Source organism: Gordonia sp. NPDC003376, assembly GCF_053589235.1.
On sequence record NZ_JBSFRM010000030.1, the window covers coordinates 1 to 57,671 of the forward strand.

Sequence of the window (57,671 nt, forward strand, 5' to 3'; positions counted from 1 at the left end):
AGTAGCTTCTGCAGTACAGTGGTCGTGCGCAACGCCTTGCTCCTTCTGTTTAGTCTTCGCAAACCAAACATTATGGGAGACAGGGCGTTGCGTGCTTTAGGCGCACCGTTGGGTGCCCACAGAATCGTCAGTAGTGCCACACATGTTCGAGGTAAAGTGCGGGGGTGGAGTTCGATCCGCCTCCACACCGAGCCCGAACACCACCCTTGAACAGCGAGGTCACGCCATGCGCATCCACAGTGCCGACCGCGCCGCCGCGTCGATCCTGCACGCCGACCTCGACTCGTTCTACGCCTCGGTCGAACAGCGCGACGATCCGCACCTCCGCGGTCGCCCGGTGATCGTGGGCGGGGGAGTGGTGCTCGCCGCGAGCTACGAGGCCAAGGCTCGCGGCGTGCGGTCGCCGATGCCCGGCCACGAGGCACGGGCGCTGTGCCCGGACGCGATCGTGGTGGCCCCGCGCTTCGACGACTACATGCAGGCCAGCCGCGAGGTCTTCGAGATCTTCCGGGACACCTCCCCACTCGTCGAGGGGATCTCGGTGGACGAGGCCTTCCTCGACGTGGCAGGTCTACGCCACACCCCGGGTAGTGCCGGGACGCCGGTCGCGATCGCCGCGGAACTGCGCCGTCGTGTCCGCGTCGAGGTGGGTCTGCCGATCACCGTCGGACTGGCCCGCACCAAGTTCCTGGCGAAGGTGGCCAGTGCGGTCGGCAAACCCGACGGCCTTCTCGAGGTGGCACCGGGCACCGAACTCGACTTCCTGCACCCACTTCCGGTCCGCCGTCTCTGGGGTGTGGGTCCGGTGACCGAGGCGAAGCTCGCCGACGCCGGGGTGCGCACGGTCGGCGACATGGCTCGGCTCGGACCGAAGTCGTTGTGCCGCATCGTCGGAACCGGATCCGGGCGACATCTGTTCGCGTTGTCGATGGCGCAGGATCCGCGGCGGGTGGAAACCGGCAGACGTCGCGGATCGATCGGATCCCAACGCGCACTGGGCCGTAGACCGCGATCCGCCGACGAGATCGATGCGACGATCATCGCCATCGTCGAACGCCTCGGCAAACGCCTGCGCTCCGCCGGGCGCGTCACCCGAACCATTGTGTTGCGGTTACGATTCCACGACTTCGCCACCGCCACCCGATCGCGCACACTGCCCGAGCCCACCGACCGCACCGAGATCATCATGGCCGGTGCCCGCGGACTCTTCGACGAGGCGAGGCCGCTGATCGCCGAACGAGGTTGCAGTCTGATCGGGGTGTCCCTGGCCAACCTCGACGATGCCGACACCGTCCAGCTCACCCTGCCGTTCGCCGAGGACACCGGTGCCGCACTCGACACCACGATGGATCAGCTGCGCAACCGCTTCGGCCGGGACGCGGTGACCCGCGCGGTCCTCGTCGGCCGCCACCTCGGCGCCGATGCCCCGATGCTGCCCGACTGAACCCGGGTCACGGCGCCGCGGAGGCACGGCCAGGAACCTGGCAGGTGAGCGCCATGGGGCCACAAGGGTGGGGCGGCATTGTTGAGTCCGTCAGAGAGAAACGCCCACAGCGGATCTCGACTCAACAAGAGGAGGAGGGCCCCAATGCCCCAGCAGCGCAACGCCAACCAGAAGAACAACCAGACCCCGGCCCGCCGCAAGCGGCGCGTGCGCCAGTTCGATCCGCGTAGCCGCCGCTGGATCTGGGTCTGGGCCTGATCCTTCACCGAATTCTCCGTCGCCGGTCGAACCGGCGGACACTTGTCGATGACCCCACCCGTGGACGCCGGGTGGGGTCATCGGTGTCGTGCCCGATGCCTGCCGATTCGGGCCCGCTGGTCTGCGCGTAATGCGCAAAACACTACTTACGATCACAAGCGTGACTGTGAACTGGGTAACGCCAACACTTCTCTGGTAGCAGCCGACACAGGTGGTCGGTACTCGGCAGAAAGAGCAAGGCAATGTTGGTAACACTCGGGTTGGCCATGGTCGCCACCTTCATGTTCCTGATCATCACCAAACGCGCGACGCCCGTGGTCGCGCTGATCCTCGTCCCGGTGGCCTTCGGTCTGTTCGCCGGTGCCGGACTCGGGATCAGCGACATGATCTCCGACGGCATCACATCACTCGCGCCGACCGCGGCGATGCTGTTCTTCGCAATCGTCTTCTTCGGCATCATGATCGACGTCGGACTCTTCGACCCGATCGTCCGATTCATCGTCCGGATGGTCCGCAACGATCCCGCGCGACTGGTCGTCGGCACCGCCGTCCTGGCCGCGGTGGTCTCCCTCGACGGCGACGGATCGACGACGTTCATCATCACCACCGCTGCACTGTTGCCGCTCTACCTCAAGCTCGGGGTGTCCCCGGTGGTGTTGACCGTGGTGGCGGGCCTGGCAAATGGCACCATGAACATCCTGCCCTGGGGCGGCCCCACCGCCCGTGCCGCCACCGCCCTGAAGATCGACACCAACTCGGTGTTCCTGCCGATGGTCCCCGCCCTGGCGGTGGGCATGCTGGTGGTCCTGCTGTTCGCCTTCCACCTCGGCGTGCTGGAGCGTCGTCGGATCGGCCGGATCGTCGTCAAGGACTCGATCCTCGCCCCGCAGGAGACCGAACTGGTCGGCGCCGGCGTCGGGGGCGGCACCGACATCCCGGCCGGCCGTCGCTTCCGTATCGGCGGCCGCCGCCCGACCGGTGGCGCCGGGTCCGACGGCTCCGGCACCACACATGACGCACCGCACACCGCGGACCTGCCGGTCACCCCGGTCGGTGACGACACCGCGCAGCACGCCCAGAGCTTCGGCGACGACCACTCGGCGTTCACCGGCGTCCTCGACCCCGAACGCAAGACCCTGCGCCCCAAGCTGTTCTGGGTCAACGCGGTCCTCACCGTCGCCCTGCTGGCGATCCTCGGCATGGACATCGTCGCCATCCCGGTGCTGTTCATGATCTTCGCCGCCATCGCCCTCGCCGTGAACTTCCCGCACCTGAAGGACCAGCAGGAGGCCATCACCCGGCACAGCTCCAGCATCGTGTCGGTGGTCGCCATGGTCCTCGCCGCCGCCGTCCTGACCGGCGTCTTCAGCGGCACCGGGATGGTCGACGCCATCGCCCACTGGATGGCCGACGGTATCCCCACCTGGATGGGCCCGCACTTGGCGATCGTGATCGGCGTCCTGTCCATCCCGCTGACCTTCCTGATGAGCAACGACGCGTTCTACTTCGGCGTCCTGCCGGTGCTGTCGGAGACCGCCACCCGCTACGGCATCGACCCGAGTGAGATGGCCCGCGCCTCCATCACCGGCCAGACCTTCCACATGCAGAGTCCGCTGGTCCCGGCGATCCTGCTACTGGTCGCACTCGCCGGCGTGGGCCTGGCCGACCACCACAAGAAGGTCCTGTGGCGCGCGGCGGTGGTGTCGCTGGTCATGCTCGGCACCGGGGTCCTCGTCGGCGCCATCCCGTTCTGACCGTTCTCCCCGGCTGCGCCGGACCCACCTCCGTCACCGACACGACTGCCTAGGCTGACCGCATGCGATTGCGAACGCAGGTACTGCTCCTGCAACTCGCGGTCATCGCGGTCAGCCTCGGCGTCGGGTTCGGGATCGTCGTGAACGGCGCCGACGACCGCATCCGCGACGAGTACGCCCAGCGTGCCCTCGCCATCGCCCAGACGATGGCCTCCGACCCGGACGTGATCAGCCAGGTCGCCGCCCACCAGGGCACCGGACTCGACCACGACACCCTGGTCACCGCACCCCTACAGCAACAGGCCGTGGCCGTCACCCGGCGGACCGGCGCACTGTTCGTGGTGGTCGCCAACGCCGACGGCATCCGGCTCGCCCACCCCGACCCCGCCGAGGTGGGCGTCCACGTCTCCACCGATCCCTCGACCGCCCTGTCCGGCGACATCGACATCACCACCGACCGCGGGACCCTCGGCGAGTCCGTCCGCGCCAAGGTCCCGATCTTCGTGACCGGTTCACCTGAACCTGTCGGCCTGGTCAGCGTGGGGATCTCCACCGCGAAGCTCGCCACCGACACCCGGCATGCGGTGGGGGTCACCGTGCTGATCGCGCTCGCCGCGCTCGGCGTGGGGGCGCTCGGTTCGCTCCTGCTCTCCCGGCGCTGGCGGCGACTGACCCTCGGACTCGAACCCGACGACCTCGCCGAACTCGTCCGCGAACAGCGCGCGGTGCTGCACTCACTCGGCGACGGCGTGCTCGCCGTCGACCCATCCGGGGTGGTCCGCGTGGCCAACACCCGCGCCCGGAACCTGCTGGGCCTCGAGCGTCCCGTCGGGCACCATCTCGACACCCTCGGACTCACGCCGCGGGTGCGCAGCGTCCTCGACACCCCGACCGCTGATCCCGTCGCCGCGACCATCGGCGACAACATCATCCTGTTGTCGTCACATCACGTCGTCGCCGATGGCCGTGACCTGGGCATGGTGATGTCGATCGTCGACCGCACCGACGTCGAGGAGCTGGCCCGCGAGGTGGACTCGATCCGGGTGATGGGCACCGCGCTGCGCGCCCAGCGGCACGAGACGGCCAACCGGATGCACGTCCTCGCCGGTTTGCTCCGGCACGGCCATGTCGACGAGGCGAGCGCCTACCTCGACGAGCTGACCGGCACCGGGGAAGGCGGCGCGATCGACGGCATCGAGAACGTCGACGAGCCGCACCTGCAGGCATTTCTCGAGGCCAAGGCCGCCCACGCGCGCGAACGTGGGGTGAGCCTGTTCTTGGGCCCGCAGACCTGGGTGGAGGGCCGGCTGACCGACGCGGTCACGGTGACCGCCGTGGTCGGCAACCTGCTCGACAACGCGATCGAGGCGGCCGCCGGCTCCGCGCAGGCCGAGGCGGAGATCGAGATCCTCACCGATGCCACCACCATGCTGATCACCGTCGCGGACTCGGGGCCGGGGATCGCCTTCGAGCGCCCGGACGCCGTCTTCGCCGAGGGCGTGACCACCAAGGTGGACCCGTCGGTGCCCGGTGGACGCGGGATGGGGCTGGCGGTGGTGCGACAGCTGGCCCGCCGGATCGGGGGTGATGTGGTGGTCGCCGACCCGGGTGGGGATCTGGGCGGAGCTGTGCTGGTGGCACGCTTGCCGGGCGTGATCGACGGCCCGGCCGCCGACGATCCGGCCGCCCACGATCCGGCCGCCGACGGCCCCGGCGGCCACCCCGACCCGGACCGCATCGACTCCGGCCACACCGACACCGGCCACACCGACACCGAGACAGGAGAGCGCCGATGACCGACACCGACGGGCATGGGGTGCTCATCGTCGACGACGACTTCCGGGTGGCGGCCCTGCACGCGGCGATCGTCGACGCGGTGCGCGGCTTCCATGTGGTGGCACGGGCCGGGTCGATCGCGGCCGCCCGCGCCGCGCTGGCCGATCACCCGGAGATCGAACTGGTGCTGCTGGACGTGTATCTCCCCGACGGGTCGGGGATCGACGTCATCGCCGATCTCGACCGCGACTGCTTCGTGGTGGGTGCCGAGACCGAGGCCGCCGCGGTGCGCACCGCGATGCGGGCCGGTGCGCTGGCGTATCTGATCAAACCGTTCCCCGACACCGAACTCGCCCGCCGCCTCGCCGGTTACGCGCAGTACCGGCGGGCGCTCGCGGCACCGGTGGTCGATCAGGGCATGGTGGATGTCGCGTTGTCGGCGTTGCGATTCGGCACCTCCCGCGCCGACCGCACCCCGGTCTCGCAGACCGAGCAACGTGTGATGGACCTGTTCGACACCGACGCGGTGCTCTTCGCCGACGACGTCGCCGAACGGATCGGGATCTCCGCGGCGACCGCGCGCCGACACCTCGCCGCGCTGGTCGCCGCCGGCGGGCTCACGATGACCCTGCAGTACGGCGGCACCGGACGCCCTCGTCAGTCGTATCGCCGTGCCGAAGGGTGACCGCGGGCAGGATCTGCGGCATTTGGTCCATCCCACGTGCGGTCGATGCCGAACCCTCTGGGCCCGAACACATCAGCCGAACCGGAGCCGACGCCACACCCGCCCGGTCCACGATCGACCGTGTCGTGGTGATCCTGCGCAGGCCCTCAGGACCGGGACGGATCACACGGGGGCCTCCTCAGCCGGATATCCGAATCGAACTCGTACCCGGCCAGCAGTCGGCGCAGTTCGTGCACCTGGTCGTCGAACTCCTCGGTTCGGTCGTGCTCCAACTCCACGACGACCAGCGGACGCCGACCCGAGTTGTCGATGTGGACGCCGTAGGCGACGCCATCCTCGAAGATCATGTCGACGCGCGCCTGAACTTCGCGTTCGGTTGCCAGCGCACGGAGCGCGGGCTTGGCGAGTTTGCCCACGGGCGTCAACGGAAGCTGATCGAGGATCACGATCTCCACCGGCGTCGCGGCCCGCTCCTGCACGTGGTGCCGGCAAAACGCCAGCAGCTCATCCGATGTCGCCGAGGCGCCCTCTTCGAGCTGGACGAAGGCGACGGGCAACTCACCCTTGCCGGCATCGGGCCGCCCGACCGCGGCCGCCAGGTGTACACCCGGATGGCGGCACAGTGCATACTCGATCTCCCCCGGGTCGATGTTGTGGCCGCCTCTGATGATCAGGTCCTTCGCACGACCCGAGACCCACACGTAACCATCCTCGTCCACGGTGCCGATGTCTCCGGTGTTCGCCCAGACCTGACCATCCGGCATGCCGCTGACGAAGAACTCCCGATTGAGCTCGGAGTTCAGATAGCCCATGCTGACCATCGGACCGCCGATCACGAGCAGGCCTCGCTCGCCCGGATCGCAGATGCGGTGAAGGGTTCCGTCGTCGTGCAGCTCCACGGCGGCAACCCGACAGTAGGGCAACGGCGTTCCAGCAGAGCCGATTCGGGGTTCCGTCCCGTCGTTGGGATGACCGGTCACGGTCCCGTGGACCTCCGTCATGCCCCAGTTCTCGCGCAACCACACGCCGAATCGGGCATGAAATCGGTGTGCGAGAGCGGTGGGCAGCGTGCTGCCGCCGATGTGGAAATCCTCGATGGTGTGATTCTCACCTCCGGGCCGGCTGAGCAGTGCTTGCGCGGTCGTCGGTGTGGCAAGGAGCGATGTGACTCCGTAGTGCCGTGCGATCTCCCAGAACTCGCTCACCACATCGCGATTCCGGAATCCTTCCGAGGTGAGGGTGACCAGTGTCTGGCCGTAGAGGATCGTCCGCAACCCGAGCGACACACTCCCGCCACAGTGGAAGTTGGGCATGCCATGTGCCACGACGCCATCCGGCCGGGGGCCCATCAATCCGCCGACATTCCAGGTCACCGTCAGCTGACCGAACTGCGACATACGTACCAATTTCGGGGTTCCGGTGGTTCCCCCGGTCGGCATGTACACGGCATCCCGATACGGGTCGAGGTTGCGCTCGAAGGTCAGACCGCGATCGATGTAGCCGTCCATCGCGGTGGCGAGGTCTTGTTCCGAGCGTGGATCACCGTCGATGTAGAAGATCGTCCGTAGACTCGGCACGGTGGTGCGGAGAACACCCTCGTCGCCGCCGCACTTCTCTCCCATCGCCTTGCGTGTCGTGACCAGGGTCGTACATGCGGCGTCGTTCAGAATCCGGATGAGCGAGTTGAGTTCGAGGAAGGGATTCAGCGGAACCGCGATTCCGGATGTTGCCGCTCCCCAGATCGCGGCGAGCCCCTCGGGCACCATGGGAAGCATGAGTCCGACGATGCTGGGAGCACCACCGGCACTGTCGTGGAAGAGACTGGCACTGCGCTCGATCATTGACACGAGGAGTCGGTAGTCCACGGTCCGCACCGGTGAGAAGAAGTCCGGAGGCTCGATGTGCACGATGGCAGCCTTGTCCGGATGCTCTTCCGCGGCAGCCTTGATCGCATCGTAGAACGTCGAGCCGGCGCGTAGGGCCTCGGGCGTGTACGACGTCTCGACATCCTGTATGTCGCGGGGGTCGGCGAGCCGTCGTCGTTCGATACGCGCGCCGTGCGTCGCTGCGGTGGGGCGGTTGTGCGTAGGAACTGTCGGATTCGACATGCGGATAGCCTTTCGGTAATGCAGTTGATCGGGTGGCGCAGTAGAGGTGCGAGATCGTCTCGACCCCGCACCTCCCTGTTCGCGTCGCCGGTTCAGCGTGAACGCACTGTGCGAGAGCAACTCGAGTCAGCCGATCGCACGATCACATGTCGATCGCCAGATCTGGCCCACCACTGCGCATTTCGGTCTACGACGACGCATGTTTGCCATAGGGGACGAAGTCACGTCCATATGTCTCGCGCATGATGATGATCTTCTGGATCTGCGCGGTGCCGTCTGCGATCTCGACGGACATGACGTCCCGAAGTCGCTGTTCGAACGGCAATTCCTGGGAGTAGCCGTAGTTCCCGTGCAGTAGGAGGCATTCCTTGACCGCGGCGCTGGCCACCAGGGGACCGTACCACTTCGCCATGGCCGCCTCTGACGTGTGCGGCAGGCCGAGGGTGCGCTTCTCGAGTGCCGAGTAGCAGATCAGACGAGCCGCCTCGAGTTTGGTCAGGTGCTCTGCGATCGGGAACGAGACACCCTCGAACTTCGCCAAGGGCGAACCGAACGCGGTCCGTTGGCGAACGTACTCCGCAGTCTCGTCCAGCGACAACTGTGCGGTGCCGATTCCGGTGAGCGCCAACAACGGTCGTGTGAAGTCGAATCCGTTGAGGACGCGGGAGAACGCGCGGCCCTCGGTACCGATCAGATTGTCGGCCGAGATCTCCACGTGGTCGAGATGGAGAACCCCTCGACCCAGGATCCCCCATCCGGTATCCGACACGACGGACTTCTCGATGCCCGGACTGTCCAACGGCACGAGGAAGGCCGATACGCCGACATCGTCACCGTCGCGAATGGTCCGAGCGGCGATGATGATCGCCTCGGCATTGTGGAGCATGGTCACCGACGTCTTCTCGCCGGTGATGACGTATCCACCGTCGACCGATCGCGCAGTCGTCGTGATGTTCGCGGCGTCGGATCCGGTCTCCGGCTCGGTGAGGCCGAAGGCGACGAAGGTCTCGCCGGAGGTGAGTCGCGGAAGCCATTCGGCGGCAACCGTCGCCGATCCGTGTTGGCGGATGAGGGTGCTCATCAACATCACGGGGATCGCGATATTGGCGACGTTGAAGTCGGCGTACGCGAGTTCCTCCACTGCCAGACCGACCGCGACGAAATCCTCGCGCTCGAGGGGGTTGTAGTGATCGCCTGCGAGGAGTCCGTAGATTCCGAGTTCGGCGATCTCGCGATTCAGTTCCCACGGGAAGGTGGTCGATTTGGCACGCCGCAGGTAGTCGGGTGCCACCTTCTTCCTGGCGAAGGCGCGGACGGCTTCGCGAATGTGCTCACGATCGGAATCCAGCTGGACGGTCATCGGTGAGCCCCTTCGGTCGCGGTCGCCGGCGTGAGGTCTGCGCAGTCCCGGGATGTCGCTGCGCTCGGGTTCGACCTACGCATCAAGGTGTAGGCACTGACCGCTCCGGCGATGCAGACGGCCAGGCAGCAGATCGGGATGGCAGCGACTCCCCAGCGAGAGCCCTGGAGGGTCACCGCGATCAGTGGGGCGAACCCGCCGAGCACACCGGCGAGCTGGATTCCGAACGACCCTGCGGTGTAACGGACCTCGGGGGGGAGGCTTTCCGCGACGAATGCGGGGAACACCCCGTTGATCATCGCGTGGCCGGCGCCGGTCATCGCCACCATCGAGATCAGGATCAACACCAGGTTCCCGGTCGACAACGCAGCGAAGTACACACCCAACAGCACGCCCTCGATCAGAAGGCCACCGGCCACGAGTTTGGTTCGTCCCACGCGATCGGACACGGCTCCCCACACCGGGTTCATCAGCAAGACCAGCAAGGTCGCCGCTGTGATCAGCCAGAGCATCGTCGTCCGTGCGATGCCCACGTTGTTGACCGCATAGCTCAGGCTGTAGACGGTCAGCACATACCAACAGACGAAGACGCCTCCCATGACCAGGGTGATACCCACGATGGTGGTCGGGTACTTCGTCAGCGCGAGCATGACCGGGTTGGACACCTTCTGACCTGATGCGCTCGCCTGCTTGAAGTCCGGGGTCTCCTCGACGCCCTTGCGGACGATGAGTCCCACGACGACGATGACTGCGCTGAGCAGGAACGGGATGCGCCATCCCCATGTCATGAGTGCCTGCTCGGGCAGCATGGTCACCAACGCGAACACGGCCGTGGCCAGAACCGTGCCGCCCTGTGCCCCCGCGGTCGAGAAGCTTCCGTAGAACCCTCGCTTGTTCGGCGGGGCGTGCTCGACGGCGATCAGCACGGCACCTCCCTGCTCGCCACCGATCGCGATGCCCTGGATGAGGCGCAGGAGCACCAGCAGCAGCGGCGCGGCCGCGCCCGCCACCGCATACGTCGGCAGCACGCCGATCAGAACCGTGGCGCCACCCATCAGCGCGATGGTGATCATGAGGGCGCGGCGCCGGCCGAACCGGTCGCCGATGTACCCGAAGACGAGCCCACCGATCGGACGGACGAGGTACCCGGTCGCGAAGGTGGCGAATGACAGGATCAGGGCGACCTGGGTGCTGACGCCGTGAAAGAAGACCTGTCCGAACACCAGCGCAGCCGCCGTACCGTAGATGACCAGATCGTAGAACTCGATGACGGTGCCCAGGAAGGCCGCAAGTGCGGCAACTCGTGGACTCGTTCGTCGGACGGAGTCCGCGCTTCCTTGTTCAACGGTGGGTGATTCCATACCCGGGTTCTCCTGCTCGATTGTCTGATGTCATGAGAGACTCGGCGCACATCCGGAGAATGGTCCAATGGACTGACCTATTCGGTGGCCGTACTGTGCCCACCGGTCCGTCGGGCCGTGAGCGCCTACGTGATGTGTTCCGCGTCACTAATCATGCAGGCTGCTTATACAAGAATCAACCCCGAATCATCCAACGTGTCCATTGATGAGTTGGCGGTGTCCATCGGCGAGGTCGTTCGGACCCATGCTCGGGGGTCCCCACGCCTGCGTCCGGACCGGACTCGCTCAGGTGGGAGCGTTCTCGTCGACGATCTCTGCCCAACGCCCGAGCGCGGTCGGCCCCCACTCCTGGCGGCGTTGCCGAATCCGGGCGGCGCCTTCGCGGCCGATCCACTCCGGCAGAAGGATTCGAGGCAGATAGGGATCTCGCCGCATGAGGCGTTGCTGCACATTCAGCAATCTGAGATACGCGAGCAGAACCGCGTCGTCGTCGGGTGGATCCGCTCGTTCGTCGAGCTCGTGTAGCAAGCGGCCGTACGATTCCGCGACCGTCGAGAGGTCCCAGGCGCGGTCCACGATCTCCCGATCCGACAGACCCGTGTTCTTCACGGAGCCGACGACAGCGAGAGACGTTCCGGCCAGGTCCAGGTTGTGGACGAGGTCGGTCAGTTCGTCCGCCCGACCGATGTGCGGAGTCACCCAGACGCCCTGCACGGGATTGCCCATGCCCAGCCAGTTCAAGCCGCCGTACAGGCGATTCCGTGTGGCACGACGATCGTTGGGCACGGTCACGAACAGCATCAGCCACTGGCCGTCCCACGACGGTGGGCCCTCCAGATAGGCATCGGACCGCCGGATTCCGTCCTGGACGAGAGACATGCCGCCGTCCGCGAGCCGCCAACAGGCGGCGCGTCCCTGTCGTTCGCGCTCGAGCCATCCCGCCGCGGCGGCCCGCGACAGGAGTTGACGAGCTGCGTGCTGTTCGATCCCCAGGCCTCCGAGCACTTCGAGCAGCGCTGTCGTCCAGGCGCCCTCACCAGGGGTGTGGAGCAGCTCGCCGACGACCGTGAGCAGGAGAGAGCGCGCGCTGGGTGGGGGCAGTATCGCGGTGAACACCTCTGCATTCTTACAGGTCACTGCGTTGGTCACGGGAGGTCGACGAGCCTGCGGGTGGCCGCCGCGGCCGCTGATATCAGACATCTGGGCGCCTTGACTGTTGCATTCTGTCTAACTTACCGCTAGACAGAGTGGGAACCCCGCGCCCCGGTCAGCCCGTCCGCCCGCCGGGTCAGTGAGGAGACAGCCACATGTCACAGCCGTCCAATGCCATGGCCGTACTCACCGAGGTGGCCCGCGATCCCGAGTCATACGTGGTCGAGTGGAAGAGACGAACACAAGGGAAGGTCGTCGGCGCCCTACCGATGAACTTTCCGGCAGAGATCGCCCACGCAGGCGGTGCCCTACCGGTGATCATCCAGGAGAATCGTGATCCCGACAGTCTCGGGCGAAATCTGCTGGCCGAGTTCTACTGTGGATTCACGCGAAACATCGCCGACCAGGCCGCCAAAGGCAGACTGGGAATCTACGACGGCTTCTTTCTCGCCGACCACTGCATCCAGTTGATGGGGGCGATGGATGTGGTGCGCGACGAGTGTGATGATCAGCCCATCCATTTCGCCCAACTCGCAACGTCTCTCGGCGACCCTTGGACGACCGATGTCGTGACCGGCAAATTGAGAGCATTCGTCGATCAGATGAGTACATTCACCGGGTCGGTCATCACCGCAGAGATGCTCGCGACCAGCATCGCGCTGTTCAACGAGAATCGTCGTCTCCTTCGAGCCATCTTCGAAGCACGTGAGTCCGGTGGTGCGCACTTCACTTCGCTCGAGATGCAGGTACTCGTGAAGTCGAGCATGGTGATGGACAAGACCGAACACACCGAACTCCTCCGGCAGATCATCCACGAGCTCGGATCAACTCCTCGCGACCATCGTGTCCGCCTCCATCTGTCAGGTCACTTCTGCCATGCACCCAATCCTGATCTGCTGCGAGCGATCGAGGAATGTGATGTCGTCGTGGTGAACGACGATCTGTATCACGGTGCACGCTTCATCTCGACCGATGTGAGCGAGACCCTCGATCCCATCGATGCGCTCGCGGCCTGGTATCTGGCCCGTGACGTCAACATGCCGTGCCCGACTCGTGTCAAACACACCGGCGACTGGGAGGACACGCTCGTCGATGCGGTCGAGTCGAGCAACGCGCAGGGTGTTCTCGTTCTGATGGCGAAGTTCTGTGAACCGCACATGCTCTACTACCCACAGCTACGCAGGTGCTTGACCGAGCGCGGCATTCCCCATCTGTTGATCGAAACCGAGCACGAGGGCGTACCGATGGAATCGATCCGCACTCGGGTCGAGGCACTCGTCGAACGCATTCGGCGTTCGCAACTCGTCCGCTCATGACCACAGCACAATCGGTGAGAGAAGTGACTTCATGAATGCCACCCTGACGAACAATTCGAACCGCCTCAGCGTCACGAAGACCGGCGGAGAGATGGTCGCCAAGTACTGGGACGACGTCTTCACGGCGCGCGAGCGTGGCGAGAAGGTCGTCTGGTACAACGGATCCGCCGTCAACCCCTTCTTCCAGGCGGCAGGTCTCGTCTGGTGCCATGGCGAAGCGTTCTCGGCGCGGCTGGCCGCGCAACACCTGGAGCAGCCGGCGCAGCTGGCCGCCGAGGAGTACGGCTATGTCGGAGAGCTCTGCTCGTACGCGCGAACGCATCTGGGGTGCGCCGTCCTCACCCGCGACGCCGGCCACGCAAGTGGTAGTGGTGTCGTCGGCCTGCCCGAGCAGCAGGAACTCGCCAGTCGTCTGCCGGCGCCTGACTTCTTCGTCAATGCCTATGCCGGGTGTAGCACGGGTCAGCAGTGGGACGACATCTCCTTTCGGGTCTTCGGCAAGGACGTGCCCATCTTCAATGTGTCGATGCCCTACCTGTGGGCGAGCAAAACGGATGCCCGTTACCTCGGCGGAGAGGAATGGGACCAGGCATCGAAGTACGTCGCCGATCAGCTCCTCGAACTCGTGAAGTTCATCGAGTCCCTGACCGGTCGGCCATTCGACTGGGATGCGCTCAGGCAGAACATGGCCTACATCAAACGGGCTTCCGAGCTCCGTCGCGAAGCGATGGCGTTGTGCGCCAAGGCGCCGACTCCGGCGACCTTCTTCGACTGGATCGCCAGCGTCGCTCACATCAACTTCCTGCCGGCAAGTCAGGAACTCGTCGACTATTTCGCGGCCATCAAGGCGGAAATCGAGCAGCGTGTCTCCGACAATGTCCCGGCCATTCGAAACGAACGCTATCGCGTGTATTTCGATGGCTTCATGAACTGGAACAAGATGGGATTCCTGGCGCGGAAGTTCGCCGACCACGACGTGGCCGTCATCGCCGGAAGGTATACCCACCAGGCATTTTGGCAGGAGCCCCATCTCATAGACCCGGAGAATCCTCTTCTGGGAATGGCGCAGCACTATCTACTGTGCCCCACCAATCACGGCACCAAGACCATCAAGCATCTGGTTCTGAAGGATTGTGAGAAATACGACGTCGACGGCATCATATTCCACTCCACCCGCACATGTCGCGCGTTCACCAACCCGCAGAAACTGGTGGCCAAAGCAGCGCAGCGTGAACTCGGAATCCCGTCGATGTTCTTCGAAGGCGATGTCGCCGACGCGTCGTTCTACAAGGATGAAATCCTCGAGAGTCGTCTGGTCGCGATGCTCGAAGGTATCGATCGACGACGCAGCCGGCACGGGCACGCAACGGCGTGAAGGCCGGATCCGGGACGGAGTGAACACCATGTTCCACCACTTCATGGGAGTCGATCTCGGCTCCACCACCGCCAAGACCGTGATCGTCGACGCCCAAGGGACGATCGTCGCGGACTCGGTGGTCCAGATGGGCGCGGTCAGCCGGGCGGGGCTCGCACAGTCGATGGCGGAGGCGCTCGAATCGGCAGAACTCGACGAGTCCCGGCTCGGCGCGATCGTCGGTACCGGCTACGGGCGTCGTCTGGTTCCGGGAGTTGGCCGAACATTCACCGAGATCACCTGTCACGCAAGGGGAGTCTCGGCCATGTGCCCGGGAGCGCGTTTGATCGTCGATATCGGAGGGCAGGACAGCAAGGCAATTCTCGTCGACCATGACGGAATCGTCGAGAACTTCACCATGAATGATCGATGCGCCAGCGGTACCGGACGATTCTACGAGGTGCTCGCGCGCGCGATCGAGTGCGAGATCGGCCAACTCGCCGACCTCGCCCTCGCCGGGGACAAGAACCTCGAGGTCAGTAGCATGTGCGCGACCTTTGCCGAGACAGAGATCATCTCGCTTCTCGCACGTGGAGAGCGCGCCGAGGACATCGCGTTCTCCGTGCACAAGGCAATCGCGGCGCGAACCCTCGGGCTGGTCTCGCATGTCGGGAAGCAGCCGCCGATCGTGATGACCGGAGGAGTGGCGCACAACGCCGCTGCCGTGACGTTTCTCGAGCAGTCACTCGATGCACCGGTCATGATTCCCCGCAGTCCGCAGATCACCGGCGCGTTCGGCGCGGCATTGATAGCCCGCGACGCCCAACTCGGTGGCGAACGGTTCACCGACGTGGACACGCGGCCGACGATCGGCGATTCGGTGGACTGCTCCTCCTGCGCGCGGACCGAAGACCCGACCGGTGCCGCCGATCCTCGAACACTGCTACCCATACAGCCGGTCGCGTGAGCATGCGGGGCCGTAGGCCTCGAGAAACGCGCCACCGGATACCCTCTGTCGCCGGCTCTCGATCGTCGGGACACAACCAGGATGGAAAAGAAATGGCATCAGACAGCGGCCCGGTCGTCAAGAAGCTGGGGGATTCGGCGGCGATTGTGGTCGGGGGAACCGGCAGAGTCGGATTGGAGATCGCACGTCAATTCGCCGAAGGCGGTGTCCGCCGAATTGCGCTCGTCGGACGTCATCCCGAACGGGGACGAACTGCTGCCACACAATTGTCCACGGAGTTCCCGACCGCGCAGGTGGAGTTCGCATCCTCTGACGTCAACGACCCGGACCAGGCGGCCGGAACGGTCGACGAACTGGTCGAGAAGATGGGAGGCGTCGACATACTCGTGACGTCGACGACCGGAAGTGCGAACCCACAGCTACTGCACGACATCGACCCGGTCGACATCCCCCAGATCGTCGCCGATCAACTCCTCGGGCCGCTGAACATGAGTCGCGCCGTCCTGCCGCACATGCGCCGGCAGCAAACCGGCGCGATCGTCAACATCGCCTCTGACGCCGGGAAGGTCCCGACGCCGGGGGAAACGGTGATCGGTGCCGCGATGGCCGCGATCGTCATGTTCTCACGGGCGATGGCGATGGAAGCCAAGCGCGATGGAATCCGCGTCAATGCCATCACTCCGTCGTTGATCGCGGACAGCGGCGGCTACGACCGGGTGATGAGTGCGCCGTTCAGCGCGAAGCTCTTTCAGAAGGCCACCAAGCTGGCATCGCTCGGGGTCGCGGACCCCTGTGACATCGCGGCACTGGCTGTCTTTCTCGCGGGCCCGTCCGCACGTCGGATCACCGGCCAGGTGGTCAGTCCGAACGGCGGCATATCGGCCTAGCCGGTGGTTTCACGCGGGCGCGGTCCTGTGGTGAGTCGGCCCGGGATGACAGGGCCTCCTCCTCGCCCGCCTCGTCCGCCGCGGACGAGTGGCGAGCCGCCCTGGACGACATCGCCGAGTTCGTCCGCGGGCAGCGCCTGGTGAGGCACCACAACCTCCGCGCAGGGCCATACAAGACATTTCCGATGAATTGATGGTGAAGGGCCAGGGGGCTTACGGATGACGCCCTGACAATGGGGCCGACAGCGGGTATGAAGGGGGCAGGGTATCGCAGGGAATTCCATCGATTCGGGCCGTTTGCCCATTCGACGCAATTGGTCCGTGGGAGTTCTCGAACCATGCAGGGTCGACAAACCAAGCAGGGCCGACGAACCCAGCAGCGCCACATGAACTCAGCAAGGGGAACCCGGATGTCCGACGTTCGCGAGATACAGCAGTGCTCCTACGAGAAGGCCGAACTCGACGCGGATCTCCGGTGGTGGGACGCCGCGAATTACCTGACGATCGCGCAGATCTATTTGCAGGACAATGTGCTCTTGCGTGAACCGCTGGCCGTCGAGCACATCAAACCGCGGTTGCTCGGGCATTGGGGAACCAGCCCCGGCCTGTCGGCGATCTATGTGGTCCTCAATCGCATCATCGCCGAGACCGGGACGGAATGGCTCTACATCACCGGACCCGGTCACGGCGGTCCGGCGCTGGTGGCCAACACCTATCTCGAGGGCACCTACACCGAGATCTACCCGCACATCTCCCGTGACGCCGACGGCGTGCGTCGCCTGTGCCGGCAGTTCTCGACGCCGGGCGGCATACCCAGTCACGTCAGTGTGCAAACCCCCGGCAGCATCCACGAGGGTGGCGAGCTGGGCTACGCCCTCGTCCACGCCGCCGGTGCCGCCTTCGACCATCCGGACCTGGTGGTGGCGTGTGTGGTCGGCGACGGGGAGGCCGAGACAGGTCCACTGGCGGGATCGTGGAAGATCCCGGCATTCCTCAACCCGGCGCGTGACGGCGCGGTGCTGCCGATCCTGCATCTCAACGAGGCCAAGATCGCCGGTCCGACGGTGCTGGGCCGCAGCAGCGACGCCGACATCTCCGACTACCTGGGCGGGCAGGGCTGGGGGCCGGTGTTCGTCGAGGGATCCGATCCGGCCGCCGTGTTCGAGGATCTGCGTTCGGCGATCGTCGAGGCACACCGCACGATCCGCGCCATCCAGGCCTCGGCGCGGACCGGCACGGCACGGACCGACGAGCCCCGGACCGACACCACGAGGTGGCCGGCCATCGTGCTGCGTACGCCAAAGGGCTGGACCGGCCCGAAGGTGGTGGACGGCAAGAAGATCGAGGGCACACACTGGGCGCATCAGGTGCCGCTGTCGGGGGTGCGGGAGAACCCCGAGCACCTCGAGATCCTGGAGAACTGGCTGCGGTCGTACCGGCCGGAGGACCTGTTCGACGCCGACGGTGCGATCGTCGAGACGATCAGCGGGCTGGCGCCGGCGGGGGATCTGCGTCTGGGCGCGACGCCGTACGCCAACGGCGGCCGCCTGCTCACACCGCTGCGGTTGCCGCCGATCAGCAACTACGCCCTCGAGATCGACGAACCGGGTGTGGTGGTGCACGAGACCACCCGGGTGCTCGGCGAGTTCATGCGTGACATCTACCGCGAGAACACCACGCCGGACGGCGGTGGCAGCTTCCGGCTGTTCTGCCCGGACGAGACCACCAGCAACCGCCTGGGCGCGGTGTTCTCCGAGACCGACCGCTGCTGGCAGCTGCCGACCACCGACGTCGACGACGGGCTGTCGGCGTCGGGCCGCGTGATGGAGGTGCTCAGCGAGCACCTGTGCCAGGGCTGGCTGGAGGGCTACACGCTCTCGGGACGGCACGGTGTGTTCGCCACGTACGAGGCGTTCGCGATGGTGTCGGCGTCGATGGTGGTACAGCACACCAAATGGCTGCAGCACGCCGCCGGCCTGCCGTGGCGGGAGCCGGTGGCATCGCTGAACATCCTGCTGACCTCCACCTGCTGGCGCAACGACCACAACGGCTTCTCCCACCAGGGACCGGGCCTGATCGACCTGGTGCTGCCGCTGGCACCGGATGTGGTGCGGGTGTGGCTGCCGCCGGACTCCAACACGCTGCTGTCGATCGCCGACCACTGCTTCCGCAGCCGCGACCACGTCAACGTCCTGGTCGTCGACAAACAGCCGCACCTGCAATACCTGACCCTCGACGAGGCGAACGAGCAGGCGGCCGCGGGTGCATCGATCTGGCCGTGGGCTGGTACCGAGCGGGCCGACGACAGCAGTGGCGGCGTCGACGGCGGGGCGCCCGACATCGTCCTGGCCGGTGCCGGAGACGTCCCGACCCAGGAGATCCTGGCGGCCGCCCAGCTGTTGCGTGAGTGGGTGCCCTATCTGCGGACCCGGGTGATCAACGTGCTGGATCTCATGGCCCTGCTGCCGCACGACGATCACCCACACGGGTTGCCCGAGGACCGGTTCATCGAGTTGTTCACCCGCGACACCGACGTGGTCTTCGCCTTTCACGGCTACCCGCGGGCGGTGCACCAGCTCCTGCACGGCCGCACCCACCCGGGCCGGTTCCACGTTCGCGGGTTCAACGAACAGGGCACCACCACAACGCCGTTCGACATGGTGGTACTCAACCGGATGAGCCGTTACCACCTGGTGCTCGAGGCCCTCCGGCGGTCACGGCGTGCACCGGAGAAGGGTGCGGAGCTGGCCGAGTACTGCCGGGCGCAGCTGGCGCGTCACCACGAGTACGTCCGCGAACACTTCGAGGATCTGCCGGAGGTCCGTGACTGGGTGTGGTCGTCGGCGGACTGAGTCCGAGGCGGCGGGTGGTTGCGTCCTGGATCGGAAACCGAGCCAGAACGCAACCACCGCCATGGTTCTGGGTGACGACGGGACTCAGATGTTGCCGTCGAGGAACTCCGCGTACGCGGGCAGATCGAGCTGACCGTGGCCGGACAGGCCGATCACCACGACCTGTTCGGTGTCGTTGTCGGCGACGTGTGCGGCACAGGCGGCGATCGCATGTGTCGACTCCGGTGCCGGCACGATGCCCTGGGCGCGGGCGAACTGCACCCCGGCGGCAAAGGCGTCATGCTGTGCGATGGCGGTGCCCTCGACCAGGCCCAGTTCGACGGTGTGACTCAGCGCCGGCGCCATACCGTGGTAGCGCAGGCCACCGGCGTGGATCGGATCCGGCACGAAATCCATTCCGAGCGTGTGCATCTTGAGCAACGGTGTCAGACCGGCGACGTCGCCGTGGTCGTAACGGTACTCGCCTTGGGTGATCGACGGGCAGGCCGACGGCTCGGCGGCCACGATACGCGGGTCCGACCGGCCGTGGATCTTCTCCCGCAGGAACGGGAACGAGAGGCCGGCGAGGTTCGAACCACCACCGGCACAACCGAAGACGACGTCGGCGCCACCCGGCTCCACGGCGTCGAGCTGCTCCACGGCCTCCTGGCCGATCACACTCTGGTGTAGCACAACGTGATTGAGCACCGAGCCGAGTGCATACCGGGTGTCGGCATTGCTCGCGGCGACCTCGACGGCCTCGCTGACGGCCATGCCGAGCGAGCCGGTGGTGTTCGGATCCTTGGCGAGCATCGCGCGACCGGACTCGGTGAGATCCGACGGACTCGGGTGCACGGTGCCCCCGTAGGTGCGCATCAGGTAGCCACGGTAGGGCTTGGAGTCATACGACGCCCGGACCTGCCACACCTCCACGTCGATGCCGAACTGGGCGCCGGCAAACGCGAGCGCGCTGCCCCACTGGCCGGCACCGGTCTCGGTGGTGAGTTTGGTGACCCCGTCAATGCTGTTGTAGTAGGCCTGCGCCACAGCCGAATTGGTCTTGTGGCTACCCACCGGACTGACACCCTCGTACTTGACGTAGATGCGCGCCTTGGTGTTCAGCGCCTGCTCGAACCGGCGCGCGCGGAACAGCGGCGACGGCCGCCACATCTTGTAGATCTCACGGACCGGCTCGGGGATCTCGATGTAGGCCTCGGTGGAGACCTCCTGCGCGATCAGACCCGACGGAAACAGGGCGGCCAGGTCGTCGGGACCGACCGGCTCCTTGGTGCCGGGGTGCAGGTGGGGAGGGATCGGCGTGTCGAGCTCGGCCGCGAGGTTGTACCAGTGCGTCGGGACGTCGACGGTGATCAGATCGGGGTTGGTGGCATCCGCATGCATCGTCATGGATGTCCACTCTAGGCGCCCTCGCTGGGAATATGCCGGGAACCGCCCGGCGCGGACCGGCGGTGCAGGGCCTGGGGCGCCGTTCGACCCCGACGATCCCTTCCGCCCGGGGAGGGCGGGCCCAGGCCGGGCCGGGGCCCTCGCGGTACGGGCGCGGACGAACTGGTGTCGGGCACGATGTCGGGTACCACGAAGCGCCGCCCCAAGAAGCGGCAGCAGAAGAACCAGCACACCGCACGACCTCCGAAGCCGACCTCGTCGACACATCCGGGGCACGACGACCGACCCGGCGTCCCCGTCGGCTCGGAGAATGTCGTTTCCGCCGAACCCTTGTCGACTGTTGAATCTGAATCTAGCATCAGAAATGCCGACGGGGGTGAGCTCCGTCACTGCACTGGGGGTTGATGCGGATGGCGACGATGACCTGTCCGGAGGGTGTGGCCGCGCCCGGCCAGGGCGTGCGTGGCACCGCGGGTGATGTGGGTCCGCCGTTCACCCCGGCCGCGACGGAACGCCCGGTCACGATGATCCGCAGCCTCGACGGCGAGTCCGACCCGGTGCTCCGTCCGCACATCGCGCGCGTCGTCGCCGCGATCATCGCAGCGCGCGAGTTGTCGGCGCCGACCCCTGCGTCGTGGACCCACGCCCTCGAACCGGTCGCCGGCTCGGTGGGTGCGCTCGTGGTGACCCGGGCCGCCGATGCCGTCGCCGACCTCCTGCGCGATCACGTCGTGATCGCCCTCGGTGAGCCCGACAGGATCGCGTGCAGCGAGTTCATGCTCGGGGTCCCATGCCCCACCTGATCGACGGCGCCGACGAGCTCGCGCACGAGGCGATCACCCACCACGGACTCGGCTTGCCGCGCAGCTGATCTCACCAGCATTGTCCCGATCGCCAGGAGCCCGACACGATGGAATCGTTCATCCACCTCACCAAGGGTCGTACCCCGCGGCAGCTGCACCGTGATCTCGACGGCCTCAAGGACGACGAACTCGGCCGGTCCGGATTCACCGGGCGCACGGCCAATCTGTACCGTCGCAACGATCCGACGCAGTACCGAGTGGTCGGCGATCTCGCCGGCGTGGACCGGATGATCTCCGATCTCACCCCCACCGACGAGTCCGACCCGTCCGGTGCGCCGCTGGTGATGTTCCACAACGACGACTGCCGCATCTCGTTGAGCCGCCGCGGCACCACCGCGCCGTTCTGGACCCGCAACGTCGACGGCGACGAACTGGTCTTCGTCCATGCCGGAACCGGCTATCTGGAAACGGAATTCGGTCGGCTTCCCTACCGCCCCGGCGACTATCTGTACCTCCCGAAAGGCGTCACCCATCGGCAGCGGCCCGCCGAACCGTCGACGCTGCTGATCATCGAGGCCACCGACGAGTACCGGGTGCCAGAGGCGGGTGTGCTGGGTCGGCACTTCCCGTTCGACCCGTCGCTGGTGGTGGTCCCCGAACCGGAGGTGTTCACCGACCCGGCACCCGAGGGTGCGCAGGAGTACGAGATCCGGTTCCGGGAGCGCGTGGGCGCCACCTCGGTGTTCTATCGCTTCCATCCGCTCGACGTCGAGGGCTGGCGCGGCGACAACTTCCCGTTCGCCTACAACATCGACGACTACGACGTGATCACCTCCGACTCGGTCCATCTGCCACCCACGGTGCATCTGTTCATGCAGGCCACCGGCGTCTACGTGATGAACTTCCTGCCCCGACCGGCCGAGGGGCGCGCCGGGACCGAACGACTGCCCTGGTACCACCGCAACACCGACTACGACGAGATAGCCTTCTTCCACGGCGGCAGCATGTTCGGCGTCGACATGCCGCCCGGACTGATCTCCCATGCGCCTCAGGGCATCCACCACGGTATCCCCGAACGCGCCCGAGAGCGTGCCCGCCGACGCTTCGACACCGACACCCGTGTCGAATGGAAAGTGATCGCCGTCGACACCCGGCGTCGTCTGACGCCCACCCCGGCCGTCCTCGGAACCGCGGCCACCGAGGTCCCCGCCGAGGTACAGGTATGAGCCGCAATCGATTCGACTACGAGCGCATCCCCTACCTGATCGTCTTCGACGACACCTCCGCCTACCGCGACACCTACGGCGGGGTCACCGAATCGGTGGTACTCGAGAGCTACCTGTTGAAGCCCAAGGGAATCCACTCCCACACCGTCATCGTGTTCATGCACCCGATCGGGGGTGGCGCCTACCTCCCGATGACCAATGCACTACCCCGGGCAGGCCATCACGTCATCTACTGCAACAGTCGCTACCGGGGTGTCGACAGCGCCCTGATCATGGAGAAGGTGGTTGCCGACCTCGGCGCATGCGTGCGAGATGCCAAGGAACGCCTCGGATATCAGAAGGTCGTCCTCGCCGGATGGAGCGGTGGTGGCGCACTCTCGCTCTACTACCAGCAGCAGGCGCGGCAGGCGACGGTCACCGAGACCCCGGCCGGTGAACCCCCGGACCTCACCCGGCTCGACCTGCCCGCCGCGGACGGTCTGATGCTGCTCGCCGCGCATGTCAGCCGCCACGGCACGCTCACCGAATGGATGGATCCGTCCATCGTCGACGAGACCGACCCGGGTACACGCGATCCCGAACTCGACCTGTACGACCCCGGCAACCAGAATCAGCCGCCGTACACCGAGGAGTTCCTCGCCCGCTACCGGGCGGCCCAGATCGACCGCAACCGACGGATCACCGGTTGGGTGAAAGCGCGGCTGGCCGATCTGCGTGACTCCGGCGAACCGCTGATGGAGCGCGGATTCATCGTGCACGGCACCATGGCCGATCCGCGGTGGCTCGACCTCACCCAGGATCCCAACGATCGCGAACCCGGGTGCTACCTGGGCGATCCGCGGATCGTCAACATGGGCCCGGTGGGCCTCGCGCGGTTCACCACGTTGCGGAGTTGGCTGTCGCAGTGGAGCATCGACGACGCCAACGGCGACGGCCCACGGTGCGCCGTCGATCTCGCGGTCCCGGCGCTGGTGATCGGCAACTCCGCCGACAACGCATGCACACCCAGCCACACGCATCGCCTGTTCGACGCGATTGCCCATCCGGACAAGACGTTGCACACCATCGACGGTGCGACACACTACTATTCGGGACGCGAGCAGATACCGCACCTGCAGCGCGCGGTCGAGGTCATCACCGGGTGGCTGGGGGAGCGCTCGTGGACGGCGGTGTGACGCCGTCGTGGTCCCGAAGTCTCCGGACGGCATCCGCGCCACGTTGCGCGGATACTCTGCCGACGCGGTCCTCGCCGAACTCGACGACCCCGGTGGTCCCGCACTGGGTGTCGTCGTCCTCGACTCCGCGGTGACGCAATGCTTTCCGATCCGCGGTGTCGACGGCGCCACGCCGCCGGCCTACATCGGGGTGTCGGGGGCGCCCGCGGTGTTGCGCAGAGATGCCGGCCATCGCACTGCCCGGCCGGGCGGAGGCCGCCGACGGCTACAGCGCGGCGTCGAGTTCACTGGTCCAGATCTGCGACGGAATGGGTGCCACCCGGGAACACGATGCGCACCCGCACGTCACCCGTGCCCTCGCAGCGCCCGGCGCGACCCCGGGCCGGCTGCGCGACAGTGCTGTTGCCACCGGATGCCTGGATCTCCGACGGACGGCGTGAGCAGGTGCTGCGCGGACCGGATGCGACAGGGAACCGTGCGTTCTCCCACGTGCCGGGGTTCCCGCTCGTGCTCAGTTGGGATCGGGTGCATCCGCGCAGGTCCGGAATGCGCACTCGGACATACACGGCTCAGGGCTGTCCGGGCAGTCCGCGACGTGCTCGTAGGCTCCGCGGAGGTGATCGCGGAGTTCGGCCAGACCGGCGATCCGCTGCTCGACGTCGGCGATCTGTTGCCGCAGGAGCGGTTTCAGGGACTGGCGGGTGTCGGTGCAGGTGCCGGTGTCGGCCAAGGTCAGCAACGTCTTGATCTCCGGCAACTCGAGTCCGAGGGATTTGGCCGAGGTGATGAGACCGAGCCGTTCGAGGTCCCGTGAATCGAAGGTGCGGTACCCGTTGTGCGCGCGTCGCGGTGTGAGCAGACCGATCGATTCGTAGAACCGCAGGGTGGTCGCGGGTATCCCGCTTCGGGCAGCGGCGTCGGCGATCGTGAGTCTCACACGGTCGACCGTATGTGGACTTGACCTTCGAGTCGAGTCGAATGTCTAAGGTCGGCCGGTGATGGATGCGATGGCGACCGCGGTGCAGTGGATGGAGCGACACCAGGTGTCGCTGTATGTGGCCGGTATCGTCGGCGGGGCCGTGCTGGGGTTGTCGGCCCCATCGCTCGCCGGGCCGGCCGAATCGGCGATCAACCCGGTCCTCGCACTCCTGCTCTACGTGACCTTTCTCGGAATCCCGTTCGCGCAGATCGGCGACGCGGTGAGCGACTGGCGATTCCTGACCACCGTCCTGGCCGTGAACTTCGTCGCCGTCCCGGTCGTCGTGTTCGGGGTGTCGCGGATCGTCGCGCAGGACCGGCCACTGCTCGTGGGGGTGTTGTTCGTCCTGCTCGCGCCGTGCATCGACTACGTGATCGTCTTCAGCGGTCTGGCCGGGGGAGCGAAGGACCGGTTGCTGGCCGCCGCGCCCCTGCTGATGCTGGTGCAGATCGTCGCGCTGCCGGCCTTCCTGTGGCTCTTCGTCGGGGCGGATGTGGTCCGGACCATCGAGTTCGGCCCCTTCGTCGAGGCGTTCGCGTTCATCATCGTGGCGCCGCTGGTCCTCGCCGCCGCCACACAGTGGTGGGCCGGTCGCACCGCCCGGGGCGCCGCCTTCGAGGCGGCCGCGTTGGCGGCGATGGTGCCGACCATGGTGCTGACGCTGGTCGTGGTGGTCATGTCACAGATCGCCGGCGTCCGTGGCGAGCTGTCGTCGCTCCTGATCACGATTCCGGTCTACGTCCTGTTCGCAGCGGTGATGCTGGTCGTCGGTGCCGTCGCGGGCCGCATCGCCGGTCTCGACGTGCCCGGCCGTCGCAGCATCGTGTTCAGTGGGGTGACCCGTAACTCGCTGGTCGTCCTTCCGCTCGTGCTCGCCCTGCCGTCGGCATTCGATCTCGCCCCCCTGGTGGTCGTCACACAGACACTCGTCGAACTCGTGGTGATGGTGCTCTTCGTGCGGCTGGTCCCGCGCGTGATCACCGACGACCGGGCGTCGGACGTCCCGGGTTCGTGCCCGCCCTGATCGGCATGTCCCATCGGAGAAGGTCGGGCGACCTGGCCACGCTGAAAACGGACTTCGGATTCGGCCCTGGCGCCAGGATCGCCGACATCGCCCGCGCCGCTGGACGGTCACCCGGCTGTTCTGCGGCTACTACGAGAACAAGACGCAGTTGCTCGACCAGTTCACCGACGACATGGTCACCAAGTCGATGCGGGTGAAGTCGGCCGACCCGTACGAGAGCGTGCGCGGCGCGGTGGCGGTCTACCTGACCCATTTCCGGCAGAACATCCCGGAGATGATCGGGATGGTCCAGATGTCGATGACCGTCCTCGAACACGACCGGCGATGGCGCGAGGTCCGGGCGGTGGGCATGCGAGGGATCGGGGTCCACCTCGCCGCCGCCGCCCAGGCCGTCGGACACCTCGACGCCGATCTGCCGCTGATGGCCTCGGCGAGCATGTCGACGCTGGAGTCGTTCTGCTGGGTGTGGATGGCCGGGAAGGCGACCGCGGGGTCGACCGACCCGACGACGACCACGCGATCGACACCCTCGCATCCCTCTGGTACGCCGCGATGGACGGCCCGCACGGGCCACGCTCGACCGGGTGAGTCGGGCCCGATCCGCGCGGGCGCCACGGCGTGGAGCGCACCGACCCGGTTCAGCTCAGGTGATGCAGCACCTGCGGGAGTGCGTCCTTCGGGGTCTTGCCCTGGAAGCCGTCACCCACCGCGCGCAGCTTCCATTCCGCGCCCTCGCGGTTGATCACCGCCATGGTCACGCCGGTGAACGGCATCCCGCCCTGCAGCGTGAACCGGGCGAGCTCGGCGCCGGTGGTCTCGTCGACGAGGCGGCAGTACGCGTTGGCGACCTCTTCGAAGGTCTGCCCCTGGTACGAGGTGACGACGAAGATCAGGTTGTCGATCGCCGGGTGGATCGCGGTGAGGTCGACGTTGATCACCTCGTCGTCGCCCTCGCCCTCACCGGTCAGGTTGTCGCCCGAGTGCAGCACGGAGTTGTCGTTGCTGCGCAGGTGGCCGTAGTAGACGACCTCGGCGACCTGGCCGCGCGAGAACATCAGCACCGAGGCGTCGAGGTCGATATCGCGGGAGCGGCCGAAGAACCCACCCCGCTTGACCGGGTCCCAGCCCAGCCCCATCCGGATACGGGTGAGGGCGACACCACCGTCCTTGCGGAGGGTGACCTTCTGCCCCTTGGTGAGGTCGACCCGCTTGTTCTTGGTGAGACTGACCTCGGCGGGTGCTGCCGGTGCGGCCGGGGGCGGGGTGTACGCCGGGGGTGCAGGCGGTGCCGGGGGCGGGGTGTTCGCGGGCGGGGTGTATGCAGGCGGGGCGTACGCGGGCGGGGTGGGCGGCGGCGTGTACGCGGGAGCCACCTGGGCCGCGGGTGCCGCGGCAGGTGCGTCGTCGACCACCACACCGTGATCGCGGATCAGATCGGCGAACCCGCCGGCATATCCCTGCCCCACGGCGCGCACCTTCCAGTCGGTGCCGCGGCGGTACAGCTCGATGGCCACCACCACCGATTCCGAACTCAGCTCGGTGATGGTGAAGGAGAACAGTTCCCGGCCGGTGAGGTCGCTGACCCGGGCGGTCGGCGGGGCCAGTCGACCGAAGCTCGACGACGCGTCGTCGAGGGTGATCACCGCACGCACCGCGTGGATGTCGGCGGGGATGGCGGCCGTCCGCACCACCAGGACGGGCTGAGTCGTCGGGTTCTGCAGTTCCACGCCCGGCCCGTGCGGCTGGTTGTAGAAGACGAAGTCGGCGTCGGTGCGAACCTTGATGGCGTCGGTCACCAGCAGCGCCGACACATCGGCGGCGGCGCCCACCTCCACCGAGATCGCGACGTCGGCGACGGGGAGTGCGGCGTTCTGTCCCTTGGCGAGAGCGGTCATGCCATCGATCATTCCATCACCGGCGCCCGGAGCGGCGTACTCGGCCCACTCCGACCGCGCGGTCGTCATCGGGGCCCCGACCGTTCCGGTCATGTGCCCCGGGGTGCGATCGACCGGGGCGTTTCAGGCCAGCGCGCGGACGGCTTTCAGGTAGTCGTCGATCGCGTCGCGGTTGCGGGTGAGGCAGTCGATCCGGCCGCTCATCCGATCACGCTCGTGTTCGAGCGTGGCGAGTATCTCCGGCGTCGCTTCGGCGAAGTGGATGGTGCGGGGCTTGTCCAGGCACGGGAGGATCTCCTTGATGATGCGGGTCGGTAGCCCGGTGTCGATCAGTCCGCGTATCTGGATGACGCGGTCGACCAGGAAGTCGTCGTAGTCGCGGTACCCGTTCGCCTGTCGCCGCGGGACGACGAGCCCTTCGTTCTCGTAGTAGCGCAGCGCGCGGGTGGATGTGCCCGTGAGCTCGGCGACCTCCCCGATTCTCATGTGTCGATCCCCATGTGTCCGGCCTCACTGTCGTCGGGCGATGTCCGGGCTTGACCTTGACGTTGACGTCAGCCTTTGACGATGGTGCCATGACACGAATCCAGCCCACGCCCACCCCCTCGCAGCCGGCCACCCCCTCGCAACCGGCCGGCGCCGCACGGCACGCTCCGCGTGCGCCCGACCGACTGCCGCTGGCAGGTCTGCTCGCACTCGCGACCGCGGGGTTCATCACGATCATGACCGAGGCCCTGCCGGCCGGGATTCTGCCGGGGATGAGCGCCGACCTCGGCGTCACCGAGGCCGCGGCCGGCCAGACCGTCACCGTCTACGCGATCGGTTCGGCGCTGTCCGCGGTGCCACTGACGGCGGCGACGATCGGTTGGCCGCGCCGTCGCCTGCTGATCCTGGCGGTGGCGGGGTTCGCGATCGCGAACGGTGTCACCGCCGTGTCGCACAGCTACCTGCTCATCATGACGGCCCGGTTCGTCGCGGGTGTCGTCGCAGGTCTGCTGTGGGCGCTCCTGGCCGGATATGCGCGCCGGATGGTGACACCCGGACAGCGGGGACGGGCCATGGCGATCGCGATGGCGGGTGCTCCGGTCGCGCTGTCGGTGGGGGTCCCCCTCGGCACCTTCCTCGCGCAGCTGGTCGGCTGGCGGTTCACCTTCGGGATCATGACCGCACTGACCGTGGCCCTCATCGGTTGGGTTCTCGCCACCGTCCCGGATTTCGCCGGCCAGGCGCGGGCGGACCGCATCCCGCTCCGGCGCACTGTCCGCATCCCGGGTGTGGCCCCCGTCCTGGTCGTCACGCTGGCCTTCGTCCTGGCGCACAACGTTCTCTACACCTACATCGCCCCGTTCCTGGCACCCGTCGGCCTGGCCGACCGCGTCGACGCGGTGTTGCTCGTCTTCGGCGTCTTCTCGCTGGCGGGTATCGGCATCACGGGCGCCTTCATCGACCGTCGGTTGCGTCCGCTCATGATCGGCTGCTCGGGCGGCTTCGCCACCGCGGCGCTCACTCTGGGTCTCGCCGTGGAGGTGCACGGGCTCGTGTTGGTCGGTGTCGCGGTGTGGGGTCTCGCCTTCGGCGGCGCGGCGACACTGCTGCAGACCGCGTCCGCCGAGGCCGCGGGTCCGGCCGGCGATGTCGCTCAATCACTGGTGGTCACCTGCTGGAACATCGGTATCGCCGGCGGTGGCGTCGTCGGCGGGCTGCTGCTCGGCGGTGTCGGGGCGGGTGCGTTGCCCTGGGCGGTGCTGGCCCTGCTGCTGCCCGCGTTCGTCGTGACCGTCTGCGCCCGCGGCCACGGTTTCCCGACACAGACGGTCCGTCGGGAGCGTGAGCTCGCGGGGTGAGGACGACCCGTCGGGCCGGGCTCAGGCCCCGATCATGTCGACCTGGTCGATCCGCCCGGTGAACCATCGGAGGATCTCCTCGCCGGCGAGTGCACCGGGATGTGCGGTGACCGCCACATGCGGGCGGTTCCAGCCCATCTCGTGCAACTCGCCGTGGCAGGGCCGGATCGCGTGGTCGGCGTACTCGAGCAGGTCGGTGTCGAGGCGGCCGTCGCCGGCGGCGAGCACCGGGGCGTCGGCGGGCAGCGCCCCGTCGGCGACGAGGCGGGTCCGCACCTCGGCGAGTGCGGCGGATTTGGTCACCGGCTGGGGGAGCGCATAGATCTTGCGGCCCTGCTGCGACACCATCCACTGCCGGTCACCACACCACTGCTGCCACTCCGGCAGGAAGTCGGCGGGCTGGGCGGTGAGGTCGACGACGATGTAGCAGAACAGATCGTCGGCGGTCCGCAGGGAGCGCACCCAGCGCTCGTCGATCCGGGCGCGCAGGGCGGCGGTCACCTCGTCGAGGGTGGCCGACGTCGACGCCACCCGCCGCTCGACGGTCTCCCGCCAGGCCGCGTCGTCGGATCCGTCGGTCAGGATGCGCCCGCCACTGGAGACCACCGCATATCGAAACGGTCCGCCCGGCAGCATGATCCGAGTGAACTGGGCCGGGGTGCGGGTGGTGACCGGAACCACCGGAACCCGGGCGGCCAACTCCTCCAGCAGGATTCGGGAACCGGGGGTGAGATACGAGAGCGGTCCACCCTGATACATCTCCACGCATTCCGGTGCGAGGCCGGTGAACTGCTCCTCACCCATGGCCGTGCGGGAGAAGATCAGGGTGCGGTCGAGGTCGGTGGCGACCAGGGCGGTCACGCGTCCTCCTTGATCAGGCCCACACACGAGTACGCCAGATCGGGACGCACCTCGATCGGCACCCCGCGCTCGGCCGCGAGCAGCCGGATATGACGATGCTCGGGCAGATCCGGTGCGCTCACCAGCACCCGCCACGGCACCCGCCGCAGCAACACCCGGGTCGTCTCGCCCACACCGGGTTTCGCGAAGTTGATCGACGAGAGTCCGTACTCGGCGGCGATCGCCTCCACCGAGGCCCACCCCGACCACGTGGGCCGGCGGGCGGCGCCGGCGGTCTCGGCGAACCGCATCTGCGAGACGCGGTGCGCCACGGTGTCGGCGACGGCGGAGAACCGGTCCGAGACGGTGTCGAGCAGCAGCCGCGACACGTCGTGATCGATCAGATGGCGATAGAACTTGGCGCCGTGGAACTCTCCGGGCCCGATGTGGTCGGCGTTGAGCACCGTCCTCGACACCAGCCCGGACACCGTCGAGTTCAGGCAGGCCGAGGCGATCAGGAAGTCGTCGCGGGTGCCGAATGTCGTCGTACACGAGCCCGGATCGGCCAGTACCGCCAGCTCGCCGTCCAGTCGGGGGCCTCCGGCGGCGGCGTAGGCGTCCAGGGCCGCCGACAGCTCACGCGCGATCGCCCCCTTGCCGGTCCACCCGTCGACGAAGACCACCGACGCCGGGTCGTGCCGGGCGACGATGTGATCGAGTGCCACCCGGTCGATCCCGCGGTCGCGGACGATGGAGAGCGTGTAGTGCGGGGCATCGGTGCCGTGCGCGAAACCGATCCAGCGACGCATCAGGATGCCCACCGGTGTGCCGGCCCTCGCCAGCGACACCAGCGTGGGCACCTCGGCGCGCTCGGCGACGACGAGTTCGGCCACCACGCCGACCGCCTCGGCCAGCCGGTCCGCCGACGCGGTCAGCGTCTCGTGGAACAGTGCCTGATACTGCTCGCCCGGCTGATACTCGATCGGCAGGGACTCCGCGTAATGGGCTGCACCGGACTGGATCTTGCGTTCCCGTTCGGTGAGATCACCCTCGAGGGACAGATGCGAGAGGTCTTTGAGCAGCCACGTCACCTCGTCGGCGGCATAGGAGCCGAAGGCCGGTCCGTGCAGCGGTGGGGTCATGGTGGTCGGGGTGCTCACACGGCACCTTCCCTTTCGAATGGCGTGGTGCGGTCGGCGAGCGCCGTGGGTGTGGTGGCCGGGACGATCGCCACACACACGTCGTGACCGGCGGCGGTGAGTACGTCGAGCACCCCACCGTCGGCACGAAGGAGGTCGGTGTCGGCGGGGGAGTCGATCACCAGCACCACCTGAGGCAGCGGGGCATCGGCCGGCGCGTCGGCGGCGAGCACGTTGTAGACGAATCGCGGCGTACCCGGATCGGATTCCGGTGCGGTGAAGGTGAATCCCCGACGCAGCGGATAGCCCGCCTCGTCGCGGACATGGGCGGGCGAGCGCGTGGTGGTCTGATATCGCGTGGCCACTCCGGTTGCCGAGAGGCGTTCGGCCAGGCACAGCGGCAGGTACATCAGCTCTTCGTGGCCGAGCACCACCACGTCTCGATCGGTGGCGAGGGCCGGCACGAGTATCGCGGCCGCGGCGGTGACCGCCGCGTGGAACGGTGCGGTGTCCGAACGCAGGAAGCCGTGCCGGCCGCCATCGGGCAGGCCGGTGGGCCAGTCCAGCGTGACCTCGGTGACCGATCCACGCATCCCGACCGGATTGAGTTCGGGTGTCGCCAGCGCCCACACGTCCTCGATCAGGCTGTCGGGCAACGTGATGCGGCCCTGCGCCAGGGACACGTGATCGATCCGCACCCCGAGGTCGGTGGCGAAACGGTCGGACTCGTCACGGTGGTCGTCGGTCCGCATGTCCACCAGCGATGCCACCACGTAGTGCTCGCGCGGCGCCAGCGCATGCAGTGCCGAGATCGCCCGGATCGCCGTCGACCCCGTCGAGATCTCGTCGTCGACGAGGATCAGGGGTGTCCCCGGATCGGCGCGGAGCAGGGCGGCGTCGCTGGGCTGCAACAGGTGGGTGGTGGCATGCGAATGCCCCTCCTCGAAGGTGCCGTGCACCTGCGCGTCGGCCACCTGCCGACGGGTCGAGTGCAGGTATACCTGCGCCGAGATCCGCTCGGCCACACAATGTCCGAGTCCGGTGGCGGTCTCGGCGAAGCCGATGACGGTGCCGCGGGCGGCTGCCTGCTCACCGAGAACCCCGATCACCGCGTCGCCGAGTGCGTCGGCGGCTCCGCGTACCTGCTCGGGTGGGGTGGGGATGTGTTTGCCCAGCACCGTCGACACCAGCAGATGGGCCCGACGGCGGTTGCGGCGCAGGCCCAGGATCAACAGATCCGAGAGCTCCCACGCACCGTCGGAGTCGCCGGTGACCCGCACCCCGAACCGTTCGGTCACCCAGTCGGTGGCGGTCGGCGCCGGTGCAGTCGGTGTCGGGGAGGACGGCGTGGTCGTGCTCATGCGGCCGAGTCCGCGGCGGTCAGCAGGTCCACGAAGCCGATCCCGGAGTTGGTCACCCCGAAGGCGGCGGCGCGATCGAGCACACGATTTGCCCAATTGCGGTGCGGTTTCATCTCGTTCATTTTGTTGCCGTACGACGACCGGGCCACCCCGCCGGCCTCGGAGGCGAGGATGTCGAGCGCGTCGTGGTACTCCTCGTGGGTCACCGCGCTCAGTGCGTGCACCGGGGCCACGTGCCGGGGATGGATGACGGTCTTGCCGTTCATACCGTTCGCCCGGTCGAGCGCGATCTCCCGCAGCAGGCCGTCCATGTCGCGGCTGACCAGCTCCTGACGGAACCAGACGGCGTCGTGGTCGCGGAAAGGTGTGTGCCGCAAGGTGGGCGCGAATCGTCGTTCGTGATCGGCGAAGTACTCCCACACCGGGCCGGTGATGACGTGACCGCCGTCGGCGCGGCCGAGGTGGTTGACCACACTCGCGATCGCGTCCGCGGCCACCCGCACGTCGTAGATGGTCAGGTCGCGGTCGCGCCGGATCCCGAACAGTCCGCACATGTCGGTCGCGCCGATCCGCACTGCCGGGATGATGTCCCGGTACTCGTCGAGATGCTGTGCCAGGCGCGACAATTGGTCATCCCGGGTCTCGCGGTGCACAATCGCCGCGGACTCCAGTACGGGCATCGCCCACAGGTGCCGACCGGTCGCCGCCCCGGCGGTACGCACCGCCTGCAGAGAGCGAGTCGCGTTGTCGGCGTCGAACTTGGGGATCACGAAGCCGGTCAGCACATCCGAGCCGCCGGCCAGCGACGTGATGGTCTCGATCTGCTCGGCGGTGCGTACCCGTACGAACAGCAACATCTCGCCGGCAGGGGTGCCGTCGAGCTCGCCGATCGCGGCGATCGCACCGGCGATGGCCGCCGGCTCCTCGTGATCGGCCACCGCGTCCTCGAGGTCGATGACCATCGTCATCACCCCGGAGGCGAACCGCCGCGAGATCACGTCGGCCAGGTTCGGCCGCGTGGCGGGCACATACAGGGTGGCGCCGAGCGCCACCCCCAGCCGGCGGGCGTCCCAGAACGGTGAGATCGGTTCGGGCCGACGCAGGAACAGCCGATCCAGGGTGTCCTCGGTCAGGTGGTGGAAGTGGGTCGGGCCCTCGACGGCCGGTGCGGTGGTGTCCTCGGAAGCCGTTGCGGTCATCGCGCCGCCACCTGTCCTCTCATCCGGTTGACGATCTCGGCGACACGATCCTCCACGGCACGCAGTTCGGTCAGATATGCCCAGTAGTCGGGATGGACACGTTCGAGTCGGGTGTGTGCGCGGGAGATCCGGTCGGCCTGAGCATCGAGCACCGAACCCCATTCGTCAACCATCTTGTTGTTCACCGCGAAGTGCTGTGCGTCACGTAGCCGAAATCGGACACGCTGCTCGGTGGCGGACGGGTCGGCACGCACCTGGCGCAGGAGCTCCAACCGGCTCAGTACGGAGTCGACGGCGAACTCGGCGGCATCGAGATCGTCGCGCGCGTTCTCGGCGTCGGCGATGGCCTGGTCGGGGGCATCGGCCAACCGGTCGCGTGCCCTCGCGAGATCGGCATCGGCGGCGTCGATGTTGCGTCGGATCCCCTCCTCGGCGTTCTGTAGATCCGCCGAGCACTCGCCACTGAACTCGCGGCGCAACGCCGACATCGTCTCCGGCACCCGCTCGGCACGGGTGACGATCCCACCGCGGCGGGTATCGACCGATCGGATGACGCGTTGGGCCCGCTCGGCGAAGTCCGGCGCCTCCGACAGCGCCGCGTCGACGCGGTGGGCGGCGCTGATCAGTGCGCTTGCCGTGGATCGTCGGGCCGGCAGGTCGCCGGCCTGCTCGTACGCCCCGATCGCGGTGCTCAGCCCATCGGCGGCCCGCGACACCGAATTCAGCCGCATGAACGACGCCGGGGCGTGCTCGAGGGCCTGCCCGGCCGCCGTCGCCGCGGTCCGCGCACGCTGATCGAGCACCCCGACCTCGGTGACCGCGTGACGGGCCCGGTCGAGTTCGCGCACATGGGCATGGCCGAACCGGGCCATCTCGTCGGTCATCGCCGCCAGGGCGTCGGTGCACCGCGCGAACTCGTCCGGACGGGGCTGCGGGCCGGGGGCCACCTCCCCGGACAGACGCAGGTAGTCGGCGGTGACCTGACCGTAGCGTTCGCGCAGCGCAGTCCACTCGGCGCGCAGTCGTGAACGGGGATCGAGCTGATGGGCCACACCGACCGCCGAGTCGATGTCGGCGAGCGCGGACTCCGACGCCAGGAACGCCGCCGTCATTCGTCCTGTGTACTCACCGAGAGCGGAATTCGGGCGTGACCTGGCCCCGAACCAGCGACGCGACGAGTTTCTGGGCACGCAAACGATGCTATCGACTATCTTCACCGTCGTACGCGGCGCGCGTTGTGACGGGCCGCTCCGGCGGAGAGGGGTGGCGGGTGCAACTGGTGCAGCGTTCGAAACGGGTCGTGGAGGCTCGCTTGAACAACACGGCGGTCCGGGCGTTGTCCGGATCGATGGTCGCCTACGAGGGGCAGGTCACCTTCAAGTCGGCGGGTTTCGGCGGTGGCGACGGCCTGCTCGCCGGCGTGAAGCAACGCGCCACCGGTGAGGGTCTGTCGCTGATGGAGGCGTCCGGCAGCGGGGTCGTCTACTTCGCCCACGATGCCGCCGAGACCACCATCATCGAACTCAACGGCGACACCCTGCAGGTGGAGTCGCAGCAGCTGATGGTGCTCAACGGCAACCTGCAGACCAACGTCGCCTTCGCCGGGCTCCGCGGCGCAAGCTCCGGGCAGGGCCTGTTCACCACGACGGTCAGCGGGCACGGCCAGATCGCGCTGTTGTCGCAGGGCGGGCCGCTGATCCACCTCGAGGTGTCGCCGCAGTTCCCGGTGGTGGTCGACCCGGATGCCTTCGTCTGTGCCCGTGGTGCGCTGAGCCAGTCGTTCGTCACCGACGTGACCTGGCGTGCGGCGGTCGGCCAGGGTGGCGGCGAGGCGTTCTCGCTGCGCTGGGACGGTACCGGCGTGGTCTCCATCCAACCGGCGGAACGATAGGGCGACAACAGTGTTCACCAAGGTCAACAGCAAGGTCGTGTCCGTCGACATCGGCCGTAGCGGCCCGATCGTCGCGCGCCGCGGGGCGATGCTCTTCTACACCGGCAACGTGTTCTTCGAACCGCACCAGGTCGCCGGTGCCCCCGGCGGGATGGGCGGCGTCGGCGGGATGGCCGGCCGGATGCTCTCCGGCGAGCACGAGTCGACGATGATCGCCCAAGGTCAGGGTGTGGTGCACTACGGGTTCAAGGGCATCGAGATCGAGATCGTCGACGTCGGTGCGGTCGGCGGGATGATCCGCGTGGAGGCCTCCCGCACCCTCGCCTACACCTCGGGGCTGCAGGCGTCGGTCGTCTCGGTCGCCTCCCAAGGTGGTGGCGGCGGTGGTGGTGGCGGGCTGTTCGGGTCGCTGCGGAACGCGGCCGCCGGCGCGGTCACCGGTCAGGGCATGTTCACCACCCAGCTGTCGGGGCCAGGGCAGGTCGTGATCCTCGGCCACGGGGGTGTCTTCGAGATCCCGGTGGCGCCGGACCGGCCGCCGGTCACCGTCGATCCGCAGGCCTTCGTCGCGTCCGCCGGACAGGTCAACACCTCCCTGCGGTCGGCGATGAGCTGGCGCAACGTCGGTCGAACCGGTGGTGAGGCAATGCAATTGGAATGCAACGGACATGGCGTCGTGTACGTCCAGGCGTCGGAGGAGAAGCTGTGAGCCAGTTGAACACGGTCTGGAACCCGATGTCGTTGCCGGTCGACGACAACATCCCGGACAACGACTACTCGTTCTGCATCGATCTGACCCAACCGTGGTTCATGTCCAAGGGGGCGATGATCGCCTACTACGGGCAGATGAACTTCGTCTCCCTGCAACACGGCCTGCAGGGCAGCCTGTTGCAGATGGTGGCCCAACAGTTCTCGGCACCGCTGTACCTCGGCGACTACGTCGTCGCCGAGGGGCACGGGAAGCTGATCATCGGCGACCGCGGTTACAACATCAACGCCTACGATCTCGAGGACGGCAACCTCACCATCCGGGCCTCGAATCTGCTTGCCTTCCAGCCGCAATTGTCGTTGCAGCAGTCCATCGTGCCCGGCTTCCTGACCCTGGTCGGCACTGGCAAGTTCCTCGCGTCGTCGAACGGTCCGGTGATGTTCGCCGAGCCGCCGCTACGCGTCGACCCGGAGGCGCTCGTCGGCTGGGCCGACTGCCCGTCCCCGAGCCACCACTACGACCAGGCGTGGGTCAACTCCTTCATCGCCGCCGCCGGCGCCCGGTTCGGGATCAACTCCGGTGAGGAACGCCAGTTCGACTTCACCGGCAGCGGAACGGTTCTCATCCAGTCCAGTGAGAAGGTCCGCAACGACATGTCGGTGATCCGCACCATCCAGGGGCAGATCCCGGGGCTGTCGGTGCCCGGTTTGCAGCAGATCAACCAGCACATCAATCAGCAACTGGGACAACAGCAGGGGTAGGCCGCGCCCACATGTCGGCCGGTTGTCCTCGTTTCGCGGTCGGCGATGGAGATCTCGACTCGTCTCGTCGCTGTGCGCGTGGCCGGGCTCAACCATCGTGCCCATTGGTGGTTGAGCACGACTCGACTTGTCGCTGTGCTCCTCATCGGCTCAACCCAACGGGCAACGATCGGTGGTTGAGCAGGTCGTCCTCGCGTAGCGAGGCGGCCCGTCCGTCGAAACCTCGGTCAGGTTGCGCCGAGAGATGACCACCTCTGGAGTGGCTGAGGTTTCGACTCGACTTGTCGCTGCGCTCCGCGTCGGCTCGACCATCGTGGACGGCGCGAGGCGGCCCGTCCGTCGAAACCTCGGTCGGCCGCGCCGGGACCCGACCGGCCGCGAGATGAACGAAACCCCCGGCACTCACCGAGTGCCGGGGGTTTGTCGTGTGCGCGATCAGATCTCCGCGATCAGATCTCGATGTGGTCCTTCGCGCCCTCGGGCTCGTTGCGACGCCGGATGACGCTGGAGATGAACGCGGCACCGATCAGCACCACGCCCACACCACCGGTGACGAGTTCCGGGACATGGGTACCGATCGAGTACAGCAGGATCACCGCCAGTGCGCCGATGGCCCAGTGGGCGCCGTGCTCGAGGTACACGTACTCGCTGAGCGTGCCCTTGCGGACCAGGAACACCGTCAGCGAACGGACGAACATCGCACCGATCAGACCCAGGCCGAGCGCGATGATGATCGGGTCCGCGGTGATCGCGAACGCACCGATCACACCGTCGAACGAGAACGACGCATCCAGGACCTCGAGGTAGAGGAACAGGAAGAAGCCGGCCTTGCCGGTGGCCTTGGCGAGATCGCTCGGACCGGATCGCCGGAGCTCGGTGTCGGCGACCGCAGCCGCCTGGTCGACGCGCGGATCGTGCTTGGCGCGCTCGTCGTCGGCCTCGTCCTCGTCGTCTCCCTCATCGGTGTTGAACAACTCACCGAGCCCGTTGACCGCGATGTAGGTGACCATGCCGAGCAGGCCGGCGAAGAGCACCGTCGACCGCTCGTCGTCGGGGGCGATGAACTCGGCGGTGACGATCAGCAGCAGCGACGCGATGACCACCTCGAGCTGATCGAGCTTGCCGATCTTCTCCAGCGGCCGTTCGATCCAGCTGAGCCAGGTGACCTCTTTCTCCTCGAGGATGAAGCCCAGGAACAGCATCAGCAGGAACATGCCACCGAATGCCGCGATCTGCGGGTGGGCATCGGTGATGATTGTCTCGTAGCTGGGGCTGCCGTCGGCGAAGTAGGCGGCGTCCCCGGGTGGCGGGTTGAGCGCCAGGTCGAGGGCGTCGATCGGGTTGAGGCCCGAGGCCAGCCACACGATGGCGAGCGGGAACACCAGGCGCATACCGAAGACGGCGATGACGATGCCGACGGTGAGGAAGATCTTCTGCCAGAAGTCGCTCATCCGTCGCAACACGGTCGCGTTGATGACCGCGTTGTCGAAGGACAGCGACACCTCGAGGATGCCGAGGATCAGGGTCAGGAACAGAGCTGTCGTGCCGCCGTAGAGGAATGCGGCGATCAACGCCAGTACGGAGATGACAAAGGACAGACCGAATATTCGGAGAACCACTGGGGCGTGGCCTTTCTGGTGATGCGGTGGGCGTTACGCCGAGGCCGCGGGGATCAGTCCCGCCGACCGCGGTGGGCGCGCCGCGCTGCGACGCCCGCTGCACACGAATGCCGCACCCGTCGAGTGATCGGGTGCGGCATCCGCGGCGTTGTCGATGATCGGAGAGGGGATCAGACGTTGACGCCGTAGTCGCGGGCGATACCCGCGAGGCCCGACGCGTAGCCCTGACCGATGGCGCGGAACTTCCACTCCGCACCGTTGCGGTAGATCTCGCCGAAGACCATCGCGGTCTCGGTGGAAGCGTCCTCGGACAGGTCGTAGCGGGCGATCTCGGTGCCGTTGGCACGGTTCACGACGCGGATGAACGCGTTGCGGACCTGGCCGAACGACTGCGAGCGGGCGTCGGCGTCGTAGATCGAGACCGGGAAGACGATGCTGTCGATCTCCGGCGGTGCGCCGGCCAGGTCGACGTTGATGACCTCGTCGTCGCCCTCGCCCTCACCGGTCAGGTTGTCGCCGGTGTGCTCCACCGCGCCATCCGGCGAACGGAGGTTGTTGAAGAAGACGAAGTGCTGGTCGGAGAGAACCTTCTTGGTGGTGCCCAGTGCGATAGCGCTGGCATCCAGGTCGAAGTCGGTGCCGGTGGTGGTGCGGACATCCCAGCCCAGACCGACGGCGACCGCGGTCAATCCCGGGGCCTCCTTGGTCAGCGAGACATTTCCGCCCTTGCTCAGGCTCACGCCCATGGTTGTCGTGCCTTTCTGTCGATGAACGGCCAAACGCCACTCTACGTGCGATGGCCCTCACTGTATGTGAAGTGCGAGCCCTCCCACGCGGGTCTGGTCTGTCATCCGAATGAACGTGGCATGTCCGATTTCGGTTCCCGGCGGGGCCGGTCAGCCGAGCAGCTTCTTCTGCACCTTGCCCATCGCGTTGCGGGGAAGGGATTCCACCCACCGGATCTCCCGGGGCCGCTTGTGCACCGACAGCTCTTCGGCGACGAACTCGATCAGCTCGGAGTCCTCGACGGCCGACCCCACCACGTAGGCCACGATCCGCTGGCCGAGATCTTCGTCGGGGATGCCGACGACGGCCACCTCCGACACCGACGGATGCGCGAGCAGCACGGTCTCGATCTCGCCGGCACCGATCCGGAAGCCACCGGACTTGATCAGGTCGGTGGCGCGGCGTCCGACGATGCGGTGCATCCCGTCGGGACCGATCACCGCGACGTCTCCGGTGGCGAACCATCCATCCGCCGACCACGATTCGGCCGTGGCCTCCGGTCGGTTGAGGTACCCGGTGGCCAGCATCGGCCCCCGCACGAGCAGATCGCCGACACTCGCCCCGTCGTGCGGGAGGTCCTCGCCGGCCTCGCGCAACCGCGTCTCCACCCCGGTCAGCGGCACGCCCACCCAGCCGGGGCGGCGTTCGCCGTCGGCCCGGGTGCTCACCGTGATCAGGGTCTCGGTCATGCCGTAGCGCTCGACGATCTCGTGGCCGGTGGCGTCGCGGATCTCGTCGTACACCGGGACCGGCAGCGGGGCGCTGCCCGACACCAGCAATCGTGCCGGGCCCAGGGCGCGCGCCGACGCGGGGTCGGCGGCGACGCGTGCCCACACGGTCGGCACCCCGAAGAACAGCGACGCGCCCGCATCCGCGGCGGCCGCATAGTTCTCCGGGGTGGGCCGCACGGTGTGGATCAGTCGGCCGCCCCGGCGCAACGGCCCGAGCACACCGAGGATCAGTCCGTGGACGTGGAACAACGGCAACCCGTGTGCCAGGGTGTCACCGGCGGTCCAGTCCCAGGCGTCGGCAAGGGCATCGAGACCCTCGGCGATCGCGTGGCGGGTGATCGGCACGCCCTTCGGCATGCCGGTGGTGCCGGACGTGTACAGGATCAGGGCGGTGGAGTCGGCCGGCGGCTCGGGATGCGAATGCCAGGACTTGGCATACCGCCGGACCGGGATCGAGGGCAACGTGGTGTCCGGCGGGGCCTCGCCGAGCCACGCCTGGGCTCCCGAATCGGACAGCATGTGCACCAGTTCCCGGTGTCCGGAGTCCGGTGGGATCGGGACGATCGCGACCCCGGCGATCAGACCGCCGGCGATGGCGAGCACGGTCGACACGGTCGGGCGGGCCAGCACCGCGAGCGTACGGGCGCCACGGATGCGCTCGGCCGTCGCGGTGGCCGCCCCGACGAGCTCCTCCCGGGACAGATGATCGTCGCCGACGATCACGGCGTCGGCGAGGTCGGGCGCGTTGGGGATCATCGTCGGAAGCAACACAGGTCTCACTGTGCCACGTGCGTCACCCGGTGACGCCGCTTACGAGGTCACACCGCGGCCACGATCTCGTGCGGACGAACCCAGCCGTCGGCGAGCAGGTTCACCAGCAGCCGCGACTTGTTGCCGACGCTGCGACCGACCGCCTCGTACCGCTGCACCACCCGGCGGTAGTGCTCGCGAACGGTGCTCTCGGCGACGTGGTGGATCTCTGCGACCTCACGGGTGGTGCCGCCGAGCGCATAGGCCACCACGATCTCCCGCTCCCGCGGTGTGAGGCGGATGACCTGTGGTGCGCGGGCCCGACCGTCGGCAACGCGCTGGAGGTACGCGAGCAGGTCCGACGCCGCATTCGGCGAGTCGGTGATATCGAATCCGTCCGGGTCGCCCGAGGGCACCCCGAGCCCGACGATGCGGGCGTCTGCCAGCAGAGGATCTCTGCGGACGGCGGCGATGTGATCCGGCGAGCGGACCACGGCCACCGCGATCGACGCCGACGTCGGCCGCAGCGGGTCGGGCCTCAGGTCGGAAGTGTGTACGAGGAATGCCGAGTGCCCGGCGTTCTGCAGCAGCGCGCACAGCGCGGCATCGGTGATGCCGCCCTCCGCGAGCACCGCCACGGTCAGGGCGGGGCTGTGGGTGGCGGCGGGCGGGAGTTCACGGCCGAGAACGGAGGTCACCGAATAAGCATTACCGCGAGTACCGCACAGATCAGGTCACTGTTTGGCACCATCGCGTCGATATCGGGCAGAAAACACCACCAAGGTCACAAATGCGTGCGTGATTACGCATGATCTCGCGTTTTCGGACACAATGATGGGTATGCCGAATGGTCTCCGCGTGCTGGTCGCGTCGCCGTTGGGACGGATGGTCGCCGGTCCGCTCACGGCGGCACTCGAACGCGCGCACGTCGACGTGGCCGTCGACCGGGACGACTTCACCCGGCGGGTCGCCGGCCGGGTGCGCTACGACGTGGTGGTGGCCGATCTGGTGTGGAATCACCCGATCACCGAGTGGGAGTTCGACGGGCTCGATGTGATCGAGGCACTCACCCGATACGGCCGTCTGGCACCGGTCGTGCTGGCCACGCAGGGGCACAGCATGGAGGACGACCTGCTCGACGAGGCCCGTCGCCGTCCCGAGGTGGTGGGGGTGATCGCGAAGTCCGCCGGCCTCGCCGCGCTCGCCGACGCCGTCCGCACCGCGGCGCTCGGTCGTCGACTTCCGCCCGCACCGGTCACCGGCGGGCCGTCGCTGCACGAGCTGTTCGCCGGACGACGCGGCGAGACCAGCGGCCGCATGGCGGGGGCGATCGCCGCGGGCCACGTCGCCGACAATGCGTCGCTGGCCCGTGTCGCGAAGGTGTCGCCGAACACCGCCAACAAGGTGACCAGTCACTACCTCGGTCCGATCATCTTGCAGCGGGGCGAGCACGACCCCGAGATGCCGATGACCCAGGCCGCGGTCTACCGCTGGTGTGGTCTGCACGCGCGGTATCTGGTGAGTTGGAGCCGCCGCAACGGGCACGCCGACGTCCTCTCTCCGTCGACCGGCTCCGGCCAGGTCTGAGACACGGTCCGGACGTCGTCGGCTTCCGGGTGCGCTCGGGCTCAGTAGGCGTCGGGCTCAGGAGGCGTCGGGCTCGGGAGGTGTCGGGCTCGGGAGGTGTCGGGCTCAGGAGGTGTCGGGCTCGGGAGGCGTCGGGCCTCGGGCGTGCGGTCAGGGACGCAAGATCACCTTGCCGCCGGCATGGCCCCCGGCCACCAGCGACACGGCGTCCGGTGCCGCCGACAATGGATACGTCGCGGCGATCGGAACCACCAGATCGCCGTTGCCGGCGAGTCGGATCATGCTGGCGCGCACAGAGTCCCGAAACTTCTGACTCTCCGGCTGTCCACCCCCGAGCGCGATGAACCCGTCCTGACGGGCTCGCCCCGGCGCCGCGACGGTGACGATCCGCGAGCGATCGGCGACCAGGGCCAGGGAGGTGTCGACGGCCTCGTCGGTGCCCACGGCGTCGAGGGCGGCGGCGATCGGGATGTCGCCGGCCGTCGCGAGGACACGGTCGAGGAGTCCGGGCCCGTATTCCACCGGCAGTCCGCCGAACCCGCGCACCCGCTCGGCCCCGGCCGGACCGGTCGTACCGATCACCCGGATACCGCGAATCCGGGCCAACTGCAACAGGATCGACCCTACCGAACCCGATGCGCCATGGAAGACGATCAGTTCATCGCGGGCCACCTCGGCCGCGCGGAGCATGTCGGCGGCGGTCACCCCGGCCAGCAACAGACCTGCCGCCTCGTCGAATCCGAGGGACTCCGGTTTGGCGAACACCGCCGACGCCGGGACGGTCAGCGAGGTCGCATAGCCGCCATGGACACGGAATGCGAGCACCTCGTCGCCGATACTCGCCGGACCCGAGGCGATCTCGGTGTCGGCGCCGATGGCCGAGATCCGCCCTGACACCTCGTAGCCGATCGGCAGCGGGAAGGTCTCGGCGCGCGCCGCATGTTTGAGGTCGGCCGGGTTGATCCCTGCGGCGACGACGTCGATGGTCACCTCGCCGGGACCCGGTGCGGGTATCTCGGTCTCGACGAAGGCGAAGTCGGCCAACCCGGCCGGACCGGTGGCCACCCAATGGTGTGCCGTGCTCATCGTCTGCCTCCCACGACCTCGGTTGTCCCGACCTGTCATCCCAGGGTAGGCCGAGGTTCGTGTACTGCGCGGGACGCTGGTGGCGGTGCTCTCGACGGCGACCAGTGCGTCGCGGACCCGATTCCAGGTAATGCCTCAGCAGGCCTGTAGCAGGCGTCCCAACGCATCGTGTTCGGCCGCGGTCACCCACAGCCCGTAGGCGGCCTTGACCTCGATCTGCCGTTCGGCGTAGGTGCAGCGGTAGGCCTTGTTCGGTGGTAACCACGTGGCGGCGTCACCTGCCCCCTTGCTCTGGTTGACCGATCCGATCGTCGCCTGCAGGTTACGAGGATCGTTGGCGAGGTCGGCCCGCTCCTCGGGGGTGAGGTTCTGGGCACCCTTCTGCCACGCGTCCGCGAGGGCGACGACATGGTCGATCTGTACCTGTGACGACGTGTCTGCGCCGCGCGTGAACCGGGCGAGGGTGCCGGTGTAGGGATCGGCGAGAGTCCCCGACAGGACGACGCACCCGCGGGTCCCCGGTTTGAGGGTCACGTCGGTGAGATCTCGGCGCAGGATGTCATTGCGCGTGTCGCAACCGTTGTGTCCGCCCTCCACATCCACGTCATCGGTCCAGCTCTGGCCGAACTGGGCCCTGCTGTAGCCGGTCTTCGGTGCCCGGCCCTTCACCGGGAGGGAGTCGAGGAGCGCCCGCGCCGACGAGGCCACGTCCGGAGTCGACGATGATCGCGTCGACGAGGGGCCTTGACCCGGCACCTGCTGTGCCGATGGAGGATTCGTGTCAGCGGCTGTCGCCTGCGTCGGCAGGTGTGCCGAATCAGGCTTCGGCGCAGCGCATCCGGCGGATACCGAGCACAGCACCATCGTTGCCAGGAGCGTGGCGATTCGGGTACCGGGGCGGTATGCGGTCATGGGGTGATTGTGGACGACGGCACCGACACCGCGATCGTCGGGACGGAGTCCGGACGACGTAGGCTCCGGTGACGGACACAGGACGATGGGGCACATGCTGCCTGGCCGCGTCTCGATCAGATCGGACCGAGATCGCCGATGGGTGAACGCACCGAACGGGCGAAGCAGGTCGCCGATCACGCGCACGACGGGCCGGTGCGCAAGGGCTCGGACATCCCGTATGCCACTCATCCGCATGCTGTCGCCCTGATCACGGCGTGGTACACCGACAACGAGGACGCCGTATGCGCTGCGGAACCGCACGACGTCCTCGAGGACGTCCCCGCCGACCGGTACCCCGAGGCGGATATGCGGCCGGACTTCGGGGAGAGCGTCGTCGAGATGGTCGGAATGTGGCAGAGACCCAGCGCTGATGACGCCGCCGAGTTGCCGTGGGAGGAGCGCAAGGTCGGCCACATCGAGCACCTCGAACCCCGTCGCACCGCGATGTGCTGATCGTCAGCGACGCTGACAAGCTCCACAATCTGTCGTCCACCGTTGCCACCACCGGGATGCCGATGACGCGTGGTGGGAGCGATTCGACACACCCGAGGAAGAGCAGCTCTGGCACTACTGCTCGATCGCGGACGTACTGTCGGGCAAGGACTTCCCGGAGGAGCTGCTCGCCCGCCTCGATGCGGTGCTCGCCCGGCTCGCCATGATCGTCGACGGTCGGCAACGCCAGATCGAAGCGTGAGGTCGGGGGCGCGGCCCCTGAGCGCCCGTGAGTGGGGAAACGGCTTCCAGGTCACACCGACCAGGAGGCACAATGCACCCACCCAACACCACACAGACCGGCCGCGATCACGCCATCGAGGTCGCGAACCGCGCGTTCGCACGCGTCCCGGCATACCGCGCTCTCGTCCGCTCCCGCCGTGATCTGGTCGACGTCATCGCGTCCCACGAGGACTTCCTCGCCCTGCCGGCGACGTCCAAGGCCAACTATCTGCAACGTCACGCCATCCCACAGCTGATGTGGGATGGTGACATCGCCGGCGCCGGGACGTGGTCGGCCACGTCGGGCTCCACGGGGTCGCCGACCTTCTTTCCCCGCGACGTCGAATCGATCACCGACGCAATCGGTTACTACGGACGTATCTTCTCCGAGAACTTCAGGATCGGCGCCCACGAGTCCACTCTGTTCCTGGTGTGCTTCGCCATGGGCACCTGGATCGGGGGCACCTACAGCTACCAGGCGGGTCTGGGCCTGCGAGCACAAGGGATGCCGATCACGGTGAGTACCACCGGAATCGACGTCGCGGCGGCGGTCAAGAACCTCGCCGAGCTCGGGCCACACCACGACAAGATCGTGGTCGCCGGGTACCCGCCGCTGGTCAAGGACGTCCTGGACCAGACTCCCGATGATGCTCTCGCGCAGGATATCCAGATCCTCCTCGCAGGCGAGGCCATCACGGAGCCGTGGCGCGACCACCTCCTGGACCGGATCGGTCGAGTCGGTCAGCCGCATCGGATCTGCCTGATGTACGGTACCGCCGAGGCTGGGGTGATGGGCCACGAGACCCGGGCGAGCATCGCGGTTCGGCGTGCTGCACAGTCGAATCCACAACTGCGGAAGGAGCTGTTCGGAGAAGGGGGGTCACGATTCCTGCCGACCTTCGTCGAGGTCGACCAGAGCCGGCGTTACACGGAGGTCGATGACGACGGCTATCTGCTGTTCACCATCGATTCCGCCCTTCCGTTGATCCGCTATCGGATCAACGACAAAGGTGCGGTGGTCACCGGTGCGCACCTGCAGGACCTGCTGGCCGAGTACGCCGTGTCCGGAATCGGTGACCAGATCGACCCGGCTGCGTCGTTCATCGCGCTGACCGGCCGTACCGATGTGGCCACGACCTTCTACTCGTCGAACATCTACCCCCGGCACCTGTCCGAGGCGTTCGATGCCCCGGAGGTCGACGGTCTGGTCACCGGGAAGTTCTACGCCGACGGCAGTCCCGACGAGCAGCATGATCCGCGATTGCGTGTGGCAGTGGAACTCTCGGCGAGGACACGCCAGGTACCCGAAGGCCTGGCGAAACTGCTCGCCGATCTCTGCCGGGCCTCCCTGCTCGCGAACAACGAGGAGTACCGCACGCTCCACGCGGAACGGCCGGACCGTACCGAGCCCCGGATCACCCTGTACCCCTACGGAACCGGGCCCTTCGTCCCGGGGATCAAGCAGCCCAAGCACATCTACGCCGGAGGCAAGTGATGATCGAGATCCTGCACCCCACCGACGACGCCCCGCGGATCGCGGAACTCCGCGGTGCCGGCATCGCCGAGGTCGACGCCTGGGCCACGGCGTTCGACGACCATTCCGCACTGGCCGCCCTCGACGCCACCGTGCCGCCGCTGCGTCGCGATGAGCTCATCGACCACAGTCGTTACATCGTGTACCCGTGGCGCAACACCATGGTCCGGCTGCCGCGGAGCGAGATCCACCACCGTCTCCGCACCACCCGGAACAGTATCCTGATCACCGACACCGAACAGAAGGCGTGGTCTCGGGCGACGATTGCGGTGGCGGGCCTCAGCGTGGGGGCGTCGCTGCTGCACACGTGCGTCCTGACCGGCGCCCGCCGATTCCGCATCGCCGACCCCGACATCCTGGGTCCGACCAACCTCAACCGGTTGTCCGGTTCGGTCTGCGATCTCGGGATCGCCAAGTCCACGTTGGCCTGTCGCCGGATGCTGGAGACCGACCCCTATCTGTCCGTGCAGGAATTCCCCGACGGATTCTCCGCGACCGTCGCCCGGGCCTTCCTGGGGGGTGACGGTGTCCGCGGGGCCGACGTCGTACTCGAGGAGGTCGACGATCTCGCGATGAAGGTCGAGATCCGCCGCCGGGCGCGCGCCGCGGGCATACCGGTGGTCATGGTGACCGATGACGGGGACAACGTCATCGTCGATGTCGAGCGGTATGACCTCGACCCGTCCTATCCGGAGTTCCACGGCATGGCAGGTGATCTCGCCTCGATGAGTGCCGAGGAGTTGCGGGACCCGGGCAACCGCATACGGATTGCCGGTGCGATCGTCGGAGGCGAGGTCTCCTCGCGGGTGGCCGAGGCTCTGACCGAGGTCGGGCGGAGTATCCCGTCGTGGCCTCAACTCGGCAGCGCGGCAACGCTGGCCGGTGCGGTCGGGGCGACCGTGGCCCGGCGGATCGTCTGCGGGGAGCCGGTGGTGTCAGGGCGTGCCCACGTCCGGATCCACGATCTGCTCGCGGGTTGAGATGAGCGTCCGGGTGCATCGTGAGGTGCACCCGGACCCATCCGGCGCGTCACAGCGTACGTTCGAGTACATCGCCGTGGCCGTGTCGCCGACACCAGCTGACGATGTACCGGGCGTGCAGGCCGCACCAGCGATATACCGAGGCCTGGGTCAGCGGAAGCTGATCGTCGTGCTCGTTGCGGGCACGCATCAACGGTCCCAGGTAGGTGGTGGCGGCCTTGTTGGCGGTGTTGGTCGAGACCCGCGCGATCGTGGCAAGCGACGCCACGTCGGCGGCGTTGCCCGACGCGATCGCGCCGGCGAGGCGGGCGGTGGTGACCCCCCGGCGGCTGTCGAACAACTCGAACAGTGACGGACGGTGGACGACGGCTGCGGGCAGGGCCAGCCGTTGTCCGAACGCCACCGCCCGCAACGCGTCGGCAAACGCCTGCAGGCCGTCCGACTTGGACACGACCCCCGAGACGTCGTCGCGCAGGCGGGCCTCGGCAAGATGGTCTTCCTCCATCGAGTGTCCCTGGGTGGCCAGGAGCACCGGGGCGAGCCGATCGGCGCTGCGCAGACCCTCGATCACGTCGAGACCATCGAACGTCCACTCCAGATCGGCCCGGTTGAAGATGAGGTCCGCACTGACCACGTCGAAGCGCACCTGCGCGGCGATCGCCTTCTCGAACTCGTCGCGATCCCGTGCGACGACGACTGTCGACCCGGCGAACACGGTCTGCAGCGGGGCCGCGACGACATGGCCGAGCGGGGAGGCGATGAGGATGCGCAAACCGGCGGTCACGTGCGACATCATGCCGCATGCACCGGTCTCATGCGTGATTCCACATCCATTGTCCCATTTGGGGTCACAACCCACACACCCACACAGCAAATGTGTCGGCAGGATGGCTGACTCGTCCTCGACGCTCGGCGATCGTGGGAAAGGCACTCGCAGCACTCCCGCCACCGCAGCTCCCGTCCGCCCAAGGAGTCCCGATGACCACCGACATTAACGACGATCTGAACGTCCCCGTCCATTCGATCACCGCAACTTCCTCGGTCGCGGTGATCGCCGAGCACAACCTTTCCGACATCGCCTATCAGGCGTTCGTCGAGGGCCTGGGCTACCGCGCCATGATCGTCGACGTCGACGGCGACTACCGGTTGAGTCCACCGGCCGCGGGAACCGTGATCGTCCGAAGTGCCGAGCGGCTCTCCCGGATCTCCGCGACCGGCGCGTTCGCCGGCGCGCGGATGATCGGCATCGGCGTCCCGATCGGTCGCCTCCGCGGCATCCGCCTCCCGGATTCGGCTGCTGCGGCCGGGGCCCTCCGACAGGCCCTGGGCGCTGTCGCCGGGCCGGGGCCGCAGGCCTCCGGGCGGGTGCATCTGAGTGATCGTGAGTGCGAGGTGGTCGCCACCTACGTCCTCGGTGCCACGGTGCGGGAGACCGCATCGCGGCACTACATCGCGGAGAGTACAGTCCGAACTCATCTTCGTCGGGTCATGGATCGGTACGTATGTGCCGGTCGGCCGGTCAACAACAAGTCGCAACTACTGATCGAGCTGATCACCGACGGATGGGTGGACCAGGCCAGGCTGCTGGCGCAGCGCGTTATGAAGGCCAGCTGAGATCTCCCTTGTGCCAGTGTTTTTCATGCTCAGGACACCACATCCCGGTGCTGTCGCACTGAGCGCAGGTCAGCCTGCCGGCAATGCTGTAGCCGCCGCCTTCCCCACAGCATCCGGGGCATGGGGCGAGTACCTGTGCGCATTTCTCGCACGTGTTCACCCGATCCCCTTCGCTCCCACCGTCGATGAGGCCAGCTTATGGGTCGGACGTTCGGATGACGTTCCCCCAAACCGATGAATTGTCGGTGACCGTCGGCGTGACGGACCCCGAGGGCGGTCCGTGCCAGTGGGGGCACGGTCGCATTGCATGCGACCCGAACCGTGGTCGCGCCGGTAAGAGTAATGGCGTGCGCCATCGTCCCACCGGCCACGAACAAACCGCCGGCTGTCCCACACTCGGAGGACGGCCGGGGCTTCGTGTCCACATAAGATGACCGATGGTCGGGGAAGAGAGGAGCGGGTGTTGGAGCGACTCGTGCCGCCCGCTGTGATGCCTCGTGATGCGCCACCACTCCCGGTCACGGTCGTCATGCCGCCGGAGGGCATCGGCCGTGACGACATCCTCGCCGGGTATCGCTCCGTGATGCCGGAACCGTTGCCCGACGGCAAGCCCCTCAAGAACGAGATGCACGCCTGGTCCGGTGCTGTCGGTGCGATGCCGTGGTGCGCCGGGCGGTACTCGGCGACCGCTGCGCAGGTGCTGCGTAGCCCCCGCATCCTGGTCGGCGACCGAGCCACCGTAGACCGGATCGTCGACGTCTGTGGCGCCGCTGTCGACCCGCTCAGCAGATACAGCGCGGGGTGGTGTGGCAGCGTTGCACCTCTGGTCCCCAGGGGGATGCGCGGGAGGCTCGGAGGTGCCATCCGCAATGCCCGGCGCGCGATTCCCTGCCGGATCCGGCGGGCGATGACCGGGGCGCCGCCGACGGTACACACGTCACCGGAGGATCTCGAGGGGTTCCTCGACGATCCCACCGCCAGGCACGATGATGACGCACAGGTCGCACTCGACACATTCGTCACGCAGATCGACGTCCTCGTGGAGCGGGGACGCATCGGCGAGGAGGTGCTGTCCGAGAGTGAGAGGTCGTTGCTGCTCGAACTCGCCGAGCAGGTCATCGACGAGCTCGGTGCCGTCCGCGAGGAGCGGTTGACCGCAGAGCGGGTGGCCGAACTGCGTCCCGCCGCAGTCGAATTCCTCGAGCGTGTGCTGAAGGACCAGTTCGCCGACCGGCGCTGTCGCGCCGACCACATGTCGGAGGCATTCGAACGTGTCGTGACCACCTACGTCAACCGTCTGCACCAGGGAAAGAGCTTGGCGGGCACCGAGTACTACCTCCGGATGCGACTCGCGGCGGTGCGTGTCGACGAGTGGCGACGCGAGGAGGTCCGCAGGCGCCACACCACGCGGTTCGTCGCCGGTGCGGACGTGGGATCTGCGCGAGCCGACGATCGCGTCGAGGACGGCACGGCGCCGGATGCACTCTCGTCCGTCGTGGGCGGCGGTGGATATCTCGGTATCGTCCTCGGGAACATCGACGACAACGATCTCTACCGTGTCGGCGGCGAGCCGTGTTGGGAGGCAAGGGTGGCCAGAGATCTGCTGTCGATCCGGGGACTCACCGTCCTCGACGCCGGTCCGGGTGAACCGGTCGCGGAGGTCCTCCGACGGTGGGGCTCCGAGCGGCCGACGACGGCACGATCCCCGTCCCCTGAGGCCGCGGCGATGGCGGTGCAGCTGATCATCCGGACGGCGATCGACCATGTGCGCCGGATGATCGGCGACACCGGGGATTCGCGGAGGTCGTCGTGAACGGGACGGTCCGCCGCACGTCGGACGGTGGTCTGGTCTGGCGTGCCGAAGGGGCGGTGGCGCTCGGCCCCGTGTCGTTTGCCGCAAAGGGGATCACCGTGTCGGTGGATGCGGCCTCACCCACCGAGGTGATCGAGATCGCTGTCGGTGGTGCCGATACGTTGCGTTCCGCCGCAAGTATTTTCGGTGACACGGCGTCGATCGAACCGATTGTGGACGCCGCCGTCGGCGACGTCGTCGAAGGTCCACTCCTGTCCGATGATCTGGTTCGGATGGCCACGGTGGCCGCGGTCGACGCGATCCATCTCGGTGATCTGGACGACGGCGTGCTGGCACTCGACGCCGCCTATGCCGGTGCGGTGCTGGGTGATCCGTCTTCCGAGTGGCTCTATGCCCTTGCGGCGTCGGTGCCCGGACGCCTCGTCGACGAGATCGATTCGGCGGATTATCATGGGCCACTGGTGGATCGTCTCTCGAACGCGATCATGGCCGGCCCCCACGACGTGTTCGGCGTCGTGGAGCGCACCGAGATGATCGACACGCTTCGGTCGCGGACCGACCACACGGATGTGCTGTGGCAGATCCTGGTCACCGACGTCGACCTCCCCGCTGCGGAGCTGGCGGTCGATCTCGGCGGGTTCTCCTCTGCAGTGGTCTATCTGGCCGATCTGCGGCCACTGCCACCGAGGGTGCTCACCTTCACCGGTCCGGAGCAACCCGAGGTCGAGGTGACTCTCGGATCGGCTGGTGGAATGGACGTCACCGCGCGGATACGCTCGGACGTTGATGCGGATGCCCTCGTCGCCGAGGGGATTTTCGCAGTCGTGGCCGAGTCCGCGACGGGAGCGGTACTCGCCTTCGCGCCGGCGACCGTGGTCGACGGACGGATGATCGCACACCTCGCCGCTGTCGACGGTCTCGGAATCGACGACATGCGTTGCGCTTTCCTCGGATCCGGTGCCGATCTGTCGGCGCTCCGGCTGGACCCGCTCGGTGTCGCCCTGACGAGGGTGGATCGGTATTGTCGGCATGCCTGGACCCGGCACCGGATCGCCGGTGCCGTCCGGGCCGGATTGGGCATCGCCGCGTCCGATCTGGAGATCGCGCGCGCCGCGAGGATCGCCGATGCCGCACACGCGGAAGCCGGCGACGCAATGGGTCACGCGCAGGCGCTCATCCGGCAGCTGGCCCGCCGCCATGGCGCCGCCACGATGGGCGACCATCGGGCCGCGGTCGACCGGCTGGCCGAGTCGGTGGCCGAACCACCCGCCACCGACGGACCGGCCGGACCCACCATGGCCGAACTGCATGCGATCGGACTGCCGTGAGTGACATCGGAACCGGTGCGGTTCTGCTGATCCGCGCCGTGGACGCCGGCGCGACGTACATCTCGTTCCGATGGCTCGACGACCCGACCCACCCGATCGTCCACGCGATCACGAAACCGGAGATGAGCCGCCTCGGTGCGCGACTCGACTCGGCGCTCGTCGAACCCGCCACGGGCGAGGGGGATCGATCGAGACAAGCGGTGCAACAGGCGCTGTCGGGTCCGTTCACGCGGTATCTGAGCGAGTACGCACTCACTGAGGCCCTCACCCGGGCGATCATGCCGGCGGCGGTGCTCGATGCGATCCGCGCGCGTGCCGAGCGCGGTCGTATCACGGTGCGTGTGACCCCGAGTAGGGCGTTGTCCCGGATGCCGTTCGAGCTGTTCGTCGTCGACCATCCGAGGCGGCTGGTCGAACTCGCCGACATCGCGTACGAGCCGCCTGCCGCAATCCATCTCGGCCGCGCGCGGAAACCCGAGACGTGGACAGATGACGTCGCGCGCCGGCCGGTCCTGTACGCCGTCGACCCGAGGCTTCCCGCCGGTAGCGGACTGGGCGCGCTGCTGGTCGACCCGGCTCGGGCGGGAACGGCTCCATCCAACACCGGCGCATTCCTCCGGCGGATCGCCGACCGCCCGCACACGCATCACTCGGGTGTGCAGAAGATCGTGGGCCGTTGGGAACTGAGCGAGGACCTCCGGGGACGGCCGAGTCGCCTGTTCTACTTCGGCCACGTGTCGGCGACGACGGATCAACCGGGCTCCGCGTCGCTGCATCTCTACGATGACAACCAGGAGTGGGGTCTGGCGGCCCCACTGAACAATGCGCACCTGCCCTTGTCGGCCTTGGACCTGTTGTTGGGCACCGCCACCCCTGAACTCGGACCAGACGGCATCGACCCGGTGGAGTCGGCGCAAGCGGGACACGAGCTGTGGCCGATGCCGCCACGTGTTGCGGTGATCGCCTGCGAGGGTGGCGTCGACTACCGGAGCTCGGAGACCTTCGGTCTGGTGATGGCCATCTTCGGTGCCGGCGCCGAGATACTGACCACCACCAGGTGGATCCTGCCGTCGGATACGGCATTCGGTGAGCTCGCAGGTGTCGACGCGATCCCGGGGCCGACCACGGAGCTGGCGCTCGCCGTCGACGACACCCACACCGCCGCCGACCCCGCCGCGGCGTTGTCGGCATGGCAACGCACCAGACTTCGTCACTGGCAGGATGATCCCGGCCCGGCCACCTCGCCGCTGACCTGGTCGGGTGTGGTCACCCACGTGTGTCCGCACAGGGAAGTCGTCGCGTCGCCACGAGCGGAGGAGACCTCATGACGCCGAGCGAGGGCGCCGGGACGTCCGGCGACCCGACCTCGGATACGGTGGAGGACAACGAGTTCGATGAATGGTCGCGGACCCTCGACGAGCTCGAGGCCCGGGCGGACACAGCCGATGCCGGTGGGGACCCCCGCGAGATCGGCCCGGCGTACCTCGCCCTCGCCGAGCACTTCGCCGGTGTCGCCGACCTCGACCTGATGATCGATCTGTTGCTCACCGCACGGGAGGCATTCGAGGAGTTCGACGCCGGCCGCGCCACCGAGACGATGCAGGCGGTGGGACTCGTGGCGCAGAGATCCGGTGACCATGCGAAGGCCCACATGGCCTTCGGAATCGCATGCGACGAGCTCGCGGACCGCGATGATCCGATCCTGTTCGCCGGGGCGCTCAATGACTTCGGTGCGATGTGCACCCAGGTCGGGGAGTTCGACGACGCCGACGAGGTGCTGAACCTGGCGATCGAGATCCACCGCGAATGCGGGTCGGAGGAGGCTGCGGTAGAGACTCGGATGAACCTCGCCAACAACCTTCGACTCGCGGGACGCCGCGACGAGGCCGAACGCGAACTGCACGATCTGATCGGCTTCTTTGGAGCCGAGTCGCTCCGTGGCGCAATGTGCCGGGAATCTCTCGCGGGACTCCACTTCGAATCGGGACGGCCAGATCTGTCTCGGACAGAGTTCGAGTCGGCCATCCGGGTGTATGACCGGCTCCATGACGACGAGCGTGCCACCGAGGCCCGGCTGGGTCTGGCTCTCGTGCTGACCGGCACCGGTGAGGTGGCTCGCGGAGAGAAGATGCTGGCGGAGGCGACCGCCGCCTTCACCGTTGCGGGCCGCCCCGACAGGGTCGCGATCTGCGAGTACAACCGCGCGAACGTCGCGGTCGCCCGAGGCGACTTCACAGCTGCCGACACCGCCTTCGACGCGGCCGCTCGTGGTCTCGCCGAAGCCGGGATGCACCATCAGGTCGCCAACCTCCAGTGGAACCGCGTCAAACGCCTCACTCTCGAGGCCTCGACGAATCCGCTCAGCCGGGACACCCTTGCGGCCGAGGCAGTCGACACCGCGGTCTCGGCGCTGATCGCCGCCGATTACGAGCGATTCCAGTTCGCCGATGCGGACCATCGTGCGCAGTGGCGGGCCACTCTGGATCACCGGGTGACGATGACGTTCTCGTTGGCCCACGCCTTCGGATCGACGACGTTGATCGCCGACCTGATCGAGTCGACGCTCAACGCCGGTGTCCACGGGTTGCGGGGCGGTGACGAGTCGGACGAGCCCGCGTCGCTCGATCTCTCACCGAGACAACGCAAGGCAATGACCGATCTGCCGGACGACCCGTCGTCTCCGGCCTGGACACACGGCGTGGCCGCGACCCTGCTCGATTCGGCGGAGCTACCGATGACGCCCCCGCCGGCACTCGTCGACGGAGACGGGAGGGTGCTGCTGGCACGCCAGCGGGCGATGGCCGCAGCCTTTGATCCCGATCTCGCGGAGATTCTGGAAGCTGCACCGCGCGTACCGATCTGGTGAGGTGGCCGACACGAGCATCGATGGTCGCGCGGATGGGCGATGTCGATCGGGGAATGCACGACGCCCGGCCGTGGACGAATCCCGGCCGGGCGTGTGCGTGATGTCCGTCGAAGACGGGGCGATCAGCCCTCGATGATGAACGCCTCGAGCTGTGCGCGGGCGAGGTCGTCGGCGACCTGCTCCGGCGGCGACTTCATGAGGTAGGCCGAGGCCGGCAGGATCGGGCCACCGAGGCCGCGGTCCTTGGCGATCTTGGCGGCACGCACGGCGTCGATGATGATGCCGGCCGAGTTGGGGGAGTCCCACACCTCGAGCTTGTACTCCAGGTTCAGCGGCACGTCACCGAAGGCGCGACCCTCGAGGCGGACGTAGGCCCACTTGCGGTCGTCGAGCCACTCGACGTGGTCGGACGGGCCGATGTGGACGTTCTTGTCGTCGATCTTGCCGGCGAGCGGGCCGGTCAGGTTGGAGGTGACGGCCTGGGTCTTGGAGACCTTCTTGGACTCCAGACGCTCACGCTCGAGCATGTTCTTGAAGTCCATGTTGCCGCCGACATTGAGCTGGTAGGTGCGGTCGAGGGTGACGCCGCGATCCTCGAACAGCTTGGCCATCACGCGGTGGGTGATGGTCGCACCCACCTGGCTCTTGATGTCGTCGCCGACGATCGGGACACCGGCGTCGGCGAACTTCTTGGCCCACACCGGATCCGAGGCGATGAACACCGGAAGTGCGTTGACGAAGGCGACATTCGCGTCGATGGCGCACTGCGCGTAGAACTTGTCGGCCTGGTCGGAGCCCACCGGGAGGTAGCTGACCAGGACGTCGACCTCGGCGTCCTTGAGGGTCTGCACGATGTCGACACCCTCGCCGTCGGCCTCGGTGATGGTCTCGCGGTAGTACTTTCCGAGGCCGTCGAGGGTGTGACCGCGCTGCACGGTGACACCGGTCGGTGCGACGTCGGCGATCTTGATGGTGTTGTTCTCGCTCGCGAAGATCGCGTCGGAAAGGTCGAAGCCGACCTTCTTCGCGTCCACGTCGAACGCGGCGACGAACTCGACGTCGCGCACGTGGTACGGGCCGAACTTCACGTGCATCAGACCGGGAACGGTCGAGTTCTCGTCGGCGTCCTTGTAGTACTGCACGCCCTGGACCAGGGATGAAGCGCAGTTTCCTACGCCCACAATGGCCACGCGCACCTTATTGGGCTCACCCATGGTCGGGTTCTCCTTCTTCTTGGTGGGTCGCAGCGCTCGGCTGCGACACCGGGGTTCGTCCGAGCGCCCGGGGCGTCTCGGCATCTTCCTGCCCTGCGACACCGGTCGGCGATGAATCGGTGTCCGGGAGTTCTGGGGAGGTCTCGTCGGCCGCGACGTCGACGTCGGTGGTCGCCGGTCCGTGACCGGTCGCGGTGTTCTCCGACGCCTCGGCGGCGATCAGTTCGTTGAGCCAGCGGACCTCTCGCTCGCTGGACTCGAGGCTGAGTTCGTGGAGTTGGCGCGTGTAGCGGTCGGAACTCCGTGTGGCGCGTCCGACCATCTCGCGCAGTCCTTCGCGGCGCTCTTCGACCTGTCGGCGCCGGCCCTCGAGGATGCGCATGCGGGCGACGGCGGGGGTGCGGCTGAAGAACGCCAGGTGCACGCCGAAGCCGTCGTCGGTGTAGTTCTGCGGGCCGGTGTCGGCGACGAGCTCGGTGAAGCGGGCCCGGCCGGCGTCGGTGAGCTGGTAGACGCGGCGGCCGCGGCGCACCTTCATTCCCGACGGCGCGGCACTGGCCTCGTCGATCAGGCCGTCGGCCTGCATGCG

General features: G+C 67.5%; 49 protein-coding genes and 1 pseudogene (1 of these 50 running past the window's edge). 27 read left to right on the top strand and 23 right to left on the bottom strand.

Annotated features, from left to right (window positions below):
- The first annotated feature begins 226 nt into the window (after positions 1-226).
- The 4 genes from dinB (at position 227) to ACWDUA_RS21915 (ending at position 5,917) form a co-directional block, all read left to right on the top strand.
- A complete protein-coding gene (dinB, locus tag ACWDUA_RS21900) occupies positions 227-1,444 on the top strand; it encodes a DNA polymerase IV (RefSeq protein ID WP_449753122.1) in 1,218 nt (405 codons plus the stop codon).
- Between the two features lie 500 nt (positions 1,445-1,944).
- A complete protein-coding gene (locus ACWDUA_RS21905; protein ID WP_449753123.1) occupies positions 1,945-3,456 on the top strand; it encodes a CitMHS family transporter in 1,512 nt (503 codons plus the stop codon).
- A 62-nt stretch (positions 3,457-3,518) separates the two neighbouring features.
- On the top strand, positions 3,519-5,252 hold the full coding sequence (locus ACWDUA_RS21910) for an ATP-binding protein (protein ID WP_449753124.1): 1,734 nt from the start codon (positions 3,519-3,521) through the stop codon (positions 5,250-5,252).
- A complete protein-coding gene (locus ACWDUA_RS21915) occupies positions 5,249-5,917 on the top strand; it encodes a response regulator (RefSeq protein WP_449753125.1) in 669 nt (222 codons plus the stop codon). Before ACWDUA_RS21910 ends, ACWDUA_RS21915 begins: the two co-directional genes overlap by 4 nt.
- A 146-nt stretch (positions 5,918-6,063) precedes the next feature.
- On the opposite strand, the gene ACWDUA_RS21920 is transcribed toward ACWDUA_RS21915, so the two are convergent.
- The 4 genes from ACWDUA_RS21920 to ACWDUA_RS21935 form a co-directional block, all read right to left on the bottom strand.
- Entirely contained in the window at positions 6,064-8,025 is a 1,962-nt protein-coding gene (locus ACWDUA_RS21920) for an AMP-binding protein (protein ID WP_449753126.1), read from the bottom strand.
- 187 nt (positions 8,026-8,212) lie between these two features.
- Positions 8,213-9,385: an acyl-CoA dehydrogenase family protein gene (locus tag ACWDUA_RS21925; protein ID WP_449753127.1), complete on the bottom strand. Its 1,173-nt coding sequence runs from the start codon at positions 9,383-9,385 to the stop codon at positions 8,213-8,215.
- Positions 9,382-10,746, bottom strand: coding sequence for an MFS transporter (locus ACWDUA_RS21930; protein WP_449753128.1), 1,365 nt, complete (start codon positions 10,744-10,746; stop codon positions 9,382-9,384). Before ACWDUA_RS21930 ends, ACWDUA_RS21925 begins: the two co-directional genes overlap by 4 nt.
- Before the next feature lie 285 nt (positions 10,747-11,031).
- A complete protein-coding gene (locus ACWDUA_RS21935) occupies positions 11,032-11,895 on the bottom strand; it encodes a PaaX family transcriptional regulator (RefSeq protein WP_449753129.1) in 864 nt (287 codons plus the stop codon).
- Positions 11,896-12,053: 158 nt separating this feature from the next.
- Here ACWDUA_RS21935 and ACWDUA_RS21940 point away from each other — a divergent pair, with 158 nt between their 5' ends.
- The 5 genes from ACWDUA_RS21940 to ACWDUA_RS21960 all read left to right on the top strand — a co-directional run bounded on the left by ACWDUA_RS21940 (position 12,054) and on the right by ACWDUA_RS21960 (position 19,274).
- On the top strand, positions 12,054-13,214 hold the full coding sequence (locus tag ACWDUA_RS21940) for a 2-hydroxyacyl-CoA dehydratase subunit D (protein WP_449753130.1): 1,161 nt from the start codon (positions 12,054-12,056) through the stop codon (positions 13,212-13,214).
- 31 nt (positions 13,215-13,245) lie between these two features.
- Positions 13,246-14,589 carry a 2-hydroxyacyl-CoA dehydratase subunit D gene (locus tag ACWDUA_RS21945; RefSeq protein WP_449753131.1) on the top strand — a complete coding sequence of 448 codons (1,344 nt, stop codon included), beginning with the start codon at positions 13,246-13,248 and terminating at the stop codon, positions 14,587-14,589.
- A gap of 28 nt (positions 14,590-14,617) precedes the next feature.
- A complete protein-coding gene (locus ACWDUA_RS21950) occupies positions 14,618-15,535 on the top strand; it encodes an acyl-CoA dehydratase activase (protein WP_449753171.1) in 918 nt (305 codons plus the stop codon).
- A 92-nt stretch (positions 15,536-15,627) separates the two neighbouring features.
- Entirely contained in the window at positions 15,628-16,422 is a 795-nt protein-coding gene (locus ACWDUA_RS21955; RefSeq protein WP_449753132.1) for an SDR family NAD(P)-dependent oxidoreductase, read from the top strand.
- Between the two features lie 410 nt (positions 16,423-16,832).
- On the top strand, positions 16,833-19,274 hold the full coding sequence (locus ACWDUA_RS21960) for a phosphoketolase family protein (protein WP_449753133.1): 2,442 nt from the start codon (positions 16,833-16,835) through the stop codon (positions 19,272-19,274).
- 84 nt (positions 19,275-19,358) lie between these two features.
- On the opposite strand, the gene ACWDUA_RS21965 is transcribed toward ACWDUA_RS21960, so the two are convergent.
- The gene (locus ACWDUA_RS21965) at positions 19,359-20,660 is read right to left on the bottom strand and encodes a TrpB-like pyridoxal phosphate-dependent enzyme (RefSeq protein ID WP_449753134.1); all 1,302 of its coding nucleotides are present in this window, start codon (positions 20,658-20,660) and stop codon (positions 19,359-19,361) included.
- Positions 20,661-21,079: 419 nt separating this feature from the next.
- On the opposite strand from ACWDUA_RS21965, the gene ACWDUA_RS21970 reads away from it, so the two are divergent.
- The 4 genes from ACWDUA_RS21970 to ACWDUA_RS21985 all read left to right on the top strand — a co-directional run bounded on the left by ACWDUA_RS21970 (position 21,080) and on the right by ACWDUA_RS21985 (position 24,304).
- Positions 21,080-21,463, top strand: coding sequence for a hypothetical protein (locus ACWDUA_RS21970; protein ID WP_449753135.1), 384 nt, complete (start codon positions 21,080-21,082; stop codon positions 21,461-21,463).
- Between the two features lie 107 nt (positions 21,464-21,570).
- Complete coding sequence (locus ACWDUA_RS21975) at positions 21,571-22,689, top strand: homogentisate 1,2-dioxygenase (RefSeq protein WP_449753136.1); 1,119 nt, start codon at positions 21,571-21,573, stop codon at positions 22,687-22,689.
- Positions 22,686-23,864: an alpha/beta fold hydrolase gene (locus tag ACWDUA_RS21980; RefSeq protein ID WP_449753137.1), complete on the top strand. Its 1,179-nt coding sequence runs from the start codon at positions 22,686-22,688 to the stop codon at positions 23,862-23,864. Before ACWDUA_RS21975 ends, ACWDUA_RS21980 begins: the two co-directional genes overlap by 4 nt.
- 221 nt (positions 23,865-24,085) lie before the next feature.
- A complete protein-coding gene (locus ACWDUA_RS21985; protein WP_449753138.1) occupies positions 24,086-24,304 on the top strand; it encodes a hypothetical protein in 219 nt (72 codons plus the stop codon).
- A 71-nt stretch (positions 24,305-24,375) separates the two neighbouring features.
- Here ACWDUA_RS21985 and ACWDUA_RS21990 read toward each other — a convergent pair whose 3' ends face one another.
- Entirely contained in the window at positions 24,376-24,801 is a 426-nt protein-coding gene (locus ACWDUA_RS21990; RefSeq protein ID WP_449753139.1) for a MerR family transcriptional regulator, read from the bottom strand.
- 61 nt (positions 24,802-24,862) lie between these two features.
- On the opposite strand from ACWDUA_RS21990, the gene ACWDUA_RS21995 reads away from it, so the two are divergent.
- Positions 24,863-25,867 (top strand): arsenic resistance protein, encoded by a 1,005-nt coding sequence (locus ACWDUA_RS21995; RefSeq protein ID WP_449753140.1) that lies wholly within the window; start codon positions 24,863-24,865, stop codon positions 25,865-25,867.
- Positions 25,868-26,107: 240 nt separating this feature from the next.
- Here ACWDUA_RS21995 and ACWDUA_RS22000 read toward each other — a convergent pair whose 3' ends face one another.
- From ACWDUA_RS22000 to ACWDUA_RS22010, 3 genes are all read right to left on the bottom strand, one after another.
- Positions 26,108-26,383 (bottom strand): hypothetical protein, encoded by a 276-nt coding sequence (locus tag ACWDUA_RS22000; protein WP_449753141.1) that lies wholly within the window; start codon positions 26,381-26,383, stop codon positions 26,108-26,110.
- A gap of 122 nt (positions 26,384-26,505) precedes the next feature.
- Positions 26,506-27,762, bottom strand: coding sequence for a TerD family protein (locus tag ACWDUA_RS22005; RefSeq protein ID WP_449753172.1), 1,257 nt, complete (start codon positions 27,760-27,762; stop codon positions 26,506-26,508).
- A gap of 123 nt (positions 27,763-27,885) precedes the next feature.
- Positions 27,886-28,248 carry a MerR family transcriptional regulator gene (locus tag ACWDUA_RS22010; RefSeq protein WP_449753142.1) on the bottom strand — a complete coding sequence of 121 codons (363 nt, stop codon included), beginning with the start codon at positions 28,246-28,248 and terminating at the stop codon, positions 27,886-27,888.
- 89 nt (positions 28,249-28,337) lie between these two features.
- Between ACWDUA_RS22010 and ACWDUA_RS22015 the strand changes: the two genes are divergently transcribed.
- On the top strand, positions 28,338-29,606 hold the full coding sequence (locus ACWDUA_RS22015; RefSeq protein WP_449753143.1) for an MFS transporter: 1,269 nt from the start codon (positions 28,338-28,340) through the stop codon (positions 29,604-29,606).
- A 21-nt stretch (positions 29,607-29,627) separates the two neighbouring features.
- Here ACWDUA_RS22015 and ACWDUA_RS22020 read toward each other — a convergent pair whose 3' ends face one another.
- The 5 genes from ACWDUA_RS22020 to ACWDUA_RS22040 are packed head-to-tail and all read right to left on the bottom strand — an operon-like array spanning position 29,628 to position 35,257.
- Entirely contained in the window at positions 29,628-30,467 is an 840-nt protein-coding gene (locus ACWDUA_RS22020) for an HAD family hydrolase (RefSeq protein ID WP_449753144.1), read from the bottom strand.
- Positions 30,464-31,588: a cysteine protease StiP family protein gene (locus ACWDUA_RS22025; RefSeq protein WP_449753173.1), complete on the bottom strand. Its 1,125-nt coding sequence runs from the start codon at positions 31,586-31,588 to the stop codon at positions 30,464-30,466. Before ACWDUA_RS22025 ends, ACWDUA_RS22020 begins: the two co-directional genes overlap by 4 nt.
- Positions 31,589-31,602: 14 nt before the next feature.
- A complete protein-coding gene (locus ACWDUA_RS22030) occupies positions 31,603-32,946 on the bottom strand; it encodes a phosphoribosyltransferase family protein (RefSeq protein WP_449753145.1) in 1,344 nt (447 codons plus the stop codon).
- Positions 32,943-34,145, bottom strand: a complete 1,203-nt coding sequence (locus ACWDUA_RS22035) for an HpcH/HpaI aldolase/citrate lyase family protein (protein ID WP_449753146.1) — start codon at positions 34,143-34,145, stop codon at positions 32,943-32,945. Before ACWDUA_RS22035 ends, ACWDUA_RS22030 begins: the two co-directional genes overlap by 4 nt.
- Complete coding sequence (locus tag ACWDUA_RS22040; RefSeq protein WP_449753147.1) at positions 34,142-35,257, bottom strand: hypothetical protein; 1,116 nt, start codon at positions 35,255-35,257, stop codon at positions 34,142-34,144. Before ACWDUA_RS22040 ends, ACWDUA_RS22035 begins: the two co-directional genes overlap by 4 nt.
- Before the next feature lie 158 nt (positions 35,258-35,415).
- Between ACWDUA_RS22040 and ACWDUA_RS22045 the strand changes: the two genes are divergently transcribed.
- The 3 genes from ACWDUA_RS22045 to ACWDUA_RS22055 are packed head-to-tail and all read left to right on the top strand — an operon-like array spanning position 35,416 to position 37,506.
- Complete coding sequence (locus ACWDUA_RS22045; RefSeq protein ID WP_449753148.1) at positions 35,416-36,036, top strand: AIM24 family protein; 621 nt, start codon at positions 35,416-35,418, stop codon at positions 36,034-36,036.
- Positions 36,037-36,046: 10 nt separating this feature from the next.
- On the top strand, positions 36,047-36,745 hold the full coding sequence (locus tag ACWDUA_RS22050; protein ID WP_449753149.1) for an AIM24 family protein: 699 nt from the start codon (positions 36,047-36,049) through the stop codon (positions 36,743-36,745).
- Positions 36,742-37,506, top strand: a complete 765-nt coding sequence (locus ACWDUA_RS22055; protein WP_449753150.1) for an AIM24 family protein — start codon at positions 36,742-36,744, stop codon at positions 37,504-37,506. The genes ACWDUA_RS22050 and ACWDUA_RS22055 overlap by 4 nt, the downstream gene beginning before the upstream one ends.
- Before the next feature lie 449 nt (positions 37,507-37,955).
- Here the strand turns inward: ACWDUA_RS22055 and ACWDUA_RS22060 are convergent, their stop codons facing one another.
- The 4 genes from ACWDUA_RS22060 to ACWDUA_RS22075 form a co-directional block, all read right to left on the bottom strand.
- On the bottom strand, positions 37,956-39,125 hold the full coding sequence (locus tag ACWDUA_RS22060) for a DUF475 domain-containing protein (protein ID WP_449753151.1): 1,170 nt from the start codon (positions 39,123-39,125) through the stop codon (positions 37,956-37,958).
- Between the two features lie 170 nt (positions 39,126-39,295).
- Positions 39,296-39,871, bottom strand: coding sequence for a TerD family protein (locus ACWDUA_RS22065; RefSeq protein ID WP_449753152.1), 576 nt, complete (start codon positions 39,869-39,871; stop codon positions 39,296-39,298).
- Between the two features lie 150 nt (positions 39,872-40,021).
- Complete coding sequence (locus ACWDUA_RS22070) at positions 40,022-41,413, bottom strand: acyl-CoA synthetase (protein ID WP_449753153.1); 1,392 nt, start codon at positions 41,411-41,413, stop codon at positions 40,022-40,024.
- 47 nt (positions 41,414-41,460) lie between these two features.
- A complete protein-coding gene (locus tag ACWDUA_RS22075) occupies positions 41,461-42,090 on the bottom strand; it encodes a helix-turn-helix transcriptional regulator (protein WP_449753154.1) in 630 nt (209 codons plus the stop codon).
- 136 nt (positions 42,091-42,226) lie between these two features.
- Here ACWDUA_RS22075 and ACWDUA_RS22080 point away from each other — a divergent pair, with 136 nt between their 5' ends.
- Positions 42,227-42,979, top strand: coding sequence for an MSMEG_1198 family transcriptional regulator (locus ACWDUA_RS22080; protein WP_449753155.1), 753 nt, complete (start codon positions 42,227-42,229; stop codon positions 42,977-42,979).
- A 150-nt stretch (positions 42,980-43,129) separates the two neighbouring features.
- Here ACWDUA_RS22080 and ACWDUA_RS22085 read toward each other — a convergent pair whose 3' ends face one another.
- Together ACWDUA_RS22085 and ACWDUA_RS22090 are read right to left on the bottom strand one after the other, a co-directional pair.
- On the bottom strand, positions 43,130-44,065 hold the full coding sequence (locus tag ACWDUA_RS22085) for a quinone oxidoreductase family protein (RefSeq protein WP_449753156.1): 936 nt from the start codon (positions 44,063-44,065) through the stop codon (positions 43,130-43,132).
- A 138-nt stretch (positions 44,066-44,203) separates the two neighbouring features.
- Positions 44,204-44,929, bottom strand: a pseudogene (locus ACWDUA_RS22090) (HNH endonuclease family protein); the annotation flags it as partial.
- Positions 44,930-45,115: 186 nt separating this feature from the next.
- On the opposite strand from ACWDUA_RS22090, the gene ACWDUA_RS22095 reads away from it, so the two are divergent.
- From ACWDUA_RS22095 to ACWDUA_RS22105, 3 genes are all read left to right on the top strand, one after another.
- Complete coding sequence (locus ACWDUA_RS22095) at positions 45,116-45,472, top strand: HD domain-containing protein (RefSeq protein ID WP_449753157.1); 357 nt, start codon at positions 45,116-45,118, stop codon at positions 45,470-45,472.
- Positions 45,473-45,785: 313 nt separating this feature from the next.
- On the top strand, positions 45,786-47,228 hold the full coding sequence (locus tag ACWDUA_RS22100; protein ID WP_449753158.1) for a hypothetical protein: 1,443 nt from the start codon (positions 45,786-45,788) through the stop codon (positions 47,226-47,228).
- Positions 47,228-48,247: a ThiF family adenylyltransferase gene (locus ACWDUA_RS22105; RefSeq protein ID WP_449753159.1), complete on the top strand. Its 1,020-nt coding sequence runs from the start codon at positions 47,228-47,230 to the stop codon at positions 48,245-48,247. The genes ACWDUA_RS22100 and ACWDUA_RS22105 overlap by 1 nt, the downstream gene beginning before the upstream one ends.
- 49 nt (positions 48,248-48,296) lie before the next feature.
- On the opposite strand, the gene ACWDUA_RS22110 is transcribed toward ACWDUA_RS22105, so the two are convergent.
- Positions 48,297-49,031: an MSMEG_1198 family transcriptional regulator gene (locus ACWDUA_RS22110; protein WP_449753160.1), complete on the bottom strand. Its 735-nt coding sequence runs from the start codon at positions 49,029-49,031 to the stop codon at positions 48,297-48,299.
- A 194-nt stretch (positions 49,032-49,225) separates the two neighbouring features.
- Between ACWDUA_RS22110 and ACWDUA_RS22115 the strand changes: the two genes are divergently transcribed.
- The 5 genes from ACWDUA_RS22115 (at position 49,226) to ACWDUA_RS22135 (ending at position 55,868) form a co-directional block, all read left to right on the top strand.
- Positions 49,226-49,861, top strand: coding sequence for a LuxR C-terminal-related transcriptional regulator (locus ACWDUA_RS22115; RefSeq protein WP_449753161.1), 636 nt, complete (start codon positions 49,226-49,228; stop codon positions 49,859-49,861).
- A gap of 460 nt (positions 49,862-50,321) precedes the next feature.
- Positions 50,322-51,674: a hypothetical protein gene (locus tag ACWDUA_RS22120; RefSeq protein WP_449753162.1), complete on the top strand. Its 1,353-nt coding sequence runs from the start codon at positions 50,322-50,324 to the stop codon at positions 51,672-51,674.
- The gene (locus ACWDUA_RS22125; RefSeq protein WP_449753163.1) at positions 51,671-53,002 is read left to right on the top strand and encodes a hypothetical protein; all 1,332 of its coding nucleotides are present in this window, start codon (positions 51,671-51,673) and stop codon (positions 53,000-53,002) included. Before ACWDUA_RS22120 ends, ACWDUA_RS22125 begins: the two co-directional genes overlap by 4 nt.
- Positions 52,999-54,330, top strand: coding sequence for a CHAT domain-containing protein (locus tag ACWDUA_RS22130; RefSeq protein ID WP_449753164.1), 1,332 nt, complete (start codon positions 52,999-53,001; stop codon positions 54,328-54,330). Before ACWDUA_RS22125 ends, ACWDUA_RS22130 begins: the two co-directional genes overlap by 4 nt.
- Entirely contained in the window at positions 54,327-55,868 is a 1,542-nt protein-coding gene (locus ACWDUA_RS22135; protein ID WP_449753165.1) for a tetratricopeptide repeat protein, read from the top strand. Before ACWDUA_RS22130 ends, ACWDUA_RS22135 begins: the two co-directional genes overlap by 4 nt.
- A gap of 122 nt (positions 55,869-55,990) precedes the next feature.
- Here ACWDUA_RS22135 and ACWDUA_RS22140 read toward each other — a convergent pair whose 3' ends face one another.
- Complete coding sequence (locus ACWDUA_RS22140; protein ID WP_449753166.1) at positions 55,991-57,082, bottom strand: inositol-3-phosphate synthase; 1,092 nt, start codon at positions 57,080-57,082, stop codon at positions 55,991-55,993.
- Positions 57,075-57,671: the 3' portion of a PadR family transcriptional regulator gene (locus ACWDUA_RS22145; RefSeq protein WP_449753167.1), read on the bottom strand. The gene runs 132 nt beyond the window's last position; only the last 597 of its 729 coding nucleotides appear in the window; its start codon lies off the right edge, out of view — the gene reads right to left on this strand; it ends in the stop codon at positions 57,075-57,077. The genes ACWDUA_RS22140 and ACWDUA_RS22145 overlap by 8 nt, the downstream gene beginning before the upstream one ends.

Excerpts from the sequence above, each read along its gene's own strand:
- ACWDUA_RS21940 (WP_449753130.1), top strand. The coding sequence starts at position 12,054 with ATGTCACAGCCGTCCAATGCCATGGCCGTACTCACCGAGGTGGCCCGC.
- ACWDUA_RS21995 (WP_449753140.1), top strand. The coding sequence starts at position 24,863 with ATGGATGCGATGGCGACCGCGGTGCAGTGGATGGAGCGACACCAGGTG.
- ACWDUA_RS22100 (WP_449753158.1), top strand. The coding sequence starts at position 45,786 with ATGCACCCACCCAACACCACACAGACCGGCCGCGATCACGCCATCGAG.
- ACWDUA_RS22115 (WP_449753161.1), top strand. The coding sequence starts at position 49,226 with ATGACCACCGACATTAACGACGATCTGAACGTCCCCGTCCATTCGATC.
- ACWDUA_RS22005 (WP_449753172.1), bottom strand. The coding sequence starts at position 27,762 with ATGACCGCTCTCGCCAAGGGACAGAACGCCGCACTCCCCGTCGCCGAC.
- ACWDUA_RS21930 (WP_449753128.1), bottom strand. The coding sequence starts at position 10,746 with ATGGAATCACCCACCGTTGAACAAGGAAGCGCGGACTCCGTCCGACGA.
- ACWDUA_RS21955 (WP_449753132.1), top strand. The coding sequence starts at position 15,628 with ATGGCATCAGACAGCGGCCCGGTCGTCAAGAAGCTGGGGGATTCGGCG.
- ACWDUA_RS21960 (WP_449753133.1), top strand. The coding sequence starts at position 16,833 with ATGTCCGACGTTCGCGAGATACAGCAGTGCTCCTACGAGAAGGCCGAA.
- ACWDUA_RS22025 (WP_449753173.1), bottom strand. The coding sequence starts at position 31,588 with ATGACCCCACCGCTGCACGGACCGGCCTTCGGCTCCTATGCCGCCGAC.
- ACWDUA_RS22140 (WP_449753166.1), bottom strand. The coding sequence starts at position 57,082 with ATGGGTGAGCCCAATAAGGTGCGCGTGGCCATTGTGGGCGTAGGAAAC.
- ACWDUA_RS21920 (WP_449753126.1), bottom strand. The coding sequence starts at position 8,025 with ATGTCGAATCCGACAGTTCCTACGCACAACCGCCCCACCGCAGCGACG.
- ACWDUA_RS21965 (WP_449753134.1), bottom strand. The coding sequence starts at position 20,660 with ATGACGATGCATGCGGATGCCACCAACCCCGATCTGATCACCGTCGAC.
- ACWDUA_RS22095 (WP_449753157.1), top strand. The coding sequence starts at position 45,116 with ATGGGTGAACGCACCGAACGGGCGAAGCAGGTCGCCGATCACGCGCAC.
- ACWDUA_RS21975 (WP_449753136.1), top strand. The coding sequence starts at position 21,571 with ATGGAATCGTTCATCCACCTCACCAAGGGTCGTACCCCGCGGCAGCTG.
- ACWDUA_RS22015 (WP_449753143.1), top strand. The coding sequence starts at position 28,338 with ATGACACGAATCCAGCCCACGCCCACCCCCTCGCAGCCGGCCACCCCC.
- ACWDUA_RS22135 (WP_449753165.1), top strand. The coding sequence starts at position 54,327 with ATGACGCCGAGCGAGGGCGCCGGGACGTCCGGCGACCCGACCTCGGAT.
- ACWDUA_RS21970 (WP_449753135.1), top strand. The coding sequence starts at position 21,080 with ATGACCTGTCCGGAGGGTGTGGCCGCGCCCGGCCAGGGCGTGCGTGGC.
- ACWDUA_RS22030 (WP_449753145.1), bottom strand. The coding sequence starts at position 32,946 with ATGAGCACGACCACGCCGTCCTCCCCGACACCGACTGCACCGGCGCCG.
- ACWDUA_RS21915 (WP_449753125.1), top strand. The coding sequence starts at position 5,249 with ATGACCGACACCGACGGGCATGGGGTGCTCATCGTCGACGACGACTTC.
- dinB (WP_449753122.1), top strand. The coding sequence starts at position 227 with ATGCGCATCCACAGTGCCGACCGCGCCGCCGCGTCGATCCTGCACGCC.
- ACWDUA_RS21910 (WP_449753124.1), top strand. The coding sequence starts at position 3,519 with ATGCGATTGCGAACGCAGGTACTGCTCCTGCAACTCGCGGTCATCGCG.
- ACWDUA_RS21950 (WP_449753171.1), top strand. The coding sequence starts at position 14,618 with ATGTTCCACCACTTCATGGGAGTCGATCTCGGCTCCACCACCGCCAAG.
- ACWDUA_RS22065 (WP_449753152.1), bottom strand. The coding sequence starts at position 39,871 with ATGGGCGTGAGCCTGAGCAAGGGCGGAAATGTCTCGCTGACCAAGGAG.
- ACWDUA_RS22080 (WP_449753155.1), top strand. The coding sequence starts at position 42,227 with ATGGGTATGCCGAATGGTCTCCGCGTGCTGGTCGCGTCGCCGTTGGGA.
- ACWDUA_RS22010 (WP_449753142.1), bottom strand. The coding sequence starts at position 28,248 with ATGAGAATCGGGGAGGTCGCCGAGCTCACGGGCACATCCACCCGCGCG.
- ACWDUA_RS22105 (WP_449753159.1), top strand. The coding sequence starts at position 47,228 with ATGATCGAGATCCTGCACCCCACCGACGACGCCCCGCGGATCGCGGAA.
- ACWDUA_RS21980 (WP_449753137.1), top strand. The coding sequence starts at position 22,686 with ATGAGCCGCAATCGATTCGACTACGAGCGCATCCCCTACCTGATCGTC.
- ACWDUA_RS21905 (WP_449753123.1), top strand. The coding sequence starts at position 1,945 with ATGTTGGTAACACTCGGGTTGGCCATGGTCGCCACCTTCATGTTCCTG.
- ACWDUA_RS21945 (WP_449753131.1), top strand. The coding sequence starts at position 13,246 with ATGAATGCCACCCTGACGAACAATTCGAACCGCCTCAGCGTCACGAAG.
- ACWDUA_RS21925 (WP_449753127.1), bottom strand. The coding sequence starts at position 9,385 with ATGACCGTCCAGCTGGATTCCGATCGTGAGCACATTCGCGAAGCCGTC.
- ACWDUA_RS22040 (WP_449753147.1), bottom strand. The coding sequence starts at position 35,257 with ATGACGGCGGCGTTCCTGGCGTCGGAGTCCGCGCTCGCCGACATCGAC.
- ACWDUA_RS22035 (WP_449753146.1), bottom strand. The coding sequence starts at position 34,145 with ATGACCGCAACGGCTTCCGAGGACACCACCGCACCGGCCGTCGAGGGC.
- ACWDUA_RS21985 (WP_449753138.1), top strand. The coding sequence starts at position 24,086 with ATGCCGGCCATCGCACTGCCCGGCCGGGCGGAGGCCGCCGACGGCTAC.
- ACWDUA_RS22085 (WP_449753156.1), bottom strand. The coding sequence starts at position 44,065 with ATGAGCACGGCACACCATTGGGTGGCCACCGGTCCGGCCGGGTTGGCC.